Source organism: Roseibium sp. R5, from assembly GCF_055755305.1.
This window is the reverse complement of record NZ_CM146910.1, coordinates 2,734,193-2,791,863: the sequence shown is the minus strand read 5'-3', so window position 1 is coordinate 2,791,863 and position 57,671 is coordinate 2,734,193. Positions and strand designations below refer to the sequence as shown.

Genomic DNA, 57,671 nt, shown 5'->3' with positions numbered 1-57,671 from the left:
CTCAAGTTCATCCAGGGGGATCTGGTCCGACCAGCGGGAGCCGTGCATGGCTTCAAGTTGATCACCGGCATCGCGCCAGCTTTCTGCGGCCCAGAACGTATCGGCCCGGAGCCGATCCACATCAGTTCCGCGCATGTTCCGAACAAGCTCCAGCGCCAGATCTGGACGGCCGCTTTCAGTGAGCGCCCGCGCTTCGACGATGTTGCGCTGACGTGTCAGCGTCGACGGAAGGCTGGCTTGGCGGGTCCGGTTCAAGACACGAAGCGCTTCTTCAGGCTTCCGGTCCATGAGATAGATCGCCCCAAGATCGGCGGCGATCTGGGCCCTAGCAGCTCCCTTCAACCGGTTATCGACCTGATGGCGCAGCAATTCGGTTGCTTGATCGAGAAGATCGACTTCGACAAGACGCTTGGCGAGAAGACGGACCATTTCATCGCCCTGGCGGCCGATCGGCGTCAATTCTCTAAAATCGTAATACAGCGCCAAAGCCTTGATCGGTGGCATCTCATCCGCTTTTCCATCCAGGAAAAGCGAATTGAACAACGCGTTCATTTCTTCCTGAAGCAGCCGCGTGGTGTCCGCGTCCGGTTCGGCCTGCACGGCAGATTTCATCGCCTCAAACGCTTCCCGGTACTGGCCTTGCTCCGCATAAAGCTGGGCCAGGAACCGAAGCGTTCTGAGTTCGATTTCGTCTCCGCGCCAGGAGGTCGAAAGGGCAGCGAGCTGATCGATCGCTTCGTCAATGGTCATCTCGCCATCACGGTAGCGGATGCGCAGCGCACGATATTCGGCTTCCGCCGCCCGCGGTCGGTCGTCCGACCGCGCAACCAGATCAAACACGGTTAAGGCTTCCTGGGAGCGGCCGGATGCATCGGCAACACGGCCGCGCAAGATGTCGTAACGTGCGGCTTGGGCCCGCGTGACTTCCGCAGGTTCGATCTCGGCAAGAATGCCGTTGGCGATCCCGAAATCATTGGCCTCAACCATCGCCTGAGCGGCAGCCAGTTTGAACTCGGTCTGGATCGACGTCGGATAGTTTCCGACCACCGCCCGGCCGCGTGGCATGGCAATCCGGGCCTGTGTCCAATTGCCAAGCTTTACATCGACGATTGTCTGCCAGACTGCTGCATCAGGACTGTTCTTCAAGTCAGGTCGGTGAAGATGCTCATACGCTTCCTCTGGCCGATCCGCCATGGCAAGCGCCGCACCCTTGACCAGGTTGAACGAGCTATCCTCGGCAAGGGCAAGGTTTTCTTCCAATGCGAGGTTTAACCAGCCCATCGCTTCCTGCGGAAACTGGTGTGCCAGGTAGAACCGGGCCAGAGCCATCAGGGGCTTGGCGCGTTTGCCTTCAGGTGTTTGTGCAAGATCTGATTGCAGTTCGTTCAAGCGGGACCGGAATGCGCCCGGCCCTGTTGTGCTCAAAGACACAAACTCGACAGTTCCATCGTCGTCCGGCTCGACAATCCGGCTGAGTGTTCCCGTGCCACCGCGAAGATGGCGATTGGACAGAGCAAGGCCACCGTCTTTCTCGATGATGACATCATCACCGAGGATCTTGATCTTCACACCATCAGAGCGCGTTGCAAGTGCGATGCCTTGCGCGGAACTCAAGGCTTCCAGATCGACGAAGTTTTGCGGCTTCAACAACCCGCGCGGTGGTCCGAACCCTGTCACCAGGGAAATCGTGTCGCCAACAAACGGGTCTGTGATGCTGCGAATATGTTGAGGATCTTGATAGAGAACCCGCAAAATGGAGCCGCCGTCACCGCGAACTGTCCGTTCCATCTTCAATGGAATGGAAGGCTCCAAAATCAAGTCCCCAATGACAAGGGACCAGGCATTGCCATCAGCGCCAACGGTCGCGAGAACCGGGTCATTCATGTCCAGGCGCAGGATCTGATAGTCCCCGTGTTGTTCGACATCGATGGTTTCAGCAGTTTCGGCAAGGGCGGAGACCATGCCACGCGTATCGATGGTTGCGTCCGTATCAAACACGAGCCAGATACTGTCATTCCGACGGAAAACTGCGCTCGACACCGGTTCTGAGAACGGGAACACAACCCGGACGGTGTTGCCGATCCGGCGGGCTTCTGCGGACACAAAGTTTCTGGCTTCCGCGCCAAAGTTTTCGGGCGGGCGCTCGGGCGACACACGCGGCGCCCCGACATCACGGCCACCGGTGGCGCGCCAAGTCTCGGGCGCCTGGACCTCGGTTTGCGGCAGCTGTATCCCGGCCGGAATGTCACTGCCCCCAAGGGTATTGTTCTGCCGGATTTGAACTGAACTGTTTGGCACGGCAGGACGATTGTTTTCGTCGAGTACCTCTGCCGGCTGCAAGGTCGGAATGGCGTTTCCAGGCTGCGGCGCTTCTGGCAGTGGATCCCCCGGTTGCTGCGTGGACAAATCCAGCATTGGGGCCGGTCGCGAGATTTGTTCTTCCAGAGGCGGAACGTCGCCGAGCGGCATGGCGCGTTGGCTTGCCTGAGCCAATTGGATTGGTCGCGGTACGTTCACATCAGACGTCCCGGTCGCATAAGAATCGCCGAACTCGCCGTCTTGGGGCCCAATCGAAGCGGTGATTTCACTGCCATCTGCTTCCGCAGACGGCTCGTTCCCATCAGCATCTGCCAGAACCACTGGATCTGCGGACACACTCTCAAGCGGAAAATTGGTTTCGCCAGGAGCTTCGTCTTCAGAAACGACTTGAACCGGGCCTTGCCCGGTCCTGTTGTTGGCTCTGTTTTCTGCGTTGGGAACTCCGGCAGTTCCAGGGGGTTTCTGCCGGGGCCCATCGCCTGCAACGCCAGCCGGCGGAGGCGCCTGAGCGATGGTAATTTCTTCTATCGGTGGTGCCTGAGCTGAATCATCGGTTGGCGCTGCCTGGCGGCCATTGTCCGAGGAACCCGACCCAACCCCTCCAAGTGGAACTGCTGTAAAACCTGGAGACTCATCCGCACGGGATTCTTTGAGCCGCCCACCACCGGAAGAAGACACGGCTGCCGGCGGCAAGCCGCGAGGGTTTCGGACCTCCCGCGTATCCCGCAGCCCAGGAGCCGTTATCATTTGCGAGCGATTTTCGTTATCAGCAACGGACAGTTCCTGATTTATAAGAGCATTCGCCGGATCATTCGGCTCCATGTTCTCCGGCGTAACATCGATCACATAGGTCTGCTCTTCGCGGAACGCCCGGATATCGACCGACGGTTCAACGCGCATCAAAAACTTCAGCTTGCCTTTGTCCAGGAACGACGTCGCATCAATCACACCGGGTGGCAGGTGTGTGCGCAGATGCGAGATGTCCAACTGGGCCGGATGATTGAATGTCAGCTTGATAATATCGTTTTCACGAACAAACGCGGTATCGAACTTGATGGACCAGTCGAACACCAACCGTGTGAACGTTGGATGCTCTCCGACATGCAACGTAACCTGCGGTCCTTCTTGCGCCTTCAAGCGCGCCTGCTCCAAAGCGCGCACTTTGCGCATCGCTTCTTCGGCGCGTTTCGCCAATTCCCGGACAACATCGTCTGGCAGTCCTGGCGGCAGACCGCTCCAGGTCATCGGCAGGATATCAATGAAGAGCTTTTCGCCGGCCTCAAGCGTGTTGATCTGGTATTGGGTTTTAAGAGCAAAGCGGATCGCGGCTCCATCCGGATCGCGCCGGGCGATGGTGACATAGTCGCTAAGGTCCAAAGGAACATCATCGACATTGACGTCAATCGGGTCCTGAAATGAGATCCTGAGCACGCCGCCCGTGATTACCGCGTCATACGTCGGCAGGAGGGTCCGGTCCTTGAATGTCAGAACAATACGGCCAAAGCCTTGCTCCTGAGAAACTTCCAGTTCAACCGGTTCCAGTGTGTCTGCACGAGATATGGACGCAGGAACAGTTAGCGAAACCAAAGCCGCAACGAGCAAGACGGCAACCTGCAGGCACGCAAAGGCTCTCCGTTCGCAGTAATCTGCGAATTTCATAAGAGCCAGCGATGTCTGAATTCGCCTTGGCAAGTTGTTTTGACCTCGTTTGCCGCCAACACTGTAGTGTAGTTATGTCTTGTTAACGCGCCCTTACGTCGCTTGCAGAGATCAGGCTATTTTTTGCTCAATTCGACGGAATCTTGGGTAGGATTCCACCGGTGGGCGCCTGGGCCTGAACAGGTTGCGCTTCCGGCTCTGGCGGCGTCGAAGATTGGCTGGCAATCGCCACCGTCAAACGTTCCGCGGCATCAGGTGACATGCGCGCCAAAATATCCGCCATTTTCCGCGGTTTCATTTGGCGTACGACCTTCAAAAGGATCGGCAGGCTGAGACGGTTGAAAATACGAGCCGCGTCTTTCGGCTTCATGTTTTCGTACATGGTCACAAGACCAGCGATCTCGTTCTCTTCCTGCTGCTTTTTTTCCTCAACCGCAGCACCGATGCGGGCCTCGAGTTGTTTGAGTTCTTCAACTCGCTGCTCGATCCGTTCTTCGGTCGCCTGAAGTAGGCGTTCCCGCAGATCCAACTGACCTTCCTGCTTCTGCAGATTTTCCCGACGTTTCCCGAGGCTTTCCAAAACAGCGCGCTCAGCCGCAGATCCGCCGATTTCCAAGCTGTCCGGAAGCACCGGCTGGGCAGGCGGAGGCACGGCTCCGGGAGCTTGCGCCGCCGGATCAGCAGAGGCTGGTGGCGCTTCACCGCCATCCGCCGCGGGTTCAGTCGTTTCTTGTGCAATCGCACCATTGATTGGCAGGCTGCCGGTTTCAGGACCCACGGCGAGTCCCAAAAGCTTCAACCCGAACAGCGCGCTCGCAGCGACACCCAACAATGGCAACAATCTCAAGTTCATGCAGCAGCGCCCTTACGCTTGTTTCGAAACTGCTCCAACCGCGCCGTCGCTTCCTCAGCCGCACTGCGGATATCCGAGGCCCTGCTTGCGCGTCTACGCTCCGGCTCGACAGCCGGCGCACTTTGCGGAGCTGCAGATTCAACAGCTCCGTACCCCGCAGGTTGCGGCACCGGAGCATTTTGCGGCTGCACCGGGTACGGGTCCGCTGCCGGAACAGGTTCTCGTTGCGGAGCCGACGACTTCGCGGCCCCTGCAATCTGAGATATCCGCGTAAACACTTTATCACCTTCGCGGATCTGGTCAGCCAAGGCGTTCGACATGGTTTCTGATTCCTTAAGACGCTTGCCAAGCGACTTGTCTGCCTCGGCTGCGGTCGTCTTCAAACCAAGGATTGCCCGCTCGGCAATTTCCGTCGCCGTCATCAATTCGGAAATGGTTGCACGCAGAGTCTGCTCATCGGCTCTCAAGCGCTGCAAACGGCGGTTCAGGATCCAGCAGTAAGCGATCGTAATGACCAGCAGAACGGCAACAAGAGCCTCAATAATCAATCCGATTGGCAAGGATGTCATGGTTGCTCCATTTCACTCTGCATGGCCCGCTCGAACGCCGCCAATGTCATTTTCGGTTTGCGCAGGTTCCGCGCGATACGGATGGCAATAGAGTCTTCCGTTTTGCCAAGCGTCCCTTCAGTCAGCGGAATATTTCCGCATTTCACCAGCACTGGATCCGTCGGCGAAACGTCGAAGACCAAGGTCTGCCCCACATCCAGACTGAGTACCCGTCCGAGCGGCAGGTAGGTCTCATAAAGAACCGCATCGACTTCAATCTCTGCCGCATGGATTTCTGTCGCCAAGTGGCCTTCCCAGATCGGATCACGGCCGAATTTTTCACCCATGAACATCTGGAGCAGCAGATCACGGATCGGCTCCAGAGTTGCGTAGGGCATCATGATTTCAACGGTCCCGCCGCGATCCTCCATGTCGATACGCAATTCGACGAGGATCGCCGCGTTCGCCGGCCGGGAGATCGCAGCAAAGCGTGGGTTGGTTTCCAGACGCTCCAGATTGAAATGGACCGGCGACAGCGGTGCGAAGGCCTGTTCTGCATCCTGAAGGATCAGCGATACCATCTGCTGAACAAGGTTCGTTTCGATGGTCGTATAAGGACGCCCTTCCACGCGGGCCGCCGTGGTGCCCCGGCCGCCGCCGAGCAAGACGTCAATGATCGAATAAATGAGGCTTGATTCAACGGTGATCAGGCCAAATCCGTCCCACTCTTCCGCCTTGAAGACACCGAGGATCGCCGGCAGCGGGATGGAATTCAGATAATCGCCAAAACGTACGGAACTGATGGAGTCCAGCGACACCTCAACGTTATCGGACGTGAAGTTGCGCAAGGACGTCGTGGTCAATCGCACGAGACGGTCGAACACGATTTCGAGCATCGGCAAACGCTCGTAGGACACCATTGCCGAGTTGATCAGCGCGCGAATTCCGCTCTGATCACCAGCAATCGTGTCCTCGATGTTGAACCCGAGGAGGTTGTCGATCTCTTCCTGGTTGAGAACGCGATCGGCGCCGCGGGTGGCGTTTTCCAGATCCGGCTCGCTGTCGTCGATCATGGCCGCCCATTGCGCAGCCATATCGTCCGAGCTGCCAGCGCCCTGCTCCTCTAGAGCAGCACCCCAGGCCGCAGCCAGATCTTCATCGTCATCGCCACCTGCGCCCTGCTCCGCTAGAGCAGCACCCCACGCATCAGCCATGTCCTCTTCGGACAGATCATCATCGTCGTCGGCGTTTGCCATTCACACCATCACTGAACAAGGATTTCCTTGAACAGCACCCCTTCCACTTTTGCCGGATAGACCGACAAGTTGATCCGCCTGAGCAATTCTTCCTTCAAGCGGAACAGGCCGGCAGACCCTTCCAGGTCTGCGGGACGAAGCTCGCGCAAATAGATCTGAAACGCATCGAGGATGCGCGGCAGATACGGTTGGATCTGATCGATCATTGCGCGGTTTTCGACCTCCAGAGCGATGCGGACCTTCAGGTAGGTCGTGCGGCCCTCGGTCGCCAAATTCACAGTCATTTCCGGAAGGTCATAAAAGACCACCGGTCTTTGCACTTCCTGCGGCGCCGCATCTTCACCTGGCGCAGGCGCCGGCATGCTGTCGCCCATGAACAAGAAGTAGTAAGCCCCGCCTCCAACGGCGAGCAGGACCACAAGCCCAATCGCCCCAAAGAGAATGAGTTTCTTCTTACCGCCACCACCGGCGGCATCTTCCTCACCATCTTCTTCGGCTGCGGCATTCTCGTCGGTCATGCTGCCCTCCGCACATGCGCGAGCGCTCGCGCGCGCTCTAAAAATTACTAAAGTGTTAAAGGTTAACGAATGGTTACCAGTCCACTTCAGCGAGTCACCGGGCAAAAATTGCCAACTAGTTAACTTCTGCCGGAATCTCTTGCCGGACGCACCACCCACTCACGGGTTTTGCCCAGTTTTCCCAAGGATTTAAAAACTGGCACGGCTCCTGCATTAACCTTAACGGGCGCCGACGTCTGGGGAGGCTGAAGCGCTCATCGGGGAGCAAAGGAACCGTTCATTATGGAGAACGTACATCTCATAGGCCTGTCCCGGCAGTCCGCTTTGCGGAATCAGCTTGATGTGGTCGCCAACAACATGGCGAACATCAACACGACAGGTTTTAAGTCGCAGCGGCTGCTCTTTGAAGAGTATTTGATGCCGGTTGCCGAAGCGACAGAATTCGAAACACCGGACGAAACGCTGTCCTATGTTCTGGACTATCAGTCCATCACGGACTTCGACACCGGCGCATTCAAGATGACCGGGAACGATCTGGACCTGGCGATCGAAGGCGAAGGCTTTTTCGTCGTCCAGATGGGTGACGGTACCGAAGCCTACACACGCGATGGTGCGTTTGTGATCGATCAGAACGGTCAACTCGTCACATCCGATGGACGCCCGGTCTTAACCACAGGCGGCCCGATCACTTTCTCGACCGAAGATGGATCTGTTGAGATCGCCAAAGACGGCACGATTTCAACGGAACTTGGAATTCGCGGTGTCATCCGCGTGGCGTCCTTTGAAGATCCGCAGGAACTCGAGAAACAGGGTGACAACCTGTACCGGGGCGAAAACCCGGGCATCCCGCAGCGGTTCAATGTCGTTCAGGGCGCCCTCGAACGCTCCAATGTCGAAGGTGTTTACCAGGTGACCCAGATGATCGAAGTCACCCGGGCCTACGAATCCATCACCAAGATGCTCAAGGACGTGAATGATCTTCGCCAACAGGCGATCCAGGTCCTTGGAAAACTTGAAGCCTAAGCGCCTTAAGGAGAACGCAACATGAGAGCTCTCTACACCGCCGCGACCGGTATGAAGGCGCAGGAATACAACGTTGAAGTCATTTCGAACAACGTCGCCAACATGCGGACCACGGGCTACAAGAAACAGCGGGCCGATTTTCAGGACCTTCTGTACCAAAACCTGCGCCGCATGGGCACGGAAACCTCCGATGCAGGCACGATCGTTCCAACAGGCATTCAAATCGGCACCGGTGTGAAACTGGCATCAACTGGCCGAGTCATGTCTCAAGGATCAATGGAGAACACTGGCAAGGAACTGGACATTGCCATCCGTGGGGAAGGCTTCTTTCAGATCCAGCTCCCGGACGGAACTACCGGATATACACGCGATGGTTCTTTCGAGCGGGATCAAAACGGACAGCTGGTGACCATTGATGGCTACCAACTTGATCCAAATATCACCATTCCGGAAAACACGCGCGATCTAACAATCGCTCCGTCAGGGAAGGTCCAGGGTGTTGACGAAGCCGGAGCCACTGTTGACCTCGGACAGATCCAGCTGGCCCGCTTCGTCAACAAAGCCGGTCTTGAAGCGATCGGGGACAACCTGTTCCTTGAAACAGATGCCAGTGGCGCGCCGCAGACCAGCAATCCCAATGAGGACGGTTACGGCAGTACTCAGCAGTTTTTTCTGGAAATGGCCAACGTGGATGCGGTGACCGAAATCGCCGATCTGATCTCGGCCCAGCGCGCCTATGAGATGAATTCGAAAGTCATCCAGGCAGCCGACCAGATGTACTCGACCACCACTCAGATCCGCTAACGAGAAAGGCTTAAGTCGATGAAGACCTTAATGATAGCCGCTCTTAGCCTGGCAATGGCAGCACTGGCCAGTTTTGGTGCAGCAGCCAATGAGCGCCCGGTTCTACGGTCCCAGGTCATGACCTTGTCGGACATTGTGACAGTCGGGGACTTCTACTCCAACGCCGGAGATGTGGCACAAGTGCCGCTGTTCCGGTCCCCTGACATGGGAACCTCCGGCAATGTCCCGGCAACCACCGTTGCACAACGCGCCCGGGATGCCGGCCTCGTTACAGCCGGTACGGACGGCCTGCGCACAGTCGTCGTTCACCGCGGCGCAACACGGCTCAACCGCCATCAGCTGGAAAACCTTATTCGCAACGATCTGGCAAAGCTTGAAGCGGGCATTGATCCTGAAGGGCTCGAAATCACCCTTCTGCAGGCCCCTGACCAGATCCTGGCAGACCCAAAGGCTGTGGATCCGGTCCGTATCGACAGGATCAACTGGAGCCGAAACAACGGACATTTCACAGTGTTCGCAACCATTGCAGTCGAACACGGCACACGCCCTTTGACCGTCACCGGCACCGCTGTTGAGATGATTGACGTTCTTGTGCTCGGCCAGCCGTTGAAGCGCGGCGACATCGTTCAGGAGGGAGACTTCACAACGATCCGCCTGCCGCGTTTGAAGGTGAACACCGCAGCGCTCCAGGACGGCGCGAACATTGTCGGCAAGGCGGCTCGAGTGAACCTGCGCCCGAGCCAACCATTGTCGCACAAGGATTTTGAATATCCGGTTCTGGTCGAACGCGGCGACAAGGTCACAGTCACCTACAATCTCGGCGCTATGAACCTCACCTCCCGGGCGAAAGCCCTGACCAACGGCGCCAAAGGCGACGTGATTGATGTCATGAATCTCCAGTCCCGGCGTGTCGTACCTGCGACCGTGACTTCCCGCGGCCAAGTAGTTGTTCATGCCGCTCATGCAGTTGTTGCAAGCCTGAACCACGAGGCCAATTAATGTCTATCTCTCGCAACATATCCCTGTTGGGCAGCATCGCCCTCGCAGCACTTGCTGCAGGATGCGGCTCCGCAGACCGGCTGGCGAATGTCGGCCAGCAGCCCGCCCTGAACGCCATTCAGGACCCGACAACAACTCCCGGATACAGGCCGGTTCAAATGCCGATGCCGGACCCGGTTCAGGCGCACTACAATCCGAACTCCCTCTGGCAGTCAGGCAGCCGAGCTTTCTTCAAGGATCAGCGCGCAAGCCAGGTCGGTGATATCTTGACCGTGGTGGTCTCCATCGATGAAAAAGCAGAGATCGAAAACGACACAGCCAGAAGCCGTACCGAAACCAACGGTGCGGGCGTTGGCGGTGCGCTTGGAACTGCAATCGACACTATCTTCCTGCCGGCAGGCACTTCTGCCAGTGACCTTGGAAACGTAAACAGCAGCTCGACTTTCGCCGGCGCAGGCGAAGTGGACCGTGAGGAAGAACTGCGCACAACTGTTGCTGCTGTCGTGACCCAGGTTCTGCCGAACGGCAATCTGGTCATTGAAGGGCGTCAGGAAATTAGGGTCAACTTCGAAGTCAGAGAGTTGATTGTGGCCGGTATTGTCCGTCCGGAAGACATCACCTCCAACAACACGATTGCCAGCCAGCAGATTGCGGAAGCCCGCATCGGTTACGGCGGACGTGGCCAGATCACCGATGTTCAGCAGCCGCGCTACGGCAATCAGGTTCTGGATATCCTCCTGCCGTTCTAAATCGGCAAAATCACACACCAGCTCCCCCGGCTGCGGCAGGCAAGTCAGACGTGAAAGGCCCGCTGCAGCTGAACCGGGCACGGCATCTCGCTCCCCGAGTGCCGTGCCCGATTTCTTTTGATCCCAACGATCACCAACATCCAATCAGACATAAAAAAACCTCCCCGTCTCCGGGAAGGTCTTCAAGTCAAATTGGCTTGCGAATTCAGCAAACCGGCCGTTACTGGAAATCAGTCGTCGCGGTACACCTTTTCACGGCGTTCGTGCGCTTCCTGAGCCTCAATCGACAACGTCGCTATTGGCCGTGCCTCGAGCCTGCGCAGAGCAATCGGCTCTCCCGTCTCTTCACAATATCCGTAACTGCCATCCGCAATCCGCTCCAGGGCGGCATCGATTTTTGAAATCAACTTGCGTTGGCGATCACGTGCGCGCAGCTCGATAGAACGATCCGTCTCCGAAGATGCGCGGTCTGCCAAGTCAGGGTGGTTCTGGCTTTCCTCCTGAAGGGTCGCGAGTGTTTCAGCGCTTTCTTTCAGGATCTCATCTTTCCAGGCAAGCAGCTTGTTTTTGAAGTATTCCCGCTGCCTATCATTCATGAACGGCTCGTCTTCCGAGGGTCGGTATTCAGACTCAATATCAACCGTCATCTACAACTCCGGTTTACCGTTATGACGGGCGCAATATATAGGCGGTTCGTCCCGGGGACAACGGTTCATTTGGTAAAATTAGCGTCATAAATTCTGCAATTAATTCAATTTGTTGCGTAAATTTTAGCCAATATCTCGGCTCAGTTTCAACGCCCTTGGGCACGCTCAATCAGGGAATCGGCCGAGCTTTGCGAGCTCCACTTTGACCCTAAGTTCGATCTCTTCCAGCACCCTGTCGACCTCCTGGTCGCCGCTGGATTGGCGCTTTGAAACTGTCAGCGAAAGCTGCTCCAACCTATCTTCGGAAACATGGCCTGCCAAAAGATCCGCCCGGATCATTTCCAGGCTGTCCAACAGTGTATGCCCGTGACGCGCTGCTTTCTTGCGCCGCTCGGTCCGTTCATCCACTTCCTGCAGAGCTAGAAGCGCGTCGATGCCCTGAATACCAGCTCCACCTGCTGTGGCCTGCGTTGCCGGTTGCTCAGCGGCTCCACCAAGGTCCGGCGCAAAATCGCTGCCTGAACTGCTGCTCTTCTTTGCGCCGCGCCCCTGAACTCCGGTTAACGGTTTGCTCCCGGTTATACGCATTGCTCTTTCCTAATGTTCTGAACGGCTGGTCAACACCAAGTTGCTCCATGGCCTGACAGAATCTGCCTTGAAGGGTAAATGAGTCCGGGCAAGCAAGGCAATATTTGCCGGGCATCTATTGTTAATCATTAACTCTATTCGCCACATTTGCGTGGATATACTCGCCATTCTTCGACAAACGGCGCAGAATCCAGCCACTTTAGCGTCTCAACCCAACCAGGCCTAAAACTTGGCACGGCTCTCGCATAATGCATCTCGAACCATAGTGACCCTTGGCTGATAAAACGGCCTCTTAGATGGATCTGCGTGAAGAATGCGTCGTCTGATCACATATTTCGAAAACCGCGCGGCCCGCGTTACACTCATTGCGGCTGCCCTTGTCGGCTTACAGCTTGCGATCGCTGTTCAAGCTGTCGCTTCCTCAAGGATCAAGGACATCGCGGATTTTGAAGGCATTCGTGAGAACCAACTTATCGGGTACGGCCTGGTTGTCGGCTTGAACGGCACTGGCGACAGCCTCAACAACACACCGTTTACGCAGCAGAGCTTGCAGGCCATGCTGGAACGGCTCGGTGTGAACACACGGAACATTCCGCTCAACACCAACACTGTTGCGGCTGTCATGGTGACGGCAAACCTGCCGCCGTTTTCCACTCAAGGGACGCGGATAGACGTGAGCGTTAGCGCTTTGGGCGACGCCTCTTCTCTTCAGGGCGGCACGCTGCTTGTGACGCCCTTGGTTGGTGCAGATGGCGAAGTATATGCAATCGCGCAGGGCTCAGTCGCGATTGGCGGCTTTTCGGCACAAGGCGACGCTGCGTCCATTGTCCGCGGCGTCCCGACAGCTGGCCGGATCGCCAATGGCGGCCTTGTCGAGCGCGAACTGGATTTCAAACTGGCATCGCTGACAAAAGTCCGCCTTGCCTTGCGCAACCCGGATCTCACCACAGCACGGCGCGTGGCTCTATCCATCAACGAATTGATCGGCATGCCGACCGCAGAGCCTGTCGACCCGGCAACAGTCCAGCTTGACCTGCCGCGCCAATACGATGGCAACATCGTTGATCTTTTGACCGACATTGAACAGTTAATTGTTGAACCGGACCTTGCCGCACGGGTTATCATCGATGAAAACTCCGGCATCATCGTCATGGGTCAGGACGTCAAGGTTTCGATGGTGGCTGTTGCTCAGGGCAACCTGACCGTGACGATTGCCGAGACTCCGGAAGTCGTTCAGCCCCTGCCCTTCGCAAATGGTCAGACGGCGATCGCACCACGCACGGATCTTAATGTGAACACCGATCCAGACGCGAAATTGGCGATCGTTCCAAATACAGTGACTTTGAAACAACTCGTCGATGGACTGAATGCGCTCGGAATTGGTCCGCGTGACATGATCTCCATCCTCCAGGCAATCAAAGCTGCCGGTGCTCTCCAAGCCGAAATCGAGGTGCTCTGATGGATTTGCCACTTGCCCCTTCTATGCCGCGCTCCAACCCGCTTGATGTCCTCCAGGGTGTGAACCCAAGCGACAAGACCGCCGCGCGGGCTGCTGCAGAAGAATTTGAAGCCGTGTTCTTGAACAATATGCTGCAAAGCATGTTTTCCGGCCTTGAAAATGGCGGTGCCTGGGGGGGCGGAACGGGGTCTGATGCCTGGCAAGGCATGCTTGTCGATGAATATGCCCGTACGATTTCTGCTGCCGGCGGCGTTGGAATCGCAGATAGTGTTGAACGTGAACTGCTTGCTTTGCAGGAAGGCGCCCGATGACCGCACAACCAGATACCAGCACCCTTCCCTTTTCTCTCGACCGGCCAGCCAGCAAGCAGGAAGCTGAAAACTTCTGCTCTGCATTATCCGGGACAATGGAAGCGCTCCTGTCCGTGATCGAAATGGAGACAGATCTTGTCCGTGCGGGAAAGCTGAAGGAAGCCGGTGAGTTGCAAGCCGACAAGGCGCGTCTCATTCATGAATATACGCGCGGCATGATGTCCGCAAAAGACCATGCTGTTGCGCTTGGCAACCTTGCGCCCGCCGCAACACAGTCGCTGCGCCGTCAGCATGGCGAATTCCAACCCGTGCTGCGCATCAATCTTGCGGTTCTTGCAACGGCCCGCGAAGTGACGAATAACATTGTGACGTCGGTCGCAAAGGCTGTTGGGGCCAAAAACGCAACAGCGCCGACCACTTACGGCCGGACGGGCGCCTCTCCCAATGGGCCGCAATCAGCTCAAGGCATTGCTGTGAACCAATCTCTTTGAGACACCAGCTGAGCCTTGATATTTTCCTCAGTATCCAGTTTTAGCTATCAAAACGAACTGAGAGACGCGGGCCTGAAAACGAATCAAAAATGGTCACAAGAAGATAAATCCAACCCCTTAAAATTCTAACTATTCCGTTAACAGAAGATTCATTCCCTTACGTTATTTTTGTCACTATCGGGTCATAGTATGACGATACCCGGAGGGCAAAATGGATACCGCATTAGTCCGGCCTCCATCGCCGACATATACGGCGATCACGCCGGTGACACGCGCCCCGGAAAAAGATCAACCGGCAAGTTCTACGGATTTGCCGGCGGAGGACACCGTGCGTCCTTCGGCAGATTCATCTGGATCTCAACGGGCTGCGACAAACGAACAGAACAGGGCCAGTGAAGGCCGCGCTGATCAGTCTGCACTGGAGCGTTACACGCCACCCGTGACACGCCAGAACGTGTTCGACGAAGACAGTGAAAGCCTCATCTACGTCGCAACCAACACGGAAACAGGCGATGTTATTCGTCAGATTCCAAGCGAAACCTTGCTGAGGCTACGTGCCTACAGCGAAACGGTTGCCGCTTACCGGACCCAGGTCGAAGAACAGCAGCGCTCAAGTTCTGAAGACGAAGCCGTTCAACGCACTGTGTAAACCACGGTTGAACGGCTCGTTCTGGACCCATGCTTCATGGGGCACGGATATCTATTTCCAGTTTCCAAAACATCACAATCTGAACTGCTTTGTCATCTGATGAGTTCCCGCATCGTTGCGCGCCTATCGCCCGGGTAGAAGCTCGTCATTCCAACTGAGACCGCAGTTCCCGCTGCTGCCAGTCCAACCGGCTTTGCAAGTATCCATCCGAACGTTATCGATCACTCCCCAGCTCTCCCCTCAATCAGCCGTCGCCAAAATCAAAACCAACATCGGTCAGCCACGGGCTGGAACAGTCCAAGAAAATCGTTCGAAAGAGACCGTTAGGCAGCTCGGTTAAAACACTCATTCCCAAAAATACAGCAGTCTTCCTTGCAGAAACGGCTCGTTTCAGCCAAATTTTGACTGTAGGACTTTGTTAACCTTAATTTCGGCTAACCGTATTTTTTACATTGTCATTAATACCTATAGTCTTTCTTGGTCGGTGATCCCCAGGACGGGAATCTTGTTTTGCGTTTTTCCAAGGAAGGAAAAGAAATGTCCGACATCACCCTCACCAATGCCGTACGGGCCAACCTCAACACTCTGACTTCGACCGCGAAAATGATGTCGGATGTTCAGAACAAGCTGGCGACCGGCAAGAAGGTGAACTCCGCGCTCGACAACCCGAATTCATTCTTCACGGCAAAGGGCTTGGAGAACCGCGCAAGCGATCTCAGCACCCTGCTCGACGACATGGGCCAAGGCGTTCAAACACTAAAGGCAGCAGACAAAGGGATTTCGGCGATTTCCGACCTGGTCGATGCCGCCAAGGCAAAAGCCAACCAGGCGCTGCAAACGTCAGACAAAGTACAGCGTTCCAAATACGCTCAGGAATACAATGACCTGCTGAGCCAGATGGAAGACTTGGCCAAAGACTCGGGCTATAAGGGTAAAAACCTTTTGTCTGGAGCTGGCAATGACCTTTCCCTGACCTTCAACGAAGACGGCTCGTCATCCCTGTCAATTTCGGCAGTTGATTACACCAACTCATCTGCTGGCCTTGGTCTGAGCGATATCGACCGCACAGCCACTTCTGCAACAGCTCAACTTGAGTTTGCCGCCGACGGAACGTCAACAACAGCTCACGTCGTAGATCAGGGTACATATAAAGCTGGCGACACCCTCACCGTTACGGACAGTAAAGGCGACTCTGTTGGAACAGTTTCAATAACTGACACCATGTCAATGGCCGATCTAGCAACAGCACTCAACGGCTTAACCGGCGTTACGTCAACTTATGACAACACGACCGGAAACATCACGTTTGCCGGTGAGGGCATTCAGCTGAAGAACGGATCCGAAGAAATTGGGACTGGTGGAACAATCAGTGACTTCGACACGGATGCAAAAATCGAGACAGCCCTATCTGCATTGAAATCTGCTCAGGACACACTGCGTGCTCAAGCGTCCACATTTGGTACAAATCTTTCCATCGTAGAAAACAGGCAAGATTTTACGACCGACCTTATTAACACACTGCAGGAAGGTGCGGGCGCATTGACACTGGCTGATACCAACGTTGAAGGCGCGAACCTTCTGGCTCTGCAAACACAGCAGCAGCTGGCGTCCACTTCCCTGTCGATGGCGTCCCAAGCATCACAGAACGTGCTGCGATTGTTCTAAGGCAGACTGCTCTCAAGTTCCTGGCGCTTTCATCAAAAAGCCAAGAACAACAGTAGAGCATTGAAATGACGACCATTTCAGGCGACGGGGTGTAACCCCGCCGCCTACACGTGTTTACTTTACGTTATCCATAACGCTCGTTAACCATGTTTATTTAGATTCCGTTTTCAGTTTCAGCCGTTTCATGCGTGCCAGTCCCAGGAAGGGGCTGTGTATCTCGTGTTCCTAGAAAGGAAACAAAATGGCTGACATTACTCTGTCCAGCGCGGTTCGTGCGAACCTTAACACCCTCCAGCAGACCGCATCGTTCATGTCCGATGTCCAGAACAAACTGGCCACCGGTAAAAAAGTGAACTCGGCTCTGGACAATCCGAGCAACTTCTTCACCGCTTCCGGTCTTCAGTCCCGTGCAAACGATCTGGGCACCCTGCTCGATGACATGGGCCAATCGGTTCAGACCATTAAAGCAGCCGACGACGGTATCACCGCCATCACGAAGCTTGTTGAGTCCGCAAAAGCTAAAGCTAACCAGGCCCTGCAAACCGGTAGCCAGTATGAGCGGAAACAGTTTGCTGCGCAGTACAATGAACTGCTCACACAGATCGAAGACGTTGCAAAAGACGCCGGCTATAAAGGCAAGAACCTGCTCGCGGGTTCCGGCAATGACCTTCGGACCATCTTCAACGAAGACTCCACGTCCAAACTGGATGTTTCCGCTGTTGATTACACCGACACCACGCTGTCGACTGGTCTGAACCTGTCCGATCTGACTGAAGGTCAAGGTGGCGCTACTGCGTTCAACCTGTCCGGCGGCAAGACCACCATCACCCTGACAGGTGCTGATGGATCCCTGAACTCCAGCTCCACGTTGAACGAATCCACAGCGATTTCAACAACAACAACTCTGGAATTCACAAACGTTGAGTCCTCGACTCCAACTTTGATCGGTACGACCGTGAGCAACGGCGCAACCGTTCAGGATCTGGTCGACTCTCTCAACGCAACTGAAGGTGTTCGTGCGGAATTTGACGAAACCAACGGCGAGCTGACGATTTACAGCAACCAAGACTTCGTGATCTCCGACACTCTGACCACCGCGACCACCGCTCTGACGATTGGTTCTGCGGCCTCGGTAAATGCATCTGCGCTCACGTCTGCTTCGTCCCTTACGGACAGTGGTTCGTTCGCCCTTGGTGATGTCATTACATTGACCGACGGCAACGGCTATGAGCTTGGATCTTTCGAAGTCGAAAGTTCCTCAACCGTTGATGATCTGAACACGTTTATCAACGACTTCAACGGCGTAAGTTCAACTTTCGCTGGTGGACGGATCAGCGTTACCTCAGAGACGGATTTGACCATCAACAGTAGCCGTGATGGTTCAAACAACACCGACTTCGGTAGTGAGGACTTTGCTGCAACGACCAACGGTTCTTTCAGCATCTCTGCACTGTCCGACTCTGGTTTCGCAACCGACAACGACATCAACCGGACGATCAGCAAGCTGAATAACGCATTGTCCAACTTGCGTTCCCAAGCTTCTGAATTCGGTACCAACCTTTCCATTGTTGAAAACCGTCAGGACTTCACACGAAGCCTGATCAACACGCTGGAAGAAGGTGCTGGTAAGCTGACACTTGCCGACACCAACGAGGAAGGTGCAAACCTCTTGGCCCTGCAGACACGTCAGCAGCTGGCTTCGACTTCGTTGTCCTTCGCATCTCAGGCAGACCAGAACGTTCTGCGTCTCTTCTAAGACAGAAAGTCTTAAACACAATCAGAGAAGGCGGGCTTTGGCCCGCCTTTTTCTTTTGTCTCCACTGATCGGCCGCGAACCGCCAGGCCGACGATCCGTCGCTTTTATGGCAACTGCGCCTGCCTCCCCTTTCGGCTTGTTTCAAAACAAAGAAATTCCCTCCCGCACGTCGTTAAACCCTTATTAACCATAAAAGTGCGACACAGATTTTATTGTTATTTTTAACAATGTAATTTTTGACGCTTCAGGAAGAGGCGTCATGACCCCAGGAAAGGGATCCTGAATGTCTGACATCACTCTGTCGGCTGCCGTAAGGCAGAATCTGCTTACTCTCCAGTCCACTGCTGATTTCATGTCCGGTGTCCAGAACAAACTGGCGACCGGAAAGAAGGTGAACTCGGCCCTCGACAATCCGAATTCCTTCTTTACGGCGTCGGGTCTTAATGCCCGGGCAAGTGATCTCGGCACGTTGCTTGATGATATGGGCCAATCCGTCCAGACCATCAAAGCCGCGGACAAGGGGATCACAACCATCACCGAATTGGTGAAATCAGCAAAGGCAAAGGCCAATCAGGCTCTGCAAACGCAAAGCCAATACGAGCGCAAACAGTTCGCCGCACAGTACAATGACCTGTTGTCCCAAATCGAAGCCGTCGCAAAAGACAGCTCCTACAAGGGCAAAAACCTCCTTGCTGGAGCTGGCAACGACCTGACAACTATTTTCAATGAAGACGCCACGTCAAAGCTGACTATGGAAGCGGTAGACTACACAGATACCGAGCTATCTACAGGCCTGAACCTGACTGATTTGGTTGAGGGACAAGGCGGAGCAACGGCCTTCAACCTCTCAGGTGGAAAGGTTGAGATCACCTTGACCGGGACAGATGGCGCTTTGAATTCGAGCTCAAGGCTCCATGAGTCCAGCGGCATCACGGTTTCGACATCACTCAGCTTTGTTGAGTTCCTGGAATCTGGCACACCAACATTGATGGGGACCCATGTTTCGGCCTCAGCCACTGTTCAAGATTTCATCAACGAGCTCAACAAAACAGAGGGCGTGCGCGCTGAATTCGATGAGAAAACCGGCAAACTGACCATCTTGAGCAACGACAATTTCCGGATTTCTGACGCAAATGTTGGAGCAGGTACTGCCATTACGCTTGGAAATGCTGCCGACATCACCACCGCTCCATATGGAAGTTTGACTGCTAATCTCGTTGACAGTGCCTCATTTGCAATCGGTGACACACTTACATTGACTGACGGCAACAACTACGAGCTGGGATCTTTAGAGATCGATAAAGACACGACAGTTGGAGACCTAGTCAACTTCGTCAATGACTTCCAGGGCGTTGATGCATCCTTCAACAACACGACAGGGCGGTTTAGCATATTGGCAGAGACTGATCTCACATTGGCCAGTGAGCGGAACGGAGCCACAAACACCGACTTTAACGCCAAGGATTTCAATGCCAACAACGATGGTGTTGTTTTGTCCGCATTGGAAGACTCTAGTTTTGCAACAGACAGTGACATCAACAGAGTGGTGGATCGTTTGAACAACGCACTTTCCACCCTGCGTTTCCAAGCGTCTGAGTTCGGCACCAACCTGTCAACGATTCAGCATCGACAGGATTACACCACCGCTATGATCAACACGCTGCAGGAAGGGGCTGGCGAATTGACGCTTGCAGATACAAATATGGAAGGCGCAAACCTCCTGGCTTTGCAAACTCGTCAGCAGTTGGCATCAACCTCCCTCTCCTTCGCATCACAGGCAGATCAGACGGTTTTGTCGCTGTTTTAGGAATCGTTGATTGGTCAACATCGCTTATTAAATTCAAAGCTATTTGCAAAACGGGCCTCGCGGCCCGTTTTTTTTTGCCAATTTCAATTTTCATAATGCCGATGGCAAACGCAATACGGAATGCAAGCATTTCCGCCATTTCCCGCGTTAACAGAGTTGCCATTCATCTTATTAACATTGTTATATTTTACAGTTATATATACTGAACTTGTGTATTTTAATTGTTATTTTTGACAGTACTCATAAGAGCACTTCTATGCTGATCCAGCAATCCGCAACCCCTTTTACTATTGATTAAGGTTAACAGGGAATTCTTGTGCCAACCTGCTCAGGAAGAGCAGCTGAACATATGACCCAGGAAAGGGATTATTGATGTCAGGCATTACGCTTTCGGCTGCCGTTCGGCAGAACCTGCTTACCCTCCAAAACACATCCTTTTTGACAGCGGACGTCCAGAACAAACTGGCGACCGGTCTGAAGGTAAACTCTGCGCTCGACAACCCGGGCAACTTCTTCACCGCTTCTGCATTGAACGCCCGTGCAAGTGACTTGAGCAGCCTGCTCGACGATATGGGCCAATCGGTGAACACGATCAAAGCTGCCGATGACGGTATTACAGCCATCACGAAGCTGGTTGAGTCCGCTAAAGCAAAAGCCAATCAGGCCCTGCAGACACAGAGTCAGTACGAGCGGAAACAATTCGCCGCGCAGTACAATGAACTGCTCGAGCAAATTGAAGATACTGCTCGGGACTCAAGCTACAAAGGCAAGAACTTGCTTGCTGGAGCAGGCAATGATCTGCGGACACTTTTCAACGAAGATTCAACTTCTCGTCTTGATATCTCCGCAGTTGATTACACTGACACCACTCTCTCTACTGGTCTCAATCTATCGGATCTGGTGGAAGGACAGGGCGGCGCTACTGCGTTCAATCTGCTTGGCGGCGCTACAACCATCACCCTCACCGGTGCCGATGGTGCGTTGAACTCAAGCTCCACATTGAGCGAGTCGACAGCTATTTCGACAACGACAACCCTGGAATTCACGAACGTTCAATCCAGCACACCAACACTGATTGGAACGACCGTCAGCAGTGGCGCATCTGTTCAAGATCTGGTGGATGCAATCAACGCAACTGAAGGTGTTCGTGCCGAGTTTGACGAGAGCAACGGTGAGCTGACCATCTACAGCAACCAGGATTTCCTGATCTCCGACACGGATACAACAGCGACAACCGCTCTGACGATCGGTTCTGCGGCCTCAGTAAATGCCTCCGCATTGACGACCGGTTCGCTTTTGACAAACAGTGGCTCATTCGCGGTCGGTGACACGATTGCATTGACCGACGGCAACAACTACGAGCTCGGGTCGCTTGAAATTGAAGACAGCACGACCGTCTCCGATTTGGTCAATTTCATCAACGACTTCAACGGTGTTGACGCGCAGTACAACAACACAACTGGTCGTCTGAGCATCACGTCGGAAACGGACTTGACGGTATCAAGCGAGCGAAGTGGTTCCGCCAATACAGATTTTGCCTCCACAAACTTTGCCGCCACCGCCAATGGTGCGCAGTCCTTGTCTGCTCTGACAGACTCCGGGTTTGCGACTGACACTGAAATCAACCGGGTCATCACGCGGCTGAACAACTCACTTGGAAATCTTAGAACCCAAGCTTCCGAATTCGGTACCAATCTCTCGATTGTTGAGAACCGGCAGGACTTTACCCGGGCGATCGTCAATACGTTGCAAGAAGGTGCTGGTAAACTCACCTTGGCAGACACCAATGAAGAGGGTGCAAACTTGCTGGCCCTGCAGACACGGCAGCAGTTGGCATCAACCTCCTTGTCCTTCGCTTCTCAGGCAGATCAGACCGTACTGTCCTTGTTCTAAAAGCAGAATCAGTTTCGCACCAAAAAACGCGAACACGAGCACAAACGGCGGGTCCTGCACCCGCCGTTTTTGTTGTCTGACCGTTATTACTTGGCAGAAGTCAAAAATTTTCTCTCGTAAATTCAATCAGTTAAAAGAAAGCTTTTGGTAACTTTTATTTAAATAACGTTAATTCGTGCATCACCGATTAACTTTCCGTTTAGATTTACGCACGTGGCCATGATCTGTGAACAAGTATCCAGCAGTGGCCTGTACGAGTACTGAACAGGAAATGCGGTGAAGCCAGATGCCCGATATTGTTCTTTCCAGCGCGGTTCGCGACAATCTGTTGTCTTTGAAAAAGACTGCGGCTTTTCAGGAAACAACTCAGAACCGCCTTGCGACCGGCTTGAAGGTAAATTCGGCCCTCGACAATCCAAATTCATACTTTACCGCGCAATCTCTGAACGACCGGGCCGGCGATCTGTCCAACCTACTGGACAACATGGGACAGGCCGTCCAGACGCTGCGCGCGGCTGATGACGGCATAACGTCGATTACCAAACTCGTTGAATCCGCAAAGGCCATCGCGAACCAGGCGCTTCAGACGTCCAGTGAGTACGAACGGCGCCAATTTGCCATCCAGTACAATGCCATTCTTGAGCAAATCGAGGATATGGCCAAAGATTCGGGCTACAAGGGCAAGAACCTGCTTGCAGGTGCCGGCAACGAGCTTGAAGTCATCTTCAACGAAGACAGCACATCAAACCTGACCGTGAACCCGGTCGATTTCACCGACACCACGCTGGATACAGGCCTTAACCTCGACGACCTTGCAACAGGCGCAAGCGGCACTTCATCGTTTAATATGTACGGCGGCAGCGCCCAATTGACCCTGACCGGTTTGCAGGCCTCATCCAACCTTACGGATCTGGCCGCATTTGCGGACAACGACCATGTGATGGTTACAGATGGTTCAACGACGACAACCCTTACAGTCGGGGTCGATATCGTTACTGTTCAGGACTACGTTGACGCGCTCGATAACCTTTCAGGCGTCCACGCATCCTTTGATGAAACGACGGACTCAATCACACTCGTGACAGGTCTCAACAGCAACGTCACGATTACCAAAGACGCAAACGGCGGCGGCAGCACGTCCGATGGTGGTATTACCGCTGGTGCGACGACACTGACTGCAACAGCCCTTTCTTCGACTGCGACGCTCATTACGTCAGGTGGATTTAAGGCTGGTGATACAATCACCATCACCGACGGAAACAGCTTCGAACCAGCATCTCTTGAGATTGACGAAGAAACGACCGTCGACGATCTTGTCAAGTTGATCAACAACGTGAAAGGACTTGATGCCACTTTCTCTGGAGGAAGCATCAGTCTGATCGGTGAAGTGTCGTTTAATATCACCAGCGATAACAACGACTTCAACAGGATGCGTCTGGCGTCGACATCCGGAACGGTGGCGTTGAGTGCAACAGCCTCGGAATTCAAGACCGACACGGACATAGAACGGGTCCTGCAGGCGATTAACGCTTCGTTGGACGAGCTTCGTAACTCCGCCCGCAGTCTGGGCACAGCGCTGTCCACAGTCGAGATCCGAACTGACTTTACCCAGAACATCATCAATACACTTGAAGTGGGTGCTGGCGACCTGACAATTGCCGACATGAATGAAGAAGGCGCAAACATGCTGGCCCTTCAAACACGGCAACAGCTGTCATCAACTGCCCTGTCCCTGGCCAACCAGGCGGAACAAAGTGTACTCAGCCTGTTCGGCTAACCGGAAAAGCCGGATTCGGCAGGTATCGGGTGAAAGTGTTAACCTATTTGTTAACGTTTCGCTCCGATACTCAAACGTGGAGGTCAAGGAATGGCGCTCAAGGTCGAGTTAAAGCCGGGAGAAAGGATCATCATTGGTGAAAGCGTAATTACCAATGACAACCAGAGAACCCGCCTATTCATCGAGGGCGACGCGCCGATCCTTAGAGAAAAGGACATTCTCACACCTGACACCGCAGATACGCCAGCAAAACGCGTCTATCTTGCAGTTCAGTTGATGTATTTATCCACCGACCTGGAGCGAGTTAAGGAAAGTTACTTCACCCTGGTCAATGACATCGTGAAGGCCGCACCGAGTACAATCCCTTATGTCACGCGGATTAGTAACTCGATTATATCCGGATCCTTCTACAAGGCACTGAAAGAAGCTCGTAAGCTCATTGAGTATGAAGGGACGCTGATCAGTCATGTACAAACAGGCAGCGCAGGCCTATCAGAAAACCAGCCAGGCAGCACCGGTATCGCCGCGGGAGCTGGAAGCGACTCTGCTGATGAAAGCCGCAGCCCGGCTCCAGCTGATCAAGGATGAATGGGATGACCTCTCCCTTGCAGAGGTCGATGACGCCCTGATTTACAACCGTAAACTCTGGACGGTTCTTGTTACTTCTGCGACCAGCGACGAGAGTTCTCTGCCACTGGAAATCAAGAACAACATCGGGTCTCTGGGGGTTTTTGTCTTCAAACAGACGATGACCGTCATCACGACGCAAGATCCGGAGAAGCTTGGAGCACTTATCAGCATCAACCGCACGATCGCGGAAGGCTTGCGGGCAAAGCCTGAGTAAGTCAGCTCCCCATACAGACGACAAAAAAGGCGGTGACTTGACACCGGCTTTTTTGCATTTTGGTCGAGTGAGGGCCTTACCTCAGATAGTCAGCAAGGCTCAGGTTGAAGACGATCGAAGAGGCATTGTAGGAGACTTCGATGTTCGTCCTGAGTTGCAGGATTTCTGCGGCAAGCCGGTCTTGATCAATGCCTTCGATCTCTCCGATGGTCGCCTCGTAGGTGTTCACGACCTGAATGTGACGTTGATCCGTCAAACTTGCGGTTCGATGCGCGATTGCAATGTCTGTCGAGATGTCCACGATGCCAGACTGATCGATGCCAGGTGGCTGCAATATGGCCCGTAAATCTGTCGACAGCGCGTTGTAGTACTCTTCATCAAGCTGGGCGCCACCGGAGAAATCAGCCGCAGCAAATGTTGCAAGTGTTTGCACGAGCTCTTGAAGCGGCTCCTCGTTGGCCCGCACCCCATATTCTACGGTCAGATTTGTATCTATGATCGCGTTCTTGTCGGTGCGCGGATCCGTGGTCGTCGTATTGCGTCCGGTGTACCAGGAGACGGTATCCGTTGCACCAGATGTAAGCGCAGTCGCCGTGGCGTAAGGAGGGCCGTCAACTCTCTGCGGGACTTCACCGTTGTAAGTGCTGAAAAACTCGTCCGAAGCCCAAATGTCTGATGCAGCTTTCAAGGTTGTCTGTGCGCTGTCTTCCAACTCCTGAGCAATAGCGTCGCGGAGGTTTTGTGCCGTCTCTTCCAAATCCGCACCAATCGCAAATGTCCCCTCAGCTTCATTGGAGGCGGCAGCCGTCAGCGTGATTGTCGTTGTATTGGTATGGTCAGGCGGGAGCGTCAGTGTAATTTCAATCTGCTCGCCAAGCGTCGGTTGTCCCGTGAATTGAACATCGAAAGTATCCGGGTCCCCTCCTCCTGGGCCTGTGAGTGTCACGTTGGTCAGCGTTGATGTCACGGACGAAATATCGAAGCCGAAATCATGTGCCCCGTCTTCCGCAATTGTAAACGTGGAATCCACTGGCCCGGGTGTTGTCGTTAGGGCAGACACGGTCATCCGGCCATTATTCAAGGCACCCAGGTTCGCTTGGGAGAACTCGCTCATGTAGTCCTTCAGGCCTGAAAGGCCGTTGGCCCCGTTCATAATGGTATCAATGGCCTGGACCGGATCGGAGATCGCATCCGTCCCGCCGAACGGGTAGTAACCGGCGACTTCAGTATTCAAGATATTAAGAGCTTCGTTCAACAAGAGCTCCGCTCTTGACTGGGTCTGGGTTTGACCATCGCTCTGGATCACAAAGTCATTGGTATCCATTGCGGACTTGGCATCACGGCGAATATCTTCCAAACGATCCAGCGAAACGGTCATCGCCTCTAGATGCAAGTTGGAGATCGTAATTGTCTCTTGATAGGATTCGATCAGGCTTACTTTTTGCGTCAGCTGAATATCCAGCAGCCGGCGATCACCAATGTCGCCATAGGTGCTGCCAACCTTGCCACTCGCCAGCTGTGTTGTCTTCTCAGTGAGCTTGTCATTGAGGTTCAACAGCTGGCTGGTCAGGTAACTCCGCGACGTTGAGATGGATGATACTGGCATACGCTACCTCACCACGTTCAGAAGTTCTTGCATCAGATCATTGATCGTCTGCATGACACGGGCATTCGCCGCATAGGCGTTTTCCAGCTGAACCAAAAACGCCATTTCAGCATCGAGATTGACTGAGTAGCTTTCCTCGTACCGGACCGCGAGATTGAGCGTCAGAGCTTCTTTGGAATCCGAATACGTCTTTGCATCGGCTGCCTGGTTGCCCTGATAGGCCACCGTCTGGTTGATGTAGTCCAGAACAGTTCCTTGGAACGGGCTCGAGCTGCTGCCCATACCGGCCTCAGGATCAAAATAGGCAGTTTCGTTGGTCAATGCATTCAGCAGATACTGCGCCCGCGCAGGATCGTTCTCAGAGTTTGCAGCTGGGGTTGTCTGGTAATCGACTAGCAGAGAACTGTCCGCAAGCAGCGCTGGATTGACGCTTATACCATTCGCAAACCCGACACGCTGTCCGCCGTTCTCAGGAGCATCGGTAAACACTTCAGTGCCGTTACGCTGGTCAACAAAGATCGACAGGCCCAAGCCCTGATCGGTGGTCGCTGAAGGCGTGATATTCGCCGACAAGCTCTCAACCGTTGTCGCATTGGGTACGGTGGTGCTGTCACCAAGAATGCGCAGGTTGTCGCTGCCGTCGTTGGAGACCTGCAAATCCGGCGCTGCGGTTCCCAAGGCTGCGATAATATTCGTGATGTAGGTCGCAGGAGTACCGCTGGAGATGTCAATGCCGACAACCGTGTCATTCGGATTGGTTGTTGCTGTATCTGCAAGCGGCAACAGAGTTGGATCGCTGACCGCCTTCAGCGTGATTGTCTGCGACTGACCGGCCGAGTCGGTGTACTCCAGATTGATTGTATTGCCGGATTGAAGACCGGACACAGGCAGGTCGAAGCCCGTGTCCGGACCAACAGTTGCCGCAGTGCTGGCTTGCGTCACATTTGAGAACGCCAGAGAAAGTTCAGCTGCGATGGTATCCAGCTGTTTTTGGGCCTCGATCAGGACGTCGTCCCGCAACTCCATGGTTGCGACCATGAGGCCCGTGCCAGTCGTGCGGTCACGCCCTGAGGCCCCTGCAGGTACGATATCAAACTGGGCACCACCGGCCGTCGTTGCGACTATGGCGTTACCCTGCTGATCTGCTCCCAGCCTGTTTGTCGGCTGAAAGGCTAGCGTTGCTGCCTCACCATCAGAGAACAATGGTTGGCCGTTTTTGGTCTGAATAAAAAGCGTATTCGTGGTCGTTTTGCTGACATTGAGATCCAGGTAACCGGAAAGCTGTTCAACGAGGCGGTCGCGCTCGTCTTCCATTTCCGAGCTGGAAACGCCAGCCTGTGTGGCATCACGGATGGCCGCATCGATTGATTCAATGCTGGACAGAAGACTGTTTACGGTCTCCGTCTGGCGAGCAAGCGCCTCGTCCGCCTCCTGGCGCAAATCGGCGATCTGCTGGTAGGAGGAATTCAATTCCCGCGCCATCGCGTCAGCAGCAGCCACCACTTCCTGCTGAGCAGCGTAGTTGCCTGGTTGGTTGACCAGCGACGACAGCGCCGCAGTCAACTCGCCTGCCAGGGCTGATAGGCCGGTCTGATCACCAATGGTGCCAAAAATGTCGTCGAGACGATCTGTGAAAGCCGCGATCTGTTTGCCGTAGTTCGTGTCGGCCAAGGAATTGAAGTAATCCGATTGGATTTCTTCATTAATGATGCGGCTGATCTCGTTGGTGACGATCCCGGCGACATTGCCTTCGCCGTCGAAATAGGCATTTGCAGAGACTGTTTTCTTGGAATAGCCGGCCGTATCAGCGTTCGCGATATTCGACGCAGTTACATCGATCTGACGCTGATTAAACGATATGCCGAAAACCGCTGTATTCAGGGCACTTGTCAGTCCCATGGCGGCTACTCCTCAGAATTACTCAGAAAAGGGATCGCTGGCGGCCAAAGCCGCCAGCGGATGAGCGTTAGCGGACCATATTCAGGGCGCTGTCCAGCATTTCGTCCGCAGAAGTGACGATCTTGGAGTTTGCCGAATAGGCTTGCTGCGTAATGATCAGCTTGGAAAACTCGTCCGCAATATCTGCGTTGGAGAGCTCAAGAGCGTTGGAGATCACGGCACCGCCACCGGACAGGTCGGCATCACCGGAGTCGGAGGTAGCAGCAAAGGCCGCTCCATCCACCCGGCGCAGGTTCTGCTCGGCCTGGAAAGTTGCCAGCGGAATCTCATAAAGTGCACGTGTCTGGTTGTTGGAATAGCTCGCAATCACGCGGCCAGATTCATCGATGGCGATGTTCGTAAGTTCACCGGCTGCATAACCGTTCTGGCTAAGGTTAACGGATGTCGCAATTCCATCCGGATCAGCAAATTGGGTCAGAGACCCGTTTGCAAAGGAGATTGTAATACTGTCGGCTGCATTACCAGCGGTACCTGCTGTGACACCGCCAACCGTTATTTCATCAAGCGTGAAGCTTTCCGTACCAGTGTTGGTGACCGTTACAGCGCCGGCCCCGTTCGGGGTAAGCGTGCTGACATCGCCGTTGCCGTCAAACGTCACATCGCCGATCTTGTAGTACTCGTTCGTCGCATCGCCGCCGGTATCAATATACATGCTCCAGACTTCGGCGCCGGCAGTGTTATCAGTCTTGGCCCAGCGGATGTTCAGCGGAACTTCCGAACCGTTTGAATTATAGGTCGTGACAGAGCCGCCTGTGATTGACGTGGCGAGAAAGTCCGTCTCATTCGTGCCGCCGACTGCAATATCGCTGGCGCCGAGGTTTGCACCAGTAGCAGGCGGAGAGTTCGCACCTGTGTTTAAAAGAGCGGTATCTGGATCAGACCCATCATAGTTCGTGGTATCTGGAACCGTCGGCAAGCTTGCCTGGTAATTCACAGTTGTTGTGGAGTTAGCGGCCAGCGGCTGACTGTTGATCTGAATAACCGATGGATTGTCACCGACCGGGTTGCCGGTCGTCGGATCAAGAGGGAAACCCTTCAGATAGTAACCGGACTGGTTGACGAAGTAGCCCTCCTTGTTGACTTCAAAGTCGCCAGCGCGCGTGTAAAAGGAGTCATCTGCAAAGGTTGTCGAGCCGTCGACAAAGTCGGCCGCCTGCGTAACGACAAAGTACCCCTCGCCATTGATGGCCATGTAGGTATCAACGTCGTTGGATGAGATGTCGCCACCGATTGAGTTGGTTGCTCGCGACGTGGCATAGGTTGTTCCAGAGACTTGGTCGGCCTGCGTGGACCCGCCACCGGACACCAGATCGGAGAAGGTTGTATCGAGACGCTTGAACCCAACCGTCTGTGAGTTCGCAACATTGCCCGAGATATTTTCAAGCGCGGTCGCCTGCGCTGACAAACCAGAAACGGCGGAGTTGATCGCCCCGTAAATACCCATGTTTCGTCCTCTTGGTCACTGTGGGCATGCTCCTGAACAAGGACAGCCCGGTTTCGAAGAGGATCAGCAAGCAATGTGCCAAACAGCACAAGGGTCGAAATCAACAAATAATATCAGTTAGATAAAACAATTTTCCTCGTTTACCTATCGGCGAACGACAGCGGTACACCCTGTTCAGAGCGGCAAAAACTTCCCGGCAGACAGGCAAGAGTCTCCACTTACCGGTGCTCAACCGGCACACTCTGCAAAAAGCTGACTTGCATCCCATGCGCCCGCCTGCCACTTTTCGGCAACATGAATGACAGGGACACCCACATGCGCTTTGAAGGCACCGATAGTTACATCGCCACTGAGGATTTGAGAGTTGCGGTTAATGCCGCAGTCGCACTCGAGCGGCCCCTACTGGTCAAGGGCGAACCGGGAACCGGAAAGACTGTCCTTGCTGAGCAGGTCGCTCAGGCCCTGAACGCCCCGTTGATCGAGTGGCATGTCAAATCGACCACCAAAGCCCAGCAAGGCCTTTATGAGTACGATGCGGTTTCGCGGCTGCGCGACAGCCAGCTCGGCGACGAACGGGTCAAGGACATCAACAACTACATCCGCAAAGGCAAACTCTGGGATGCGTTCGTGGCACCGGAAAAACCGGTTCTGCTGATCGATGAAATCGACAAGGCGGATATCGAGTTTCCGAACGACCTTCTGCTCGAACTCGATCGCATGGAGTTCCACGTTTACGAGACCGGTGAAACGGTTCGCGCCACACAGCGCCCCGTCGTAATCATTACGTCGAACAACGAAAAGGACCTGCCGGACGCCTTCTTGCGCCGCTGTTTCTTCCACTTCATCAAATTCCCGGATGCAGAGACGATGACCGAAATCGTCGAAGTTCACTTTCCGGGCATCAAGCAGCGCTTGCTCAACGAAGCACTGCGCATGTTCTTTGAAGTCCGGGATGTTCCGGGCCTGAAGAAGAAGCCGTCAACCTCGGAGCTTATCGATTGGATCAAGCTGCTTCTAAATGAAGACATTGACCCTGAGACCTTGCGCCAACAGGATAGTGGGAAATTGATTCCGCCCCTGCACGGTGCTTTGCTGAAGAATGAACAGGATGTCCATCTTTTTGAACGCCTGGCATTCATGGCACGCCGGGAACGGGGATAATCCGATCACGGGACGCATCTAACATGCTCCATCTGACGAAACTTGCCCTCCTCTGCTTGATCGGCGCTTGGACACTCTCCGGCATTGATGCCGCCGAGGCCCAGGTGAGCCCGGAAGCTGAGGCTGGCTGGCAGAGCGATGTAGAGGGCCTGCGGCATTTTACCGGCCTCCGCTGTCCGGATGTTATTGGAGCTTATTACCGTATCAAAGTGATGGAAGGTGATGGCTCGAGCCTGGCTGGCTGCATCTATACCGGCCGCGACGGCATTACCGCGGTATTGCGGATGCACTTGCAAGGCTCAGGACGCCGCGAAGCAGTCAGTTTTTCACGCAGCTATAAGGCAGCCGGGTTTGAATCCATCTTGTTAAGCGGCCCCGCCGAGACAGGCATTTCCTTCAAGACCGGAACGCGGGATAACGCGACCCAATGCGAAACCTTCTGGCATTTTGCCGGTGCTAAAGCCGACTTCACCCTATGGATGGCCTACACTCTACCAACCCAGGAAATTGACATTGGCCCGGCAATCGCGTCTTTCACAGAAGCATTGGCCCGCCAGAATTGACCCGGTTCGGCTCCAAAGGACAAAAGCGAGGGCATCTGCATGCGTCTCTACCTTTTTAGGCACGCAAAATCCGACTGGGGAGACGCCGATCTTGCAGATTTTGACCGTCCATTGAACGGACGCGGGAAATCTGCAGCCCGCGTGATGGGGCGGTACATGCGGGAACAAAACCTCCTTCCAAACCGCATCCTGTGCTCCACCTCTTTGCGAACCCGCGAGACGCTCTCTCGCACCCTGCCGTTTCAACCCCAGGAAGCGCAGATCCATCTGTTGTCCGATATCTACGACGAAAGCGATCTCAGCTATACCAACGTGATCCGGCGCCATGGCGGACGGGCCCAACAGCTCATGGTGATTGGGCACAACCCGGCCACCGAGCAGACCGCAATAGAACTCGCCGGAACCGGTGATGCAGATGCCATGGCAGATCTGCGGATCAAGTTCCCCACTGGCGCGCTCGCGGTCATCGACTTCGACATTGCCGGCTGGGATGAAGTGCAGATCGGAACCGGCCACCTGGAGCGGTTCGTCAAGCCCCGGGATCTCGTCGCAAAATTGGACGACTAACCGCCGGAGCGCCACTTACATTTGCAAGTCCATGGACTGACGCCTACATGACGGCCATGGAGGCCATTGCTTGACATCCCTGACAAATCTCGCCGAAGAAGCCCGGCTGACCCTTGCCAATCTGACAGATGCCGCAACAGACCTGGCTGTACCAAGCCTGCGTCTCGGCGTCACCGGCCTGGCCCGCGCGGGCAAGACCGTGTTACTGACATCACTCGTGCACAATCTGGTGCATGGCGGCCGCCTGCCTGTCTTCAGCGCCGCAGCGGGTCAGAGGATGACCGGTGCACGCCTTCAGCCCCAGCCCGACGATGCGGTTCCAAGGTTCGACTACGAAAGCCATGTTCAGGCCCTGGTCAAAGACCGGGTCTGGCCGCAATCCACACGGCAGGTTTCCGAACTCAGACTGACCATCGACTATGAAAGCGCCTCCTACGTTTACCGGAAACTCGGACCGGGCCGCCTGCATCTGGACCTCATCGACTATCCTGGCGAATGGCTTTTGGATTTGCCCTTGCTCGACAAGGACTATGCAACTTTTTCCGCCGAGGCTGTTGCACGGGCACGGAAAGAGCACCGGTCATCGATTGCCGGACCCTTTCTTGAGGCATTGAATGAAGCCGCTGCAAAAGCGGATGCTCCGGAAGATGAACAAACTGCGCAGAAACTCTCAGCGGCTTTTAAAAGCTATTTGAGCGCCTGCCGCGCGGATGCACATGCCTTGTCGATGCTGCCACCCGGTCGGTTTCTGATGCCCGGCGACCTTGACGGGTCTCCAGCGCTCACCTTCGCGCCACTCGACATTGCCCCGGATGCGCCCCCGGCGCGGACGGGCACAATGCGTGCGATGATGGAGCGGCGGTATGAGGCCTACAAGACCCATGTGATCCGCCCGTTCTTCCGCAACCATTTTGCGCGGCTAGACCGGCAGATCGTCCTTGTTGATGTCCTGCAGGCTCTAAACGCGGGCCCACATGCGATACTGGATCTGGAAATTGCTCTCAGCGAAGTGCTGTCGGCATTCCGGCCGGGCCGCCGGAGCTGGCTGTCGTCTATTCTCAGCCGGAGGATTGACCGGATCCTCTTTGCAGCGACCAAGGCCGACCATGTTCACCGCACCGATCACGACCGTTTGGAAGCGATCACCCACCGCCTGGTGGGCAGAGCCGCTGATCGCGCGCGGTTCAAGGGCGCTGAAGTTGATGTTCTTGCGCTCGCAGCCGTGCGCGCGACCCGGGAAGCCAGTGTGCGCCACAAGGGCCAGAAGCTGCCGGCGATCCTCGGCACACCGCTGCCAGGCGAGAAGATCGACGGTGAAACCTACGACGGGAATACCGAAATCGCAATGTTTCCCGGAGACTTACCGGAAAACCCCAACATGCTCTTTGAGGATATTGAATCACTTTCTCAAGACACCGGCCAAACTCCACGTCAGACTGATCCTTCACTGCAGTTCATGCGGTTCCGGCCGCCGAAGCTGGACACGACCGCAGAAGGCCTGACACTGTCCCTACCCCATATCCGCCTCGACCGGGCCTTGGAATTCCTTCTCGGAGACCGTCTGGCATGACCGATACGAACTCCCGCCCACCCCGCAAACCAGCCGCCTTCCGTCTCGATGACAGCAAGGTTCAACTCTCCGACGACCATGCTGAAAACCCATCTGCCGGCCACGCATTGATCACCGAAGAGGTGCTTGACGAGGAAGCCCCGCGCCTCCCTCGCTCGGCCAGCACACCCAAGTCCGGTTCCAGCTTCGGCAAATGGCTTCTGGTTGGTCTCGGTGGTCTTGTTTCCCTCAGCATTGGCCTGGCCGTAGACAGTCTGATCCGGGATCTCTTTTCCAGAACCGACTGGCTCGGATGGCTTGGCGTCGCCCTTGCCGCCATCGCCGTTGCCGGACTGATTGGTCTGACTGCGCGCGAACTTGCCGGTGTTCTCCGTCTCAAGCGCATCGATGATCTCCGGGAGCGTTTACAGACCGCTGCTGACACCGATGATGCTGAGAAAGCTCAGAACGGCCTGAAAGACCTCCTCGCCATTTACCAGGACCGGCCGGAGACCGCGCTTGGACGCAAGACGTTGAGTGGCCATATGCGCGAGATCATCGACGGCAAGGATCTGGTGATGCTGGCCGAACGCGATCTTTTGCAGGCTCTGGACCAGGAAGCCCGCAAGATCGTCATGAACAGTGCCAAGCGGGTCTCCATCGTAACGGCTGTGAGCCCCCGGGCGTTGGTCGACCTTCTAATGGTCCTGTTTGAAAACGTCCGCATCATCCGCCGCCTGTCGACCCTTTACGGCGGGCGTCCGGGCACGCTCGGCTTTATCCGATTGGCCAAGCACGTCTTGGCCCATCTTGCAGTTACCGGCGGCATGGCCGCAGGTGATAGCCTTGCCTCACAAGTGCTTGGTCACGGCGTGGCCGCACGCCTGTCAGCACGTCTCGGCGAGGGCGTCATCAACGGCATTTTGACCGCACGCATCGGGATCGCTGCAATTGCCGTCTGCCGGCCGGCGCCGTTCATTTCAACAAAGGGACCCAGCGTGTCCGACTTCATGGGCGAACTTTTGTCATCCGCCGAAGCTGAGACCGAGCCCAAGAACGGCAAAACCTCGAGCTAACCGGACCAGAAAACGGTCTGTTTAATTACTTGAAAGCCAAACATAGAAAATAGGCTCCAGCACGCCAACAACCTTTAGTCGAAATCTGCAAGAACAACTTAACCAAACCCAAGCATTTCGAATGTAATTCCGCTACGGAATTGACCCTTGTCAATGCAAAAATTACTTTGCTGGCGTAGCCATTTTGCGACCCGAAGAGAGGACACAAAATGGCCACAGAAACACTTCCAACAACAAACAAGGCTCCGGCAACCGCCAAGAATGGGACCCTAACCGAACCGGCCAAAAAGCCAGCTCCGAAGCGCACCCGGAAAACTCCCGCGCAAGCGACCCCGGCTCCCACTACAGCTGAACAAAAAGAGGCCAACGACCGCCTGCATCAGCTCGCTCAAATGCGTCACGATCCCGCAGCGATCAATCATGTCTTCGAAACTGGCGAATATCCTTACGCCAACAAGATGAAGCGGGCGCCCTATGAAAAACGGAAAGCGGCCCTTCAGGCAGAGCTGTTGAAAGCACAGCAATGGGTCCAGGACACCGATCAGCGCATTGTTCTCATCTTCGAAGGCCGGGATGCGGCTGGCAAGGGCGGTACGATCAAACGGTTCAACGAACATCTGAACCCACGGGCGGCCCGCGTGGTTGCGCTTCAAAAGCCAACAGAGCGCGAAAGCAAACAATGGTATTTCCAGCGCTATATTGAGAACCTGCCCTCCGGCGGTGAAATGGTGTTCTTCGACCGGTCCTGGTACAACCGCGCCGGTGTCGAACGGGTCATGGGCTTCTGCTCGCCGAACCAATACCTGGAATTCATGCGTCAGTGCCCTGAAGTTGAACGGATGCTGGTCCGCGATGGAGTTCTGATGTTCAAATACTGGTTCTCAGTCACATCCGACGAGCAGCGCCGCCGCTTCAAGCAGCGGGAAGTCGATCCGCTGAAACAGTGGAAGCTCTCCCCGATCGACAAGGCCTCCCTCGACAAGTGGGACGACTACACCGAGGCCAAGGAAGCAATGTTTTTCTATACCGACACCGCCGATGCGCCCTGGACCATCGTCAAGTCGGATGACAAGAAACGTGCCCGCCTCAACTGCATGGAGCATTTCTTGTCCTCCCTGCCCTATCCGGGCAAAAATACCCGTGTGGTCGGCCAGCCAGATCCGCTAATTGTCGGCACCGGCCATCACGTCATCGGCCGGGATCACCACATCCTTGGCAAGACGCTCCATCCGGACATCAAGGGTGGCCGGTCTACAAACGGCAGCTGACCAACTATTTGAGGCGTTAGATCAAGGACGAACACGAACCTTCGATCGAAGTATCGCCTACATGCCGCACCGGCCTTGAGCCGGTGCCTTGCATTCAAACCGAACTCATTTCTAAAGGCTGAGTACCCGTCAAGTCCCGGATCTTCGCCTCGCTGCGTCCGGGAAGGCTTGATCGCAAGCGATGCCAGAGGTCTGCTACGCATCTGATCGCAGCGTCCGTCCGACCGTCTTCAGTTACGGCCCCTATTACCTCAAGAACGGCTCGACACCCAACGCCGCCGCCGTTAGTGTCAAGCGCATGTTCATTACCTTTTTCACCGAACTGAAATCCGCCGGAATCCCGGTCTCCTTGCGTGAGTATCTGACGCTGATGGAGGCGCTGGATAAGGATCTGGCCGAGCGCAGCGTCGAGGATTTTTATTATCTGGCGCGCCTGTCGCTGGTGAAGGACGAGAGCAATCTCGACAAGTTCGACCGGGTGTTCGGGACCGTGTTCAAAGGGCTGGAGCTGATGAGCGACGTGCCCATCACGGAGATCCCGGAAGACTGGCTTCGCAAGCTCGCCGAAAAACACTTGAGCGAAGAGGAAAAAGCGCAGATCGAGGCCATGGGCGGATTTGAGAAGCTCATGGAGACCTTGGCCGAACGCCTCAAGGAACAGGAAAAACGCCACCAAGGCGGCAATAAGTGGATTGGCACGGCGGGTACTTCGCCATTTGGCGCCTACGGCTACAATCCGGAAGGCATCCGGATTGGCCAAAAGGAAAGCCGCCACCGGCGTGCGGTGAAGGTCTGGGACAAGCGCGAGTTCAAGGATCTCGATGACACCCAGCTTCTTGGCACCCGCAACATCCAGGTTGCCTTGAAACGGCTGCGCAATTTCGCCCGCACTGGCGCAGCGGAAGAGCTGGATCTCGATCATACGATCAAGGCGACCGCTCACAAGGGCCTTCTCGACATCAAGATGCGCCCCGAACGGCACAATGCCGTCAAGGTGCTGCTGTTCTTCGACATTGGTGGATCGATGGACGATCACATCCGGGTCTGCGAAGAACTCTTTTCGGCCGCTAGGTCCGAATTCAAGGTGATGGAGCATTTTTACTTCCACAACTGTCTTTATGAGACGGTCTGGAAGGAAAACAGGCGGCGCCACACCGAGCGGCTGCCAACGATGGACGTGCTGCACAAGTACCCGTCCGACTACAAAATCATCTTTGTCGGCGATGCCTCCATGAGCCCCTATGAGATCGCCTATCCGGGTGGATCGGTGGAGCACTGGAACGAAGAAGCAGGATCTGCCTGGATGCAGCGCGTCACCGGGCTCTACAACAGCGCCATCTGGCTCAACCCTGTCCGCCAGGAACACTGGCGTTATACACCCTCGATCCAGATGATGCAGGAATTGATGGAAAACCGCATGTTCCCGATGACCGTGGAAGGACTGACGGACGCCATGAAGGAACTGGCCCGCTAACCGGCCCATAGGGGCGCAGAATATGTCTGGACAGAAACCGCCCGCCTCTGCCTCGCCGGTCGCCCACGCAACAACGACCGGCATGACCGGTGGCGGGTTTTACAATCAGAACTCCACACCGCAGTGGGACGCAACGGCTGCTGTCCTTGACCATCTGGAAGCCGCTGCGGATGCGCTGCCGCTGGACGGTACCGGGCCGATCTGTCTGGCCGATTTCGGCTGCTCGGAGGGGCGAAACTCCATCGCAGCGTTGAGCAGGCCCGTCTCCCGCCTGGTGCAGCGGACAGACCGGCCGATCCAGACGATCCATTCCGACCTCCCAACCAATGACTTCTCAAGCCTCTTGCGTTCTCTGCGGCCGGAGGGGCACTCCGTTTTTGGACAGCCAAATGTCTATTCGTCCGTTGTTGGCGGCTCGATGTATAACCAACTGCTGCCGGATAGAAGCCTACATATGGCGACGACGTTCAACGCGATCGGTTTCCTGTCCAGAAAACCCATTGCGACGCTGCCGGGTTACATCTTTCCAAATGGTCCAAGCGCTATCCGCAACAACGGCTTCGTTTCCGAAGAAGATCAGGCGGCTTTTTCAGAGCTCGCGCGGCAAGACATTGCGACCTTTCTAAAAGCCCGATCCAAGGAGCTGGTGCCAGGCGGCAAGCTGCTGCTGCAGGTGTTCGGCGCAAATGAGACCGCCAGCACCTGCGACGGGATCTATGATCTTCTAAACGATGCGGTTCTCTGTTTCGTCGAAGACGGCTCGATATCCGAGGACGTTTACGAGGCGTACTATCAGCCGGTCTATATGCGGACGTTGGAGGAACTGACAGCGCCTGTCAGCGATCCGGCACTTGGCGCTGCCGGGCTTTTCCAGATTGACCACGCAACATCCTACGAGATCCCGGTCTCCTTCAATGAGCACTTTTCCGCGGATGGAGATCTGGAAACTTACGCGCGGGATTACGTCAATTTCTTCCGCGCCTTTACTGAAGCGGTTCTCCGAAATGCACTCCCGGCAAACGATCAGCGGGACACTCTTGTTGAGCAGATCTACGAAAAAGCCATTCAGTTGCTGAAAGCCGCACCGGACCTCTATCCGTTCCGCTATATCGCCGTCGCAGCACTCATGACACGAACAGACAGTCGGGTGATTTGAAAAAAACGGCGGCAGGCTCTCGCCCACCACCGTCTTCCTCCTCCAGAGAAGCTGGGATAACCCTCAGCTGTCGCGCAGCACCATGACCGAGCATGGCGCATGACGGACGATGTGGGCGGCATTTGAGCCGATAAAATAGGTGGAGAGCCCCGGTTTGTGGGATGTCATCAACACGAGGTCACACTCTGCCTTTTCGGCTTCCTCGATCACTTCATGGTAGACCGACCCAACCCGGACCATCACATCGACCGCTCCTTCCGGGACATCCAACGCATCACCGATCTTTTGCAGGATGCCAGCGGTTTCCCTCAGCTCGTTTTCCTGAAAGCCTTCCGGCAACTGGCTTGCGACGAAGCTCTGCACTTCCGGACAAACTCCGAGCAAATGAATCTTGGCACTGTAGTCGCGGGCCATCTGAGCTGCTTTCGCCAGAGCATCATCGGCAAATTTCGGTTCAGCCGGATCTATGGGAACAAGGATTTTCTTGAACATGGCGTTACTCCCTTAAAATTCTTGAAGGGAATCTAGGCCTCCGCCAAGGCCCTTCGCCATGAGGCAGATCAATCAGCCGTCCGGACTGCCGAAATACCGCCCGGGTGTTACGCCGAATGCCTTCCGAAAGGTCGCGACAAACGCGCTCGGTCCCTCATAGCCGAGTTTGTGCGAGACATCCGACACGCTGCGCCCTGCAGCCAAAAGTTCAAGCGCGCGAAACAGCTTCACCTGCCGACACCACGTCCGGTAGTTCATCCCGGTCTCCGCCTTGATCCGGCGCTCAAAGGACCGGACAGACATGGCGCTTTGTGCCGCGGCCTCGGCGAGCGCCGGGACGTGAGCGGGACAGCGCACCAAGCCATCGCACAAGTCCCTCAATCTTGGATCTTGCGGCATGGGTAGCTGAAGCGGCGCTGCCGGCAGCATTTTCAGCTGATCAAGAATGACATCAGCGATCCGGCCTGCCGGTCCATCAATGGTTTCCGCGCGCGGGTAGGCCATGAACTCCAGGATCAAGGCCCGCAACAAGGTTGTCACCTGAATAACCTGAGCCGTCTTCGGCAGATCCTGAGCGTAGTCGTAACTGACATAGACGAACCGAATGTCTGTATCGGTCAGATAGCGGGTTTCGTGCGCGATCCGTGGCGGCAGCCAGACTGCCCGCTCCGGCGGGGCGAAAAAGGTCCCAACTTCAGTATCGATCGCAATCGAGCCTTTGACGACGTGAAAGAGCTGGGCTGAGTCGTGCGAGTGCCAGCCATTATGTCCGGGTCCGGCTCTCTGGCTGTTGGCATATCCGATGATCTTCGCCTTCACTTCATGATCGGGAAACGCGGATAACTCCGGATGGATCGGCATAACCTGCCCTTTTTGATGTTACGTGGGATTGGCGAAACAGAAACATATCATGACAAAACAGCGCTAACACGCAAGAGCGCAATCGAAGTACAAGCGAACCGCAGCGCTGCCAGCACCCACTTTTTTGGCAAGAAACAAATGACGTACTTCACACAAAGCACAAACCCAAATGAATTGACCGGGTGGCGCTCGCCTGCCGTCCTCTTAATGATCATGGCCGGAGCCATGCAGCTGTCCTTTGCTGCCTGGTGGAACCTGATGAACAATTTCGCTGTTCAGGAGCTGGACTTCACAGGCCGGGAAATTGGCATCCAGCAGTCCATCCGTGAAATACCAGGTTTCCTGAGCTTCCTAGCCGTTTACCTGCTGCTTGTGATGCGCGAGCAAACGCTGGCTTATCTCTCGCTTTTGCTCCTCGGCATCGGTGTGGCAATTACCGGGTACTTCCCCACCGCGCTTGGCTTCTACATAACGACCCTGATCATGTCGATCGGCTTCCATTATTACGAAACCATGGCGCAATCGCTGTCCTTGCAATGGCTGCCCAAGGCAACAGCGGCTGCCAGTATGGGCAAGATCCTGGCTGTGGGCTCATTCGCCCAGCTGATTGCCTACGGTCTGATTTTCATTGCCTGGAAGACGTTCAACCTGTCGTTCACGGTGGTCTTCGCGATCGCCGGTGGCTTGACCATTGTTGTGCTGGCCTTCCTCATCATGGCCTATCCGCATTTCAAGGAAGGTGTTCCGCAGCACAAGAAGCTGATCCTGAAGAAGCGCTACTGGCTCTATTACGCGTTGACGTTCATGGCCGGTGCCCGCCGGCAGATCTTCACAGTCTTTGCCGGCTTCCTGATGGTCGAACGCTTTGGCTACGATGTTCATGAGGTTGCCGGGCTTTTCTTGATCAACGGCGTCTTCAACATGCTGCTCGCGCCGAAGATCGGCAAACTGATCGTCCGCTTCGGTGAACGCAAAGCCTTGATCCTGGAGTATGCCGGTTTGATTGGGGTCTTCGTGACCTATGCTTTCGTCACCAATGCGACTGTTGCAGCCGCACTCTACGTGATCGACCACGCCTTCTTTGCAATCGCAATTGCCATCAAAACCTACTTTCAGAAGATCGCCGATCCGGCTGACATCGCACCGACAGCAGGTGTTGCCTTTACAATCAACCACATCGCTGCAGTCTTCATCCCTGTAGTTTTCGGGTTAGTCTGGCTGGTGTCCCCGGCAGCCGTCTTTCTGGCAGGCGCCGGAATGGCCGCCGTCAGCCTGTTCCTCTCGACCATGATCCCGTCCAACCCGGATGACGGGAACGAGGTTGATTGGTGGTTCCGCAAACCAGCTGCCCAACCGGCAGAATAATAACTGGCCACAAACAAAAACCCCGCCGGATCGCTCCGGCGGGGTTTTTCAGTTGGGACTGCAAAGCGTCTTAAGCTTGACGTTCCGGGACGTGGACGACCAGTCCGTCCATGTCGCCCGTCACCTTGATCTGGCAAGACAGACGCGACGTCGGCTTCACGTCATAGGCAAAGTCAAGCATGTCCTCTTCCATCGGTTCCGGCGAACCGGTTTTACCCGACCATGCATCATCGACATAAACATGGCAGGTCGCGCACGCGCATGCGCCGCCGCACTCGGCTTCAATGCCCTGAACCATGTTCTTGATGGCGTTTTCCATGACCGTGGACCCTTCGGCGGCATCAACTTCCGTCCGGGCTCCATCGGCAGTTACAAAGGTGATTTTTGGCATAGTCGCGTCCAAGGATAAAAGTGTCTCTCGATGACCCGACATAAAGGTTCCGGACAAAAGGTCAAGGACCATGCCATTTATGGATGGAAAACAGAGTCTGGCGTTGAGAGAAATCAGCCTTCCAGCAGATCGCAGATATACCCGTTGGCTTCTGTGACCGCCGCAACGAGACCTGTCATCGGTGCATTAGGTACAGCTTTCAAGTCCCCTTCCAGACACTCACAGGCCGTCGCGACCCGCGCAGCACCAATCGCCCGCGCTGAGCCTTTGAGCGTGTGAACTAGGTCGGCGCGGACAGAAGGATCCGTCTCATTCTCCAAACGCTCCAGCGTCATTCGGGATTGCGACTTGAACAAGTGAAGAACTTGAACCTCGAGATCACGGTTGCCCAGTGTGTTTGTCGCCAGCTGCACCAGGTCAATTGGTGCTTCGGGACTGGCGCGTCCTGACACGCGTGCCATCGATGAAGGGGCCATAAGGGTGCTCCGAAATACTCAACACATGCCTGGCGGCACCCTGCCGCAAGCTCTACAGGGGTATGAGTGTGCAGCGAAGACCCAAACGCCCGGTTAAATCAGGCGTTTCACGATTGCAAATTCGAGCATGTCCCCAAAAAATTGATTTCTTGGTTAACGAGCATTAAGGGCCTGCGCCGAACCAGAGGAAAAATCCCTTGCTTTTTCGCAGGTTTCCTGAATCGCTAAAATTTTAATAAAATGATTCGCATTAACTTTTTTCGTTTTTTTGACTTGCGGTCAATAATTCGAACGCGTCTGCAGTGAGCTTGCAAACCAGCCAGTCAGGCTTGATTGGGTTGGAAAACCAAGGCTCTGCCCAACCTGCATCGATGCACGAACGGATCGTGCGGGCGGGGACCTGGCGGCCTTGATCATCAAAGAGAGGCAACTTTCCTCCCGGCTGGGCGAGCCCTGATTTCAACCAGCGCTTTTGTGCAGGTGACAAACTGCCTGCATTAAGTGCAGATTTTTTTGCCGGTCCCGTTTCGCTTTCCGTTACGTGCTTTTGCTTCGTTTGAGGCATGAGATCCCCCTCCTAAGTGATTCAGGCGATTGCTGTTTCTTGTTCGTTAGGAGAGATTGTGCCATTACAGTATCTGATGCGGCAAGATGGGGAGAATGCTGTCAACCTTCATGGTTGCAGCGGGTCAGCGGCGGCCCTTCCCAGAGTTTATGATCCGAACCGGAAACAGTGTTAGTCTCGGTTCAAGATCGGCGCATCCGGTTGACCCTCATGACAGCGAAAAGCTGCCTGAGATCACCGGTGTGTAAAGAGTACGGATGTGAGGCGACCCAAAAATGGCAAATCCGACGAAGGCGAAAGATCCGGCGGAAGCAGCTCTGTCTGCGGTTGAAGAAGCGCTTAAGCTCGATTTCGGCGGCCCTGAAGCTTCAGCGGCAGATCAACCGGCGGAACAGGAAACGCCGAGCGATGAGCGCCCGTCACGGCGCGCGGCCAAGACTGCGGACAACAGCGAAGCGGATAAAGACAACCAGCGCCCGGCACGCCGCCGTGGACGCGGTGGACGACCGCCCGCTGCCAATGACGACCGCCGGAACATCGGCAATCTGATTTACGCCCTGCAACGCCGGCCATCGACAGCGCCTTTCTGGGGTGCATTTGCCCTGAGCGCCGTTTGGGCCGCGCTCGGCACCAGCCTTTTCATGTCTTCGTTCGCCGACCGGGTTGCGGGCGTCACGGATGCAGAAACACTGATGCAGTCTCCGGACATGATCCTGGCTGCAATCGGGATCGTTGTTCCGATCATCTTCTTCTTTGTCATGGCCATGATGATCTGGCGCGCGCAGGAAATGCGTATTGTCGCCCGCGGCATGACCGAAGTTGCCCTTCGCCTCGCCGAACCTGAAGACATGGCCAAGGAATCCATCTTGAGCGTTGGTCAGGCCATCCGCCGCGAAGTCGCTGCTATGGGCGACGGCATTGAACGCGCCATCGCCCGAGCCAGTGAACTGGAGGTTCTGGTCCACAACGAAGTGTCTTCGCTGGAACGCTCTTACAACGACAATGAGCTGAAAATCCGGTCTCTGATCGAAGAGCTGGTCACACAGCGCGAAGCGATTGTCATGAACGCCGAGCGGGTTCGGGAAACGATCGCCGGCGCGCACGAGAATTTTGCCTCTCAGCTCTCTGACACATCTGGTGAACTCGGGTCGAATGTCGACCAAGCGACCCAGCGGATGATCGACGCGGTGAATGCCCGGGTTGAAGAACTCACCAGCACCGTGGATTCGCGGATCGAGTCCCTTGGCGCGACGCTCAACGCCTCCGGCAACGAGATGGTGGAATCTCTCACCGTTCGCGCGGAAGATTATGTGGCCCGCCTGTCCACCACCGGCACCGAGCTCGTCGAGAACCTCTCGCAAACCGGCACCACGATGTACGAGACCCTCTCCTACCGTGGCAATGAGGTGAACGAACGCTTCGCCGAGACCGCCAACACCTTCGTCGAAACCCTGACCAAGCGTGGCCTGGAGATCAACGAAACGCTGACCACGTCGAGCACCACAGTGGTCGATACGCTCAGCAGCAAAGCCGATGAATTCCGCACCGCGCTTGAAACCACAGGGACTCAGGTCGGCGATACCATCACGGCACGCGGCGAAGAGATCAACGCGAACCTGTCTCTGACATCCGGCCGCCTGATCGACACAATCACGGCACGGACCGAAGAGCTGGTGACAACGGTCGACACCCGCGTCACTCATCTGGATGAGGCGCTTGCGGAAACCGGCAACAGGGTTGTCGAGAGCATTTCCGAAAAAGGTCAGACCGTCACCGATACCATTTCCATCCGGGGTGCGGAGATCGTCGAAACCCTCTCCAGCCGCTCCACCGAGGTTGCAGAAATCCTGCGCGGCACTGGCGAAAGCATCGTTGTCGACCTGTCCCTGCGCGGCGGCGAAATCGCAGCCAAACTGGACGAAACAGCTGGTTCTCTCACACAGACCATTTCGGTCCGCGGCGGCGAATTGGCCGACAAGCTCGACAATATCTCCGAGCGGATCTACACGGCCATTTCGATCAACGGCACCGAGCTGGACGAGCGTCTTGCTGCCCGCAGCAACGAAATGGCCAGCATCCTTGAACAACAGACCATCGGCTTCCGCGAAACCCTGGAAAGCGTATCCGGCCAGTTCGCTGCAGGTCTTGGCGAACAAACCGGCTCTCTCACTCAGAAACTCGCTGAAACCGGCACTCAACTCGCCGAGCTCATTGGCAGCCGTGGTGACCGCGTTGCCGGCGACATCAACGAAATTAGTGGCAAGATCGCGGAGACCATCGAAGTCCGCGGCCAGGCCCTCAACGATGGCCTTGCAAACCGTTTGGGCGAGCTGGAAACCATCGTTTCGGATCGCGGCGGTCAATTGATCGATGCGTTCGACACCAAAACTCTGTTGTTGTCGGAAGCTCTCGACAGCCGTCTGTCGACCTTGGACGTTACATTCGGCAATCGCATCGAAACGATGGACAGCAAGCTGGGCGAGCGGATCGAGACCATGGATGCGTCCCTGGATCAGCGGTTCTCGGCCATCGATTCCACGCTCACCGACCGCATCAGCACGATGGACGCATCCCTTGGGGACCGCATCGCGGCCATGGACACGTCCCTTGAGCATCGCTTCACGACCATGGATGCAACGCTCGGCGATCGCATCTCGACCATGGATGCGTCTCTCGAGCAGCGTGTGACGACCATGGACACCACGCTCGGCGAGCGGATCTCCACGATGGACTCCTCGCTTGGCAGCCACATTAACACCTTGGATCTGACCCTGGACCAACGCACGGCTGCATTTGAAGCTGCGCTGGAGTCCCGGACGCAGATCCTCGGCGATGCCATCGAACAACGTACCACCGTCATCAGCGACACGTTGGAGGACAAGACCCGCAACATCACGGATGTCCTCGCGGACCGTTCCGATGCAATCACGTTGCAACTTGGCCAGCGTGTTGAAGCTGCGGGCAACACACTTGCAAACCGTGTCGATGAGATCGGCACCAAGCTGACGTCACATGTCGATACAGCCGCAGGCGCCATGGCCGAGAAGGCTGAGCTCCTGACTGCAACCATGACCAGCGGCACCGACAGGATCGACGAGACCCTCGATGCCCGTGCACGTCAGATTTCCGATACCCTGATTTCACGCACCAAAGAGATCGCTCAGGCCTTCGTTGAAGGTCAGGACGAAATGACCTCTGCCCTCGACAACCGCCTGGCAGAAGCCGGCTCGGTCCTAGGCAAGCAGAGCGAGCAACTGACGGAATCCCTGTCTGAGCGCATTGCTGAGATCAATGTTTCCCTCGGCGCCAAGGTGTTCGAAGTCGCAGAAACGCTCGACACGCGCGCCAGCCAGCTGGAAACCGTCCTGAATGAGCGCCTGGAAAGCATTTCCGGCACACTGACAGGCGAAAGCGAGCGCGCTCGCGATATCCTGACCGCTGTCATTTCCGAGGCCGGCGCAACCTTGTCGACCGAAAGCACGCGCCTCCGCGATATGGTTCAGGAAGCTGTCGCCAGCGCGGTTCAGTCGCTTGCCGATGAGCGCACCCGCACGGTTGAGATCGTGGACGGTGCCCTGAACGATGCGACCGCAAAACTGTCCGGCGAAGGTGACCGGATGCGCCAGATCGTTCTTGGATCCGTTGGCGAAGCCCGCGGCATTCTGGTCGGCGAGAGCCAGAAAGCTGCCGAGCAGATCACCCAGACCGTTGCACAGGCGAGCGGCTCGTTGACCAGCGAAAGCCAGCGTGCAGCCGTCCAGATCAGCCAGACCATGGAACAGGCAACTGGTGCCATGTCCGGCGAAAGCGCCAAGATCCGCGAACTGGTTCTGGTAGCAGTCGGCGACGCTGCCCGCGCCATGGCCGCAGAGAGCGAAAAAGCCCGTACGCTTTACGCTGGCACACTGGCCGAATTCACCGGTTCCCTCACCGGCGAAAGCGACAAGGTCCGCAGCGAGCTGTCCGGCTTGATCGCAGAGATCTCCGGCAACCTGTCTGCCGAAAGCGAACAGGCACGCATGACACTTGCGCGCACGCTTGAAGAGATCCGCGGTCAGATGTCTGGCGAAGCCAACATGATCCGCACCCGGGTCAACAGCGCGGTGTCCGAAGCCGCCGACCTGTTGGTCAATCGCGGCAATGAAGTCGCGACCGAGATGCTCGATAAGGCCTCCGCGCTCAACGAAGCCTTCGGTGCGCGCTCTGGTGAACTGGCGAAAATTGTCGGCACGGATGGCAACGAACTCATTTCCGCAATTGAAATGCGCGCCAACGACCTCACGGGCCGCCTGTCGGAAGTTCATGGAGCCATTCTTGAAGCCATCACGGTCAAGGGCAAGGATGTCACCGACACCTTTGCGCATACCGGGCTGGACGCAACTAGGTCTCTGGTTGAGGCCGGCGACCGGATTGTTGCTTCCATCAACGAGCGCAGTGATCAGGCAACTCGCCTCCTCACCGATACCAAACATCGGCTGGAGAACGACGTCACCGACATCCTCAACAAGATTGAGACGTCCAACGCGAACCTGCAGGCGATCGTGTCTACTGCCGGGGAGAACCTCTCTGAAGTGGAAGGCAACCTGGCACGCCGTGCTGGCGAATTCCGCTCAGCCGTCGACCGGGCTGTGTCCGAGACCAACTCGACAACAAGCCTCATCGACGAACAGGTCAGCAATCTGCGCGATGTAACGGCAACCACACTTGCGGACATCCAGAACCTGACCAACCGCTTTGGCGACCAGTCAGAAGAGCTCACAAAAGCGGCTCGGTACCTGGAAGACACCAACCGTTCCGTGGAATCCCGTGTTACTGACCGCAAGAGCGCGATCGAAGAGGTCGCCGACACACTTCTGGCGAAGACAGAAGCTGTCGACACGCTCATGCGTTCGTTCACCCAGACCCTGTCGGAAACGCTGGAAACCGCAGACGACAAGGCGCGCGATGCTGCCGGCATGCTCTCCGCAGCCGCCGAAGCTGCTTCCAAGAAAGTCTCCGAGCAGTTCGAAAGCATGCGCCTGACAGCTGGAATGGAAGGCCAGAAGGCCCGCGATGCCATCCGTGCCGCTCAGGACGACATCATCGCGGAAATGAGCAGAACGGTCAGCGATGCATCAGACCGGTTCAACGACGCGGCGACGCGTATGCGCGATGTGGCCCGCGACGTTCACCGCGAACTGGAGGCGACCCGCAACGAGCTGAAGCAAGGCGTGCTCAACCTCCCGGACGAAGCAGAAGAGTCTTCTGCAGCGCTCCGTAAGGTGGTCAACGAGCAAATCCGCGCCTTGACCGAGCTGTCGGACATTGTTGCAAAACAATCGAACGCGCTCGACATCTCCAAGCCTCAGGCTCAGGTGGCAACAGCGTCGGCAGCTCCTGCGCCGGCTCCAGCGCCCGCCCCTGCTCCACAGATCCCGCAAGCTCCGGTCTTTGCACAGCAGCCTGCGCAGCCGCGCCCAGCAGCTCCGCAGCAGCCGGAAGCCCGCGGTCCGGTCAACACCCGCCGCCAACAGCCTGCACAGCCGGACACGTCTGGTTCGACCGGGAAAGGCTGGGTTTCCGATCTGCTGCGCCGGGCCTCGCGAGATGACGACGCGTCTTCCGACACCGAGCAGGGCCGTTCGCCGCTGCAAACGGTTGAAAGCCTGAACTCGCTGTCTGTCGATATCGCCCGTGCGATCGACCACGAGACGTTCATCGATCTTTGGGAACGCTACCGCAGCGGTGAACGGCATGTCTTCACGCGCCGCCTCTATACACTGCAGGGCCAGCAAACCTTTGATGAGATCCGTCAGAAATATGCACGTGATCCGGAGTTCCGGACTGCTGTCGAACGGTACGTGTCCGATTTCGAGCAGCTCCTGTCTCAGGTCTCCCGCAATGACCGCGACAACATGCTCGGCCAGACCTACCTGACCTCAGACACGGGCAAGGTCTACACCATGCTCGCGCATGCCAGCGGCCGGCTCGACTAACAGACAGCTTCTGTTTGAAACACAAAAGGCGGCTCTCGGGCCGCCTTTTTTCTTTATTGAAGACAAAATTTCGGCGTCAGTTCATTGTGCAATTATGCGCCCGTCTCCCCGGCTTCAACGTCGAGATTTGCCCGGATCCTGGTCATGATATCCAGCATCGCCTCGATTTCTTGCGGAGCCAATCCGCCAAGCATCTTCTGCTCGACCGCCAACAGCTTTGGAGCGAGATCTTTGAACGCGGATTGCCCACTCTCCGATAGAGACAGGAGATAACTCCGGCCATCGGCCTCGTTCGATTGACGGGTCAGAAAACCGCGGTCTTCCATGCGCTTGACGGCCCGGCTGACCACGACCTTGTCCATACTCGACCGATGGACAATCTCACTCGCCTGCAGCCCCTCGGCACTGGAACCGAGAATGGCCATAACCCGCCATTCGGCTGGCGCCATGCCGTAGTCGCGCTGGTAGACGTCAGACAGCGCCCGGGTGACATCGGAATAAAACACCCTGACCAAATACGGGAAAAATGTTTCCAGCTGGAAGCCGCTCGGTGTGAAATCCGTCTCGTTTCCGTGTTCAGTCATGCTGTTCCTTGCCCGATTTGGCTCGATTGTAACCAGTTTGCTCCGCTGAGGCGTACCGATTTGCAAGATTTTACGATTGACTTAGTTTCAATTGCAACTAATTTCGACGAACCCGTTGTTACAGCGGCAAAGCATTTTGATCGGCAAAGACCGTATGGGAGGAACCGCCGTGAAACACTTGAAGCATCTTTCGATCCTGGCCGGCCTGACCGCCGGAACACTGACCGGCTTCACCGCCGCAGCGTCCGCGGATGAACTTGTCCTGTCGTCCTGGCTACCGCCAAAGCACCCGGTCGTGACAGGCGTTATCGAGCCGTGGGCGCAGCAGGTCGCCGACGCGACAGAAGGCCGTGTGACGGTCCGTGTTCTGCCAAAGCCGCTCGGCCCGCCACCGGCTCACTACGACCTCGCCGCTGACGGGGTTGCTGACATCACCTATGGCCTGCACTCGTTCACCAAGGACGACCGTTTCCTTCGCTCTCGCATCGGCCAATTCTCCTTCATTGCCGACACGGCCACGGACGGCTCCAAAGCCTACTGGAAAGTGTATGGCGGCACCCTCGACGCCCAGGCAGAACATGAAGGCACCAAGCTGCTTGGACTTTGGGTCCATGGCCCGGGCATGTTCCACAACAACCAGCGCAAGATTGAATCCGCGGACGACTTCTCCGGTCTCAAAGTCCGGACCCCGGGCGGTTATATCGCTGGCTTGTCGCAGGACCTTGGCATCACCACGCAGTTCATGGGACCGGGCGAAGTCTATGAAAAGCTCTCCCGCGGCGTGATCGACGGCGTCACCTTCCCGATGGAAGCGCTTCAGGCGTTCAACCTCACCGACCACATCAAGTATTCCATGAAGATCCCGGGCGGCATCTACAACACGTCCTGGTTCCTGGTCATGAATGAAGACGTCTGGGACGGCATCTCTGCTGCAGATCAGGCGGCAATTGAGAAAGTCTCAGGGGAAGCACTTGCAGAACGTGCAGGTGGTGTCTGGGACGGCGCCGATACGCGCGGTGCAGCTTACATCGCGGATAAGGACATCGAAGTTTATGATGCCCCTGCCCCGGTTCTCGCCAAGATCAAGGAACTGGCCGACAAACACGAAGGTGCGTGGGTTGAAGCCGTTTCCGGCACTGGTTTTGACGGCGCAGCGGCGCTCAGCGAGTTCCGCGCCCAAACCAACGTCAGCAACTGATCGTGACTGACGGCTCTCATAAATCGACGGCAGGCCGGACCTCAAAGGTCCGGCCTGTCATCAATGCGATCCTTGGCGGGGCGTGCCTTGTGGTGCTGTTCGCATTGATCGGCCTGACATGTGTTGACGTGGTTGCCCGGTATCTCTTCAACAGCCCGGTCACTGGCGCTTATGAATTGACCGAGCTGCTGCTGGCCACACTCATCTTTCTAGCTCTGCCACTGACGACACTTGCCGGCGAACATATCGAAGTTGAGCTTCTGGACGGCGTCAAAAGCCGGTTTTTGAAGCGCTTTGGAACGCTGATCGCTGGAGTTTGTACGATCGGTATCTTCATACTGATTGCGCTTGAGCTGACCGAGCACGCTGAAAAGCTTCAGCGCCGTGAACAGGTGACGGATTCCCTTGAAATCCCGCTTTATCTCATCGGCTGGCTTGGAGCTGCCTCCTTCAGCGTTTCGGCCATCGCCGCCGCTGTTTTCTTCATTTCCCGTTTTCGCAAAGAGGCCTAAAACGTGCTTGAGGCTCTGATTGGTTTTGGTGCCCTGTTCGGCCTTGTCTTGCTGCGTGTGCCGATCGCTGTTGCCATGATTATCGTCGGCACGGCCGGCTTCGCAATGCTGCGCAATTGGAACGCAGCCTTCAACCTTCTCGGCAATGCCGCCTTCGACACCGGCCTTTCCTTCACATTGTCGGTCATTCCGCTGTTCATCTTGATGGGAAATTTGCTGACCATTTCCGGTGTCAGCCAGTCCCTGTTCACGACGGCACACCGGGCACTTCACAAAATGCGTGGCGGCCTGGCAATGGCAACAATCGTGGCGTGCGGCGGTTTTTCAGCCGTTTGCGGGTCGTCCCTCGCAACAGCCGCCACGATGTCGAAAGTGGCCATGCCATCAATGCGAAAGGCCGGTTACGCCGACAGCCTGGCAACGGGCTCCATCGCCGCCGGCGGCACCCTCGGCATCCTGATCCCGCCCAGTGTTATTCTGATCATCTACGGCCTTTTGACGGAGGCCGATATCGGAAAGCTCTTTGTTGCCGGCATCATTCCGGGACTTTTGGGCGTCGTGTTCTACATGGCAGCCGTCTATGTAACGGTGCTCCTGAAGCCCAATCTCGCCCCGTCCAGTCACGATGACATTCCTGTTGAACGCAAGGATGTTTGGGGGGTTCTCGCCGTCCTTGGCCTTTTTGCGATCATCATGATCGGGATCTATGGCGGGTTCTTCACGCCAACCGAGGCTGCGGGGATCGGTGCTGCCACTGCGTTTCTGATAGCACTGTTCTCGGGCGGTTTGACGTTTGAAAAGCTGTTCCAAGCGGGACTGAATTGCGCGCGGACCACCGCAATGATTTTTGCGATCATCATAGGCGCGGAAGTCTTCTCCAACTTCATCAGCTATGCCGGGGTTCCCGACGCCCTTCTGGAATTCGTCCAATCGCTCGATGTGAATGCCTATGTGGTCATTCTCGTTCTGGTTTTGATCTATGTGATCCTTGGCGCGGTTCTGGAAAGCCTGTCGATGATCCTCTTGACCGTGCCGGTGTTCTTTCCGCTCGTCACGTCGTTGGACTTCGGCACCGGAGCATTGAGCGACCCGGAAATGGTGCTCATCTGGTTCGGCATCATCGTGGTGGTCGTCACTGAAATCAGCCTGATTTCACCGCCCATCGGCCTTAATGTGTTTGTGCTGCGCTCGGTTCTGACCGATGTGCCGCTGCGCACGATGTTCGCCGGCATCCTGCCCTTCTGGGCCGCCGACATCTTGCGTTTGGGCCTGCTTATAGCCGTCCCGGCACTCTCGTTGGCACTGATCTAGGAAAACTGCTTGGGGCTCTCGGGCGCTCAGACGTTTCTGAGCGTCCAGGCCGCAATATCGGCGAACACCTGCTCTGCCGACTGGTTCATGGCTTCAACTGCCTGTTCAACGCCAGAGCTGCCGGACGGGGTTTCCCGCCGGAACACCTTGTTGGCAACTGTCCGGCCATTTCGGTCATTGACCACCCGCGCTGCAATCTCAACAACACCGCGGTTGGCGCCTTCAATATTCAATTCAAACGCCCGGATATCCGTCTGAAGCTGATAGTCGATCAGCAGGCCATCACCCGGCAGTCCGACGCCGCGCAACCGCCCCGTGTTTTGGAGGGTTTGCAGCAATTTATTCTGCACCACATTCGGGAGCGTGTCGGCCCAGGCAACATTTGGGAAATATGAATAGACCGGACCGCTGTCGACTACGGCGATATAAGTCGTATCGAGTGCCTTAAGCGCGCGAGGCGGTGCCACAAGCACCTGGACACGGCTGGATCGTCCCGCCAAGCCACCGACATCGGCAGCCTGCAGGCTGTAAAAGGCGGCGGGACCGGAACTGGCGCAACCGGACACCACGGCGCCAGCGCCAAGCGCGCTGATAAACGCCCGCCGGCTCAGTCGGCTGTTTGCCTGTGTCATCCCCGTCAGTCCCCTATTCCCTGTACTCACCGGCGGCGCCCGCCTTGATAGGTCGGCACTTCTTCACCGCCGAAAATCACCCGGTTCGGCCGTTGTTCAAAGCTCTGCGCAGCCCGCTGGATCGAGACCAGCGTGCGGTTGAATTGCGCCAATGCGGATGTCAGATCCGCCGACCCCTGGGTGGCAAATTTCGACAAACCACCCGCAATGGCATCGGCACGGCTCTCAAACGCAACCGCGACCTTCCGGATCGCTTGCGCTGCAAGCGTTGCTTCCTTGATCAAGCCCTCACCGTCACCGTCAACCATTTCGGAGACCTTCTCGACAAGGCTCTCAACCCGGACCGATGTTGAGTTGAGGGTCGCGGTCATCTGCTGCGCATCGGTAATGATCTGATCGACATCCGGTGTGCGTTTGCTCAGGTCCGCCGTCATTTGCTGAACATTGTCCGCTGCCTGACGCGCGCTTTGCAGGATTGCCGGGATGCCATCTTCTCCAGCAAGGCCACTGGCCGCAGTTTCGACCGAGCCGACAATATTGGCGATCTTTTCCGGATCAACAGCACGCAGCAGTTCATCGGCAGACTGGAGCGTGGATGCGAACCGTTCTGCGGCGACCTGAACATCTTCAACAAGCGCTGCAATCCGGTCGTCCTGGCCGCGAACTGTTGCTGAAACCGCCTCGAAATTCTGGATCGTGGATTTTGTCGAAGCGATGATTTCGTTGATCTGGCTCTGCTGATTGTTGAAGTTGTCGACAATGCTCGCAACACTGTCGACGGTCTCGCCAATGGTGGCCGGATCGACGCTCGCAATGATCTCATCGACGCGAACGAGAGAGATGTTCAGTCCTTCAGTGAGTGTGGCCACGGATGCAACAATCTCGTCGACGCGTAGCGGATCAATTACCGCGGCAATCTCAACGCCACGGGTGACGATCGCATCCACCTTGCCAACGATATCGCGCGTTCCAGTGATCACGTCATTGATGGTGCCTTCGCGTGCGCGCAGCATCTCTACAATGTTGTTCACGCCCTGCATCGTGCTGGACGTGGCAACGACCAGTTCATCAATGTCACCCGAGCGCTTTTCCAGCACTTCGCCGAGCGCTGCCGCGCCCTTCATGACCTTTTCGATGTCTTCCGGCTTCACCGCCTGAACAATGCTTTGAACGTTACCGAGCCCATCATTGAGGCGTTCTGTGAACTCGGTCAGTTCCTTGGCCGCATTTTGAGCATCAGCCATCAGGGTATCGATATCTGCGCTCGCCTTGCCAAGGCTTCCCGAGAAGGTCTGCAGGTCGTCCACGATGGCCGTGACTTTGTCGGACGGCACCGCTGCCAGAAGCCGTTCGCCTTCGTCCACCAGGCCCTCAAGCCGCGCAGACAGGCTTGAAAACGCATCCGAGGCCTTTCCGATGCTTGCCATGAAATCTTTGACGCCATCAGAGTTTGCAGCAAGAGCATCTGAGAACGTCTCAACGTTCTGGATCGTTTTGGAAATCGCCGGACCATTGTCCTGAAGCAGCTGATCGACGGTTTTCATGGTCGAATCCGCGCGTTTCAGAACGTCCCGCGCACCATCCACGATATCGTCAAAAAACGAACGCTCGGCATTGATCAGCGGGATGTTATTCGGGTTCTGGCTGCCGTCCGGATTCAACAGTAGCGGAGAGGAACTTGTTCCGCCGATCAGATCCACATAGGCAACACCGGTCAAGCCGGTGAAATTCAATGTTGCCTTGGTATCTTCGCGGAGCGGCGTGGATGGCCGGATCCGGACCGTTGCCAGAACCTTGGTCGGGTCACCTGGCGCAAAATCCAGAGAGGCCACGTCACCGACCTTGATGCCGTTGAACAAAACCTGTCCCCCCACGGGCAAACCGGTCACCGCACCAGGAAACAGGATTTTGACTTCGACATTCTGACGCGACTCAGCTGTCACAGCGAGCCAATAGATGAACCCGAACGCGCTGATCAGGATCGCGATCATAAATGCGCCGATCAATATGTAATTCGCGCGGGTTTCCATTCACTCAAACCTCATGTGCGGCGCAGAGCCCGCTCCCCTCGGAAGTAAGACTTAATCCAAGGGTCGTCATTTTTCATCATGTCTTCCATTGGCCCGATCGCAAGAACACGCTTTTGCCCAAGAACTGCGATGCGATCACAGATGGAATGCAAACTGTCGAGGTCGTGAGTAACCATATAAACGGTCAGATCCAGCGTGGAACTCAAATTGCCAATCAACGAATCGAACGCGGCAGCCCCAATAGGATCCAGGCCGGACGTTGGTTCATCCAGAAACACCAAATCGGGGTCGAGTGCAAGGGCACGGGCAAGGCTAGCCCGTTTCACCATGCCACCGGAAAGCTCTGAAGGCAGCTTGTCTGCGGCATCCTGCGGCAGCCCAACCAATTCCAGCTTCAAGGTGGCCAGTTCATCCATTAAGCGCTGCGACAATTTCAGATGCTCCCGCATCGGCACCTGAATGTTCTGCTTCACGGTGAGAGACGAAAACAACGCACCTTGCTGAAAGAGCACGCCCCATCGGCGTTCGATCATTTTGCGGGTCTTGCCCGACGCACTGGAAAGATCGTGACCGAAAACCGATATCTGTCCGGCCCGCCTCGGTGTCAGCCCTAAAATTGTGCGCATCAACACCGACTTACCGGTGCCAGACCCACCAACAAAGCCGAGCACTTCCCCGCGATGCACATCGAGATCCAGATCCTGCAGGATGATCTTGGAGCCAAAACCGACGGTGATATCGCGAACCGACAGAATGTTTTCCGGCTTGTCTGCCTGCGGGTCCGCAGCATGCTCGGTTTGTTCGATGTCTGACACTGCCATCTCGCCGTTATACCCCAATGGCCGCGAAGAACATTGCGAACAATCCATCGACGACGATCACAAGGAAGATCGCTTTGACGACAGACATGGTGGTGTGCCGGCCGAGCGACTCAGACGATCCTTCCACCTTGAGGCCCTCGACGCAGGCAATCAGGCCGACAATCAAGGCCATGAATGGTGCCTTGATGATACCAACGACGAAGGTGTTCACAGTGATAGCCGACTGAAGCTGCGTCAGAAACGCCGCAGGCGGAATATCCAGGTACGCCCAGGTAATCAGACCGGCGCCAAAAAGCGCCGAGATATCGGCCACGAAGGTCAAAATTGGCAAGGCAATCATCAATGCCAGAATGCGCGGCAGCACCAGAACTTCTGTCACACTGAGGCCGATGACGTGCAGGGCATCGACTTCCTCTTGCATGCGCATGGCGCCCAGCTCGGCGGTAAACGCCGACCCGGACCGTCCGGCCACCATAATCGCGGTCAGGATGACGCCGATCTCCCGAAGCACCAGGATGCCTGCCAGATCAACGACGAAAATGTCAGCACCGAACTGCCTCAGGTAAAATCCGCCCTGCTGAGAAATAATCGCGCCGATCAAAAAGCTCATCAGGGCCACAATCGGGACCGCACCGATGCAGCTGCGGTCAAACTGTACGGCGATCGCTATGCTTCGAAGGCGTTTGGGCTGCAAAAGAACAGTCGACAGGACGATGCCGAGTGATCCCAGGATATGCAGCATCGCGAGGGTGTCTTTATACACCTCAACCATCTGCCGCCCGGTCGCTTCAAGAAAACCCACGATCGTAAAACCGGACCGGTCCGGCTGCCAGCGCGGCGGATGATGTTTCTCGATCTCGTGAAACAGGCTTTCGCGGACGGGCGTCACCCCGGTCAACTGCACTTTCCGGCCGCTGAATTCCAGCTGCCCACGGGTGCGGTGGATCAACCAGGCGCCACTGGTGTCCAGATGATCAACCTCTGAAACATCGATACACGTCAGTTTGTCCTTGGCGACATTCAGCTTGGAGATTTGCTGGTCAGCGTCTGCAAGAGTGCTGACAGTCCAGTCGCCGGATAGAATAAGGGACTGATGTCCCTCGGAATCGGTATCCAGGTGCAATTCCGGCGCTTTGTTTTTTTCCAAGAATGCCATTCCGGAGAGTTGCCCCTTGCCGCTCGTCAACTTCCCCCCGTATACCTGATTGTAAAGATTAACGTCCAGCAGTCAGATGAAAGCATTGCCCATGGAAATTGCCCGCCCTTACCTTTTGTTTCTCGGTGACGTCCCCGATGCCCTGGCCGCCAAGACCGCAACAGGCATTGTTGATTGGCGGAAAGACTGGTGTGTCGGACAGGTCCGGCTCGATGGCTGTGCCGCAGATACCGGTCTGACGGACATGTCGATCGCCGAGGGAACTGCTGCAGGTGCCAAGACGATGGTCATCGGCGCAGTCAATGCCGGCGGACGTTTGCCGGATCATTGGGTTGATTCGGTGGTCGAAGCCTTGAATGCAGGCCTTGATGTTGCCTCTGGTCTCCATGTCAAACTCGGCGACATTCCGGCAATCAAGGAAGCAGCCGCCAAAAACGGCCGCCAGCTCCACGACGTCCGCCACAACTCCATGACCTTTGCCACCGGAAAGGGCATTAAACGCCCGGGCAAACGGATTTTGACCGTCGGAACAGACTGCTCTGTCGGCAAAAAATACACTGCCCTTGCCATGGATAAGGCGATGAATGAGCGCGGCTACACCAGTTCGTTCTGCGCGACCGGCCAGACAGGTGTCTTCATTTCCGGCCGCGGTCTGTCTCTCGATGCCGTTGTGGCTGATTTCATTGCCGGCGCTGCCGAGTGGCTCTCCCCGGCAACAGAGGAAGACCACTGGCAGGTGGTGGAAGGCCAAGGCTCTTTGTTCCACCCGTCATTTGCCGGCGTTACACTCGGACTTCTTCATGGCTCGCAGCCCGACGGTTTTATTGTCTGCCATGAGCCCACGCGAACCAAAATGCGCGGCGT

General features: G+C 56.0%; 49 protein-coding genes (2 of these 49 running past the window's edge). 29 read left to right on the top strand and 20 right to left on the bottom strand.

Annotation, left to right across the window (positions count from 1 at the left end; all coding sequences use genetic code 11):
* The 5 genes from AC0J4F_RS12980 to AC0J4F_RS12960 all read right to left on the bottom strand — a co-directional run.
* On the bottom strand, positions 1 to 3,978 hold the 5' portion of the coding sequence (locus AC0J4F_RS12980) for a tetratricopeptide repeat protein (protein WP_473023669.1). 300 nt of this gene lie to the left of the window's left edge; 3,978 of the gene's 4,278 nt are visible here — the first part of the coding sequence; its start codon is at positions 3,976 to 3,978; its stop codon lies off the left edge, out of view.
* Between the two features lie 127 nt (positions 3,979 to 4,105).
* Positions 4,106 to 4,831 (bottom strand): MotE family protein, encoded by a 726-nt coding sequence (locus tag AC0J4F_RS12975; RefSeq protein ID WP_166672613.1) that lies wholly within the window; start codon positions 4,829 to 4,831, stop codon positions 4,106 to 4,108.
* The gene (locus AC0J4F_RS12970) at positions 4,828 to 5,400 is read right to left on the bottom strand and encodes a DUF6468 domain-containing protein (RefSeq protein ID WP_133946568.1); all 573 of its coding nucleotides are present in this window, start codon (positions 5,398 to 5,400) and stop codon (positions 4,828 to 4,830) included. Before AC0J4F_RS12970 ends, AC0J4F_RS12975 begins: the two co-directional genes overlap by 4 nt.
* A complete protein-coding gene (gene fliM / locus AC0J4F_RS12965; protein ID WP_133946566.1) occupies positions 5,397 to 6,635 on the bottom strand; it encodes a flagellar motor switch protein FliM in 1,239 nt (412 codons plus the stop codon). Before fliM ends, AC0J4F_RS12970 begins: the two co-directional genes overlap by 4 nt.
* 8 nt (positions 6,636 to 6,643) lie before the next feature.
* Positions 6,644 to 7,153 (bottom strand): flagellar basal body-associated FliL family protein, encoded by a 510-nt coding sequence (locus AC0J4F_RS12960; RefSeq protein WP_133946564.1) that lies wholly within the window; start codon positions 7,151 to 7,153, stop codon positions 6,644 to 6,646.
* Positions 7,154 to 7,435: 282 nt separating this feature from the next.
* Here AC0J4F_RS12960 and flgF point away from each other — a divergent pair, with 282 nt between their 5' ends.
* The 4 genes from flgF to flgH are packed head-to-tail and all read left to right on the top strand — an operon-like array spanning position 7,436 to position 10,728.
* A complete protein-coding gene (gene flgF / locus AC0J4F_RS12955) occupies positions 7,436 to 8,176 on the top strand; it encodes a flagellar basal-body rod protein FlgF (RefSeq protein WP_133946562.1) in 741 nt (246 codons plus the stop codon).
* A gap of 21 nt (positions 8,177 to 8,197) precedes the next feature.
* Positions 8,198 to 8,980 carry a flagellar basal-body rod protein FlgG gene (gene flgG, locus AC0J4F_RS12950; RefSeq protein WP_133946560.1) on the top strand — a complete coding sequence of 261 codons (783 nt, stop codon included), beginning with the start codon at positions 8,198 to 8,200 and terminating at the stop codon, positions 8,978 to 8,980.
* Positions 8,981 to 9,010: 30 nt separating this feature from the next.
* Positions 9,011 to 9,979, top strand: coding sequence for a flagellar basal body P-ring formation chaperone FlgA (gene flgA, locus AC0J4F_RS12945; RefSeq protein ID WP_209002128.1), 969 nt, complete (start codon positions 9,011 to 9,013; stop codon positions 9,977 to 9,979).
* Positions 9,979 to 10,728 carry a flagellar basal body L-ring protein FlgH gene (gene flgH / locus AC0J4F_RS12940; RefSeq protein WP_008190897.1) on the top strand — a complete coding sequence of 250 codons (750 nt, stop codon included), beginning with the start codon at positions 9,979 to 9,981 and terminating at the stop codon, positions 10,726 to 10,728. Before flgA ends, flgH begins: the two co-directional genes overlap by 1 nt.
* A 230-nt stretch (positions 10,729 to 10,958) precedes the next feature.
* Here flgH and dksA read toward each other — a convergent pair whose 3' ends face one another.
* Together dksA and AC0J4F_RS12930 are read right to left on the bottom strand one after the other, a co-directional pair.
* Entirely contained in the window at positions 10,959 to 11,375 is a 417-nt protein-coding gene (gene dksA / locus AC0J4F_RS12935; RefSeq protein WP_133946556.1) for an RNA polymerase-binding protein DksA, read from the bottom strand.
* Between the two features lie 165 nt (positions 11,376 to 11,540).
* Positions 11,541 to 11,963 (bottom strand): flagellar assembly protein FliX, encoded by a 423-nt coding sequence (locus tag AC0J4F_RS12930; RefSeq protein ID WP_133946553.1) that lies wholly within the window; start codon positions 11,961 to 11,963, stop codon positions 11,541 to 11,543.
* A gap of 313 nt (positions 11,964 to 12,276) precedes the next feature.
* On the opposite strand from AC0J4F_RS12930, the gene AC0J4F_RS12925 reads away from it, so the two are divergent.
* The 11 genes from AC0J4F_RS12925 (at position 12,277) to AC0J4F_RS12875 (ending at position 24,615) form a co-directional block, all read left to right on the top strand.
* Positions 12,277 to 13,422: a flagellar basal body P-ring protein FlgI gene (locus AC0J4F_RS12925; protein ID WP_209174068.1), complete on the top strand. Its 1,146-nt coding sequence runs from the start codon at positions 12,277 to 12,279 to the stop codon at positions 13,420 to 13,422.
* On the top strand, positions 13,422 to 13,733 hold the full coding sequence (locus AC0J4F_RS12920; RefSeq protein WP_473023668.1) for a rod-binding protein: 312 nt from the start codon (positions 13,422 to 13,424) through the stop codon (positions 13,731 to 13,733). The genes AC0J4F_RS12925 and AC0J4F_RS12920 overlap by 1 nt, the downstream gene beginning before the upstream one ends.
* The gene (locus AC0J4F_RS12915) at positions 13,730 to 14,224 is read left to right on the top strand and encodes a hypothetical protein (RefSeq protein WP_209002126.1); all 495 of its coding nucleotides are present in this window, start codon (positions 13,730 to 13,732) and stop codon (positions 14,222 to 14,224) included. The genes AC0J4F_RS12920 and AC0J4F_RS12915 overlap by 4 nt, the downstream gene beginning before the upstream one ends.
* A gap of 211 nt (positions 14,225 to 14,435) precedes the next feature.
* A complete protein-coding gene (locus tag AC0J4F_RS12910) occupies positions 14,436 to 14,873 on the top strand; it encodes a flagellar protein FlaG (protein WP_447235274.1) in 438 nt (145 codons plus the stop codon).
* Positions 14,874 to 15,410: 537 nt separating this feature from the next.
* Entirely contained in the window at positions 15,411 to 16,538 is a 1,128-nt protein-coding gene (locus tag AC0J4F_RS12905) for a flagellin N-terminal helical domain-containing protein (RefSeq protein WP_209174071.1), read from the top strand.
* 241 nt (positions 16,539 to 16,779) lie between these two features.
* Positions 16,780 to 18,294: a flagellin N-terminal helical domain-containing protein gene (locus AC0J4F_RS12900; protein ID WP_473023667.1), complete on the top strand. Its 1,515-nt coding sequence runs from the start codon at positions 16,780 to 16,782 to the stop codon at positions 18,292 to 18,294.
* Positions 18,295 to 18,577: 283 nt separating this feature from the next.
* Positions 18,578 to 20,101 (top strand): flagellin N-terminal helical domain-containing protein, encoded by a 1,524-nt coding sequence (locus AC0J4F_RS12895; protein WP_133946543.1) that lies wholly within the window; start codon positions 18,578 to 18,580, stop codon positions 20,099 to 20,101.
* A gap of 372 nt (positions 20,102 to 20,473) precedes the next feature.
* Positions 20,474 to 21,994, top strand: coding sequence for a flagellin N-terminal helical domain-containing protein (locus AC0J4F_RS12890; RefSeq protein ID WP_133946541.1), 1,521 nt, complete (start codon positions 20,474 to 20,476; stop codon positions 21,992 to 21,994).
* 286 nt (positions 21,995 to 22,280) lie between these two features.
* Positions 22,281 to 23,771 (top strand): flagellin N-terminal helical domain-containing protein, encoded by a 1,491-nt coding sequence (locus AC0J4F_RS12885; RefSeq protein ID WP_133946539.1) that lies wholly within the window; start codon positions 22,281 to 22,283, stop codon positions 23,769 to 23,771.
* A 90-nt stretch (positions 23,772 to 23,861) separates the two neighbouring features.
* Entirely contained in the window at positions 23,862 to 24,359 is a 498-nt protein-coding gene (gene flbT, locus AC0J4F_RS12880) for a flagellar biosynthesis repressor FlbT (protein ID WP_286183269.1), read from the top strand.
* Positions 24,304 to 24,615 carry a flagellar biosynthesis regulator FlaF gene (locus AC0J4F_RS12875; RefSeq protein ID WP_286183455.1) on the top strand — a complete coding sequence of 104 codons (312 nt, stop codon included), beginning with the start codon at positions 24,304 to 24,306 and terminating at the stop codon, positions 24,613 to 24,615. Before flbT ends, AC0J4F_RS12875 begins: the two co-directional genes overlap by 56 nt.
* A 76-nt stretch (positions 24,616 to 24,691) precedes the next feature.
* Here the strand turns inward: AC0J4F_RS12875 and AC0J4F_RS12870 are convergent, their stop codons facing one another.
* The 3 genes from AC0J4F_RS12870 to AC0J4F_RS12860 form a co-directional block, all read right to left on the bottom strand.
* The gene (locus AC0J4F_RS12870) at positions 24,692 to 26,221 is read right to left on the bottom strand and encodes a flagellar protein (RefSeq protein WP_420340355.1); all 1,530 of its coding nucleotides are present in this window, start codon (positions 26,219 to 26,221) and stop codon (positions 24,692 to 24,694) included.
* Positions 26,222 to 26,224: 3 nt separating this feature from the next.
* Positions 26,225 to 28,120 carry a flagellar hook-associated protein FlgK gene (gene flgK, locus AC0J4F_RS12865; RefSeq protein ID WP_473023666.1) on the bottom strand — a complete coding sequence of 632 codons (1,896 nt, stop codon included), beginning with the start codon at positions 28,118 to 28,120 and terminating at the stop codon, positions 26,225 to 26,227.
* A gap of 67 nt (positions 28,121 to 28,187) precedes the next feature.
* On the bottom strand, positions 28,188 to 29,624 hold the full coding sequence (locus tag AC0J4F_RS12860; RefSeq protein ID WP_473023665.1) for a flagellar hook protein FlgE: 1,437 nt from the start codon (positions 29,622 to 29,624) through the stop codon (positions 28,188 to 28,190).
* 315 nt (positions 29,625 to 29,939) lie between these two features.
* Between AC0J4F_RS12860 and AC0J4F_RS12855 the strand changes: the two genes are divergently transcribed.
* The 8 genes from AC0J4F_RS12855 (at position 29,940) to AC0J4F_RS12820 (ending at position 38,438) form a co-directional block, all read left to right on the top strand.
* A complete protein-coding gene (locus AC0J4F_RS12855; RefSeq protein WP_209174895.1) occupies positions 29,940 to 30,785 on the top strand; it encodes an AAA family ATPase in 846 nt (281 codons plus the stop codon).
* Positions 30,786 to 30,808: 23 nt separating this feature from the next.
* A complete protein-coding gene (locus tag AC0J4F_RS12850; protein ID WP_473023664.1) occupies positions 30,809 to 31,348 on the top strand; it encodes a hypothetical protein in 540 nt (179 codons plus the stop codon).
* Between the two features lie 39 nt (positions 31,349 to 31,387).
* The gene (locus AC0J4F_RS12845; RefSeq protein ID WP_473023663.1) at positions 31,388 to 31,915 is read left to right on the top strand and encodes a SixA phosphatase family protein; all 528 of its coding nucleotides are present in this window, start codon (positions 31,388 to 31,390) and stop codon (positions 31,913 to 31,915) included.
* A gap of 70 nt (positions 31,916 to 31,985) precedes the next feature.
* Positions 31,986 to 33,485, top strand: coding sequence for a YcjX family GTP-binding protein (locus AC0J4F_RS12840; RefSeq protein ID WP_473023662.1), 1,500 nt, complete (start codon positions 31,986 to 31,988; stop codon positions 33,483 to 33,485).
* Positions 33,482 to 34,540, top strand: coding sequence for a YcjF family protein (locus AC0J4F_RS12835; RefSeq protein WP_473023661.1), 1,059 nt, complete (start codon positions 33,482 to 33,484; stop codon positions 34,538 to 34,540). The genes AC0J4F_RS12840 and AC0J4F_RS12835 overlap by 4 nt, the downstream gene beginning before the upstream one ends.
* A gap of 209 nt (positions 34,541 to 34,749) precedes the next feature.
* Positions 34,750 to 35,808 carry a polyphosphate kinase 2 gene (gene ppk2, locus AC0J4F_RS12830; RefSeq protein ID WP_473023660.1) on the top strand — a complete coding sequence of 353 codons (1,059 nt, stop codon included), beginning with the start codon at positions 34,750 to 34,752 and terminating at the stop codon, positions 35,806 to 35,808.
* A gap of 298 nt (positions 35,809 to 36,106) precedes the next feature.
* Positions 36,107 to 37,282: a vWA domain-containing protein gene (locus AC0J4F_RS12825; RefSeq protein ID WP_473026428.1), complete on the top strand. Its 1,176-nt coding sequence runs from the start codon at positions 36,107 to 36,109 to the stop codon at positions 37,280 to 37,282.
* Positions 37,283 to 37,304: 22 nt separating this feature from the next.
* On the top strand, positions 37,305 to 38,438 hold the full coding sequence (locus tag AC0J4F_RS12820; RefSeq protein ID WP_473023659.1) for a class I SAM-dependent methyltransferase: 1,134 nt from the start codon (positions 37,305 to 37,307) through the stop codon (positions 38,436 to 38,438).
* 63 nt (positions 38,439 to 38,501) lie between these two features.
* Here the strand turns inward: AC0J4F_RS12820 and AC0J4F_RS12815 are convergent, their stop codons facing one another.
* Positions 38,502 to 38,930, bottom strand: coding sequence for a universal stress protein (locus tag AC0J4F_RS12815; protein ID WP_133946515.1), 429 nt, complete (start codon positions 38,928 to 38,930; stop codon positions 38,502 to 38,504).
* A gap of 72 nt (positions 38,931 to 39,002) precedes the next feature.
* Positions 39,003 to 39,791 carry an AraC family transcriptional regulator gene (locus AC0J4F_RS12810; RefSeq protein WP_133946513.1) on the bottom strand — a complete coding sequence of 263 codons (789 nt, stop codon included), beginning with the start codon at positions 39,789 to 39,791 and terminating at the stop codon, positions 39,003 to 39,005.
* A gap of 138 nt (positions 39,792 to 39,929) precedes the next feature.
* Here AC0J4F_RS12810 and AC0J4F_RS12805 point away from each other — a divergent pair, with 138 nt between their 5' ends.
* Positions 39,930 to 41,156, top strand: coding sequence for an MFS transporter (locus AC0J4F_RS12805; RefSeq protein WP_133947608.1), 1,227 nt, complete (start codon positions 39,930 to 39,932; stop codon positions 41,154 to 41,156).
* A gap of 70 nt (positions 41,157 to 41,226) precedes the next feature.
* Here the strand turns inward: AC0J4F_RS12805 and AC0J4F_RS12800 are convergent, their stop codons facing one another.
* From AC0J4F_RS12800 to AC0J4F_RS12790, 3 genes are all read right to left on the bottom strand, one after another.
* The gene (locus AC0J4F_RS12800; RefSeq protein ID WP_040452313.1) at positions 41,227 to 41,547 is read right to left on the bottom strand and encodes a 2Fe-2S iron-sulfur cluster-binding protein; all 321 of its coding nucleotides are present in this window, start codon (positions 41,545 to 41,547) and stop codon (positions 41,227 to 41,229) included.
* A 113-nt stretch (positions 41,548 to 41,660) separates the two neighbouring features.
* Positions 41,661 to 42,023, bottom strand: coding sequence for an Hpt domain-containing protein (locus AC0J4F_RS12795; protein ID WP_473023658.1), 363 nt, complete (start codon positions 42,021 to 42,023; stop codon positions 41,661 to 41,663).
* Between the two features lie 250 nt (positions 42,024 to 42,273).
* On the bottom strand, positions 42,274 to 42,588 hold the full coding sequence (locus tag AC0J4F_RS12790) for a hypothetical protein (RefSeq protein ID WP_473023657.1): 315 nt from the start codon (positions 42,586 to 42,588) through the stop codon (positions 42,274 to 42,276).
* A 275-nt stretch (positions 42,589 to 42,863) separates the two neighbouring features.
* Here AC0J4F_RS12790 and AC0J4F_RS12785 point away from each other — a divergent pair, with 275 nt between their 5' ends.
* Positions 42,864 to 48,563 carry an apolipoprotein A-IV repeat region-like domain-containing protein gene (locus AC0J4F_RS12785; RefSeq protein ID WP_209174089.1) on the top strand — a complete coding sequence of 1,900 codons (5,700 nt, stop codon included), beginning with the start codon at positions 42,864 to 42,866 and terminating at the stop codon, positions 48,561 to 48,563.
* A 92-nt stretch (positions 48,564 to 48,655) separates the two neighbouring features.
* On the opposite strand, the gene AC0J4F_RS12780 is transcribed toward AC0J4F_RS12785, so the two are convergent.
* Entirely contained in the window at positions 48,656 to 49,147 is a 492-nt protein-coding gene (locus tag AC0J4F_RS12780; protein WP_473023656.1) for a MarR family winged helix-turn-helix transcriptional regulator, read from the bottom strand.
* Positions 49,148 to 49,316: 169 nt separating this feature from the next.
* On the opposite strand from AC0J4F_RS12780, the gene AC0J4F_RS12775 reads away from it, so the two are divergent.
* The 3 genes from AC0J4F_RS12775 to AC0J4F_RS12765 are packed head-to-tail and all read left to right on the top strand — an operon-like array spanning position 49,317 to position 52,168.
* Entirely contained in the window at positions 49,317 to 50,345 is a 1,029-nt protein-coding gene (locus tag AC0J4F_RS12775) for a TRAP transporter substrate-binding protein (RefSeq protein WP_473023655.1), read from the top strand.
* Between the two features lie 2 nt (positions 50,346 to 50,347).
* Positions 50,348 to 50,857 (top strand): TRAP transporter small permease, encoded by a 510-nt coding sequence (locus AC0J4F_RS12770; protein WP_473023654.1) that lies wholly within the window; start codon positions 50,348 to 50,350, stop codon positions 50,855 to 50,857.
* Between the two features lie 3 nt (positions 50,858 to 50,860).
* Positions 50,861 to 52,168, top strand: coding sequence for a TRAP transporter large permease (locus AC0J4F_RS12765; protein ID WP_306149084.1), 1,308 nt, complete (start codon positions 50,861 to 50,863; stop codon positions 52,166 to 52,168).
* Between the two features lie 26 nt (positions 52,169 to 52,194).
* On the opposite strand, the gene AC0J4F_RS12760 is transcribed toward AC0J4F_RS12765, so the two are convergent.
* From AC0J4F_RS12760 to AC0J4F_RS12745, 4 genes are read right to left on the bottom strand one after another with little or no spacing between them, the layout of a single operon-like run.
* Positions 52,195 to 52,800, bottom strand: coding sequence for an ABC-type transport auxiliary lipoprotein family protein (locus AC0J4F_RS12760; protein ID WP_166672610.1), 606 nt, complete (start codon positions 52,798 to 52,800; stop codon positions 52,195 to 52,197).
* 26 nt (positions 52,801 to 52,826) lie between these two features.
* The gene (locus tag AC0J4F_RS12755; RefSeq protein WP_447235293.1) at positions 52,827 to 54,830 is read right to left on the bottom strand and encodes an MlaD family protein; all 2,004 of its coding nucleotides are present in this window, start codon (positions 54,828 to 54,830) and stop codon (positions 52,827 to 52,829) included.
* Positions 54,831 to 54,841: 11 nt separating this feature from the next.
* Positions 54,842 to 55,651 carry an ABC transporter ATP-binding protein gene (locus AC0J4F_RS12750; RefSeq protein WP_166672609.1) on the bottom strand — a complete coding sequence of 270 codons (810 nt, stop codon included), beginning with the start codon at positions 55,649 to 55,651 and terminating at the stop codon, positions 54,842 to 54,844.
* A gap of 7 nt (positions 55,652 to 55,658) precedes the next feature.
* Positions 55,659 to 56,807 (bottom strand): ABC transporter permease, encoded by a 1,149-nt coding sequence (locus tag AC0J4F_RS12745; RefSeq protein ID WP_473023653.1) that lies wholly within the window; start codon positions 56,805 to 56,807, stop codon positions 55,659 to 55,661.
* Positions 56,808 to 56,898: 91 nt separating this feature from the next.
* Between AC0J4F_RS12745 and dgcN the strand changes: the two genes are divergently transcribed.
* Positions 56,899 to 57,671 carry the 5' portion of an N-acetyltransferase DgcN gene (dgcN, locus tag AC0J4F_RS12740; protein WP_133946496.1) on the top strand. The gene runs 241 nt beyond the window's last position, so only the first 773 of its 1,014 coding nucleotides appear in the window; its start codon is at positions 56,899 to 56,901; the stop codon falls past the right edge of the window.

Bases quoted from the DNA above. Each gene is read 5' to 3' on its own strand.
- AC0J4F_RS12975 (WP_166672613.1), bottom strand. From the start codon at position 4,831: ATGAACTTGAGATTGTTGCCATTGTTGGGTGTCGCTGCGAGCGCGCTG.
- AC0J4F_RS12970 (WP_133946568.1), bottom strand. From the start codon at position 5,400: ATGACATCCTTGCCAATCGGATTGATTATTGAGGCTCTTGTTGCCGTT.
- fliM (WP_133946566.1), bottom strand. From the start codon at position 6,635: ATGGCAAACGCCGACGACGATGATGATCTGTCCGAAGAGGACATGGCT.
- AC0J4F_RS12960 (WP_133946564.1), bottom strand. From the start codon at position 7,153: ATGACCGACGAGAATGCCGCAGCCGAAGAAGATGGTGAGGAAGATGCC.
- flgF (WP_133946562.1), top strand. From the start codon at position 7,436: ATGGAGAACGTACATCTCATAGGCCTGTCCCGGCAGTCCGCTTTGCGG.
- flgG (WP_133946560.1), top strand. From the start codon at position 8,198: ATGAGAGCTCTCTACACCGCCGCGACCGGTATGAAGGCGCAGGAATAC.
- flgA (WP_209002128.1), top strand. From the start codon at position 9,011: ATGATAGCCGCTCTTAGCCTGGCAATGGCAGCACTGGCCAGTTTTGGT.
- flgH (WP_008190897.1), top strand. From the start codon at position 9,979: ATGTCTATCTCTCGCAACATATCCCTGTTGGGCAGCATCGCCCTCGCA.
- dksA (WP_133946556.1), bottom strand. From the start codon at position 11,375: ATGACGGTTGATATTGAGTCTGAATACCGACCCTCGGAAGACGAGCCG.
- AC0J4F_RS12930 (WP_133946553.1), bottom strand. From the start codon at position 11,963: ATGCGTATAACCGGGAGCAAACCGTTAACCGGAGTTCAGGGGCGCGGC.
- AC0J4F_RS12925 (WP_209174068.1), top strand. From the start codon at position 12,277: ATGCGTCGTCTGATCACATATTTCGAAAACCGCGCGGCCCGCGTTACA.
- AC0J4F_RS12920 (WP_473023668.1), top strand. From the start codon at position 13,422: ATGGATTTGCCACTTGCCCCTTCTATGCCGCGCTCCAACCCGCTTGAT.
- AC0J4F_RS12915 (WP_209002126.1), top strand. From the start codon at position 13,730: ATGACCGCACAACCAGATACCAGCACCCTTCCCTTTTCTCTCGACCGG.
- AC0J4F_RS12910 (WP_447235274.1), top strand. From the start codon at position 14,436: ATGGATACCGCATTAGTCCGGCCTCCATCGCCGACATATACGGCGATC.
- AC0J4F_RS12905 (WP_209174071.1), top strand. From the start codon at position 15,411: ATGTCCGACATCACCCTCACCAATGCCGTACGGGCCAACCTCAACACT.
- AC0J4F_RS12900 (WP_473023667.1), top strand. From the start codon at position 16,780: ATGGCTGACATTACTCTGTCCAGCGCGGTTCGTGCGAACCTTAACACC.
- AC0J4F_RS12895 (WP_133946543.1), top strand. From the start codon at position 18,578: ATGTCTGACATCACTCTGTCGGCTGCCGTAAGGCAGAATCTGCTTACT.
- AC0J4F_RS12890 (WP_133946541.1), top strand. From the start codon at position 20,474: ATGTCAGGCATTACGCTTTCGGCTGCCGTTCGGCAGAACCTGCTTACC.
- AC0J4F_RS12885 (WP_133946539.1), top strand. From the start codon at position 22,281: ATGCCCGATATTGTTCTTTCCAGCGCGGTTCGCGACAATCTGTTGTCT.
- flbT (WP_286183269.1), top strand. From the start codon at position 23,862: ATGGCGCTCAAGGTCGAGTTAAAGCCGGGAGAAAGGATCATCATTGGT.
- AC0J4F_RS12870 (WP_420340355.1), bottom strand. From the start codon at position 26,221: ATGCCAGTATCATCCATCTCAACGTCGCGGAGTTACCTGACCAGCCAG.
- flgK (WP_473023666.1), bottom strand. From the start codon at position 28,120: ATGGGACTGACAAGTGCCCTGAATACAGCGGTTTTCGGCATATCGTTT.
- AC0J4F_RS12860 (WP_473023665.1), bottom strand. From the start codon at position 29,624: ATGGGTATTTACGGGGCGATCAACTCCGCCGTTTCTGGTTTGTCAGCG.
- AC0J4F_RS12855 (WP_209174895.1), top strand. From the start codon at position 29,940: ATGCGCTTTGAAGGCACCGATAGTTACATCGCCACTGAGGATTTGAGA.
- AC0J4F_RS12850 (WP_473023664.1), top strand. From the start codon at position 30,809: ATGCTCCATCTGACGAAACTTGCCCTCCTCTGCTTGATCGGCGCTTGG.
- AC0J4F_RS12845 (WP_473023663.1), top strand. From the start codon at position 31,388: ATGCGTCTCTACCTTTTTAGGCACGCAAAATCCGACTGGGGAGACGCC.
- AC0J4F_RS12835 (WP_473023661.1), top strand. From the start codon at position 33,482: ATGACCGATACGAACTCCCGCCCACCCCGCAAACCAGCCGCCTTCCGT.
- ppk2 (WP_473023660.1), top strand. From the start codon at position 34,750: ATGGCCACAGAAACACTTCCAACAACAAACAAGGCTCCGGCAACCGCC.
- AC0J4F_RS12825 (WP_473026428.1), top strand. From the start codon at position 36,107: ATGTTCATTACCTTTTTCACCGAACTGAAATCCGCCGGAATCCCGGTC.
- AC0J4F_RS12820 (WP_473023659.1), top strand. From the start codon at position 37,305: ATGTCTGGACAGAAACCGCCCGCCTCTGCCTCGCCGGTCGCCCACGCA.
- AC0J4F_RS12815 (WP_133946515.1), bottom strand. From the start codon at position 38,930: ATGTTCAAGAAAATCCTTGTTCCCATAGATCCGGCTGAACCGAAATTT.
- AC0J4F_RS12810 (WP_133946513.1), bottom strand. From the start codon at position 39,791: ATGCCGATCCATCCGGAGTTATCCGCGTTTCCCGATCATGAAGTGAAG.
- AC0J4F_RS12805 (WP_133947608.1), top strand. From the start codon at position 39,930: ATGACGTACTTCACACAAAGCACAAACCCAAATGAATTGACCGGGTGG.
- AC0J4F_RS12800 (WP_040452313.1), bottom strand. From the start codon at position 41,547: ATGCCAAAAATCACCTTTGTAACTGCCGATGGAGCCCGGACGGAAGTT.
- AC0J4F_RS12795 (WP_473023658.1), bottom strand. From the start codon at position 42,023: ATGGCCCCTTCATCGATGGCACGCGTGTCAGGACGCGCCAGTCCCGAA.
- AC0J4F_RS12790 (WP_473023657.1), bottom strand. From the start codon at position 42,588: ATGCCTCAAACGAAGCAAAAGCACGTAACGGAAAGCGAAACGGGACCG.
- AC0J4F_RS12785 (WP_209174089.1), top strand. From the start codon at position 42,864: ATGGCAAATCCGACGAAGGCGAAAGATCCGGCGGAAGCAGCTCTGTCT.
- AC0J4F_RS12780 (WP_473023656.1), bottom strand. From the start codon at position 49,147: ATGACTGAACACGGAAACGAGACGGATTTCACACCGAGCGGCTTCCAG.
- AC0J4F_RS12760 (WP_166672610.1), bottom strand. From the start codon at position 52,800: ATGACACAGGCAAACAGCCGACTGAGCCGGCGGGCGTTTATCAGCGCG.
- AC0J4F_RS12755 (WP_447235293.1), bottom strand. From the start codon at position 54,830: ATGGAAACCCGCGCGAATTACATATTGATCGGCGCATTTATGATCGCG.
- AC0J4F_RS12750 (WP_166672609.1), bottom strand. From the start codon at position 55,651: ATGGCAGTGTCAGACATCGAACAAACCGAGCATGCTGCGGACCCGCAG.
- AC0J4F_RS12745 (WP_473023653.1), bottom strand. From the start codon at position 56,807: ATGGCATTCTTGGAAAAAAACAAAGCGCCGGAATTGCACCTGGATACC.